The organism is Prosthecobacter sp. (genome assembly GCF_044232965.1).
In the GTDB taxonomy this organism is placed as follows: domain Bacteria; phylum Verrucomicrobiota; class Verrucomicrobiia; order Verrucomicrobiales; family Verrucomicrobiaceae; genus Prosthecobacter.
The window spans coordinates 1-56300 of record NZ_JBIIKX010000002.1 but is presented as its reverse complement, the minus strand read 5'-3'; the positions used below and the strand labels follow the sequence as shown (position 1 = coordinate 56300).

53 protein-coding genes and 1 tRNA gene (1 of these 54 running past the window's edge) are annotated in these 56300 nt (G+C 60.5%); 21 read left to right on the top strand and 33 right to left on the bottom strand.

The annotated features are described in order from the left end of the window. On the top strand, positions 1-380 hold the 3' end of the coding sequence (locus tag ACILSI_RS01170; RefSeq protein WP_395719999.1) for an arylsulfatase. 1024 nt of this gene lie to the left of the window's left edge; 380 of the gene's 1404 nt are visible here — the last part of the coding sequence; the start codon falls outside the window, past its left edge; the stop codon is at positions 378-380. Positions 381-563: 183 nt separating this feature from the next. Here the strand turns inward: ACILSI_RS01170 and rnc are convergent, their stop codons facing one another. After that, positions 564-1301: a ribonuclease III gene (gene rnc / locus ACILSI_RS01165; RefSeq protein ID WP_395719998.1), complete on the bottom strand. Its 738-nt coding sequence runs from the start codon at positions 1299-1301 to the stop codon at positions 564-566. 47 nt (positions 1302-1348) lie between these two features. After that, positions 1349-1423, bottom strand: a tRNA-His gene (locus tag ACILSI_RS01160). 172 nt (positions 1424-1595) lie between these two features. On the opposite strand from ACILSI_RS01160, the gene ACILSI_RS01155 reads away from it, so the two are divergent. Both ACILSI_RS01155 and ACILSI_RS01150 read left to right on the top strand, forming a co-directional pair. Beyond that, positions 1596-1790, top strand: a complete 195-nt coding sequence (locus ACILSI_RS01155) for a hypothetical protein (RefSeq protein ID WP_395719997.1) — start codon at positions 1596-1598, stop codon at positions 1788-1790. Between the two features lies 1 nt (position 1791). After that, a complete protein-coding gene (locus tag ACILSI_RS01150) occupies positions 1792-2049 on the top strand; it encodes a type II toxin-antitoxin system RelE/ParE family toxin (RefSeq protein ID WP_395719996.1) in 258 nt (85 codons plus the stop codon). Positions 2050-2064: 15 nt separating this feature from the next. Here the strand turns inward: ACILSI_RS01150 and ACILSI_RS01145 are convergent, their stop codons facing one another. The 5 genes from ACILSI_RS01145 to ACILSI_RS01125 form a co-directional block, all read right to left on the bottom strand. Next, on the bottom strand, positions 2065-2277 hold the full coding sequence (locus ACILSI_RS01145) for a hypothetical protein (protein ID WP_395719995.1): 213 nt from the start codon (positions 2275-2277) through the stop codon (positions 2065-2067). A 15-nt stretch (positions 2278-2292) separates the two neighbouring features. Next, on the bottom strand, positions 2293-2748 hold the full coding sequence (locus ACILSI_RS01140) for a hypothetical protein (protein WP_395719994.1): 456 nt from the start codon (positions 2746-2748) through the stop codon (positions 2293-2295). 76 nt (positions 2749-2824) lie between these two features. Next, complete coding sequence (locus tag ACILSI_RS01135; protein WP_395719993.1) at positions 2825-5218, bottom strand: MMPL family transporter; 2394 nt, start codon at positions 5216-5218, stop codon at positions 2825-2827. Then, positions 5215-5619, bottom strand: a complete 405-nt coding sequence (locus ACILSI_RS01130) for a type II toxin-antitoxin system VapC family toxin (protein WP_395719992.1) — start codon at positions 5617-5619, stop codon at positions 5215-5217. Before ACILSI_RS01130 ends, ACILSI_RS01135 begins: the two co-directional genes overlap by 4 nt. 9 nt (positions 5620-5628) lie before the next feature. Further along, the gene (locus tag ACILSI_RS01125) at positions 5629-5880 is read right to left on the bottom strand and encodes a hypothetical protein (RefSeq protein WP_395719991.1); all 252 of its coding nucleotides are present in this window, start codon (positions 5878-5880) and stop codon (positions 5629-5631) included. 65 nt (positions 5881-5945) lie between these two features. Here ACILSI_RS01125 and ACILSI_RS01120 point away from each other — a divergent pair, with 65 nt between their 5' ends. The 3 genes from ACILSI_RS01120 to ACILSI_RS01110 are packed head-to-tail and all read left to right on the top strand — an operon-like array spanning position 5946 to position 8656. Next, positions 5946-7499, top strand: coding sequence for a GntP family permease (locus ACILSI_RS01120; protein ID WP_395719990.1), 1554 nt, complete (start codon positions 5946-5948; stop codon positions 7497-7499). A 13-nt stretch (positions 7500-7512) separates the two neighbouring features. Further along, positions 7513-8115, top strand: coding sequence for a nitroreductase (locus ACILSI_RS01115; RefSeq protein WP_395719989.1), 603 nt, complete (start codon positions 7513-7515; stop codon positions 8113-8115). Next, positions 8108-8656, top strand: coding sequence for a DUF456 domain-containing protein (locus ACILSI_RS01110; protein ID WP_395719988.1), 549 nt, complete (start codon positions 8108-8110; stop codon positions 8654-8656). The genes ACILSI_RS01115 and ACILSI_RS01110 overlap by 8 nt, the downstream gene beginning before the upstream one ends. Positions 8657-8710: 54 nt before the next feature. Here the strand turns inward: ACILSI_RS01110 and ACILSI_RS01105 are convergent, their stop codons facing one another. Together ACILSI_RS01105 and holA are read right to left on the bottom strand one after the other, a co-directional pair. Beyond that, the gene (locus tag ACILSI_RS01105) at positions 8711-9082 is read right to left on the bottom strand and encodes a sulfite exporter TauE/SafE family protein (protein ID WP_395719987.1); all 372 of its coding nucleotides are present in this window, start codon (positions 9080-9082) and stop codon (positions 8711-8713) included. 11 nt (positions 9083-9093) lie between these two features. Next, positions 9094-10218, bottom strand: a complete 1125-nt coding sequence (gene holA, locus ACILSI_RS01100; RefSeq protein ID WP_395719986.1) for a DNA polymerase III subunit delta — start codon at positions 10216-10218, stop codon at positions 9094-9096. A gap of 166 nt (positions 10219-10384) precedes the next feature. Here holA and ACILSI_RS01095 point away from each other — a divergent pair, with 166 nt between their 5' ends. Then, positions 10385-10900 carry a tetratricopeptide repeat protein gene (locus ACILSI_RS01095; protein WP_395719985.1) on the top strand — a complete coding sequence of 172 codons (516 nt, stop codon included), beginning with the start codon at positions 10385-10387 and terminating at the stop codon, positions 10898-10900. Between the two features lie 26 nt (positions 10901-10926). Here the strand turns inward: ACILSI_RS01095 and pdhA are convergent, their stop codons facing one another. Continuing rightward, positions 10927-12003, bottom strand: a complete 1077-nt coding sequence (pdhA, locus tag ACILSI_RS01090) for a pyruvate dehydrogenase (acetyl-transferring) E1 component subunit alpha (protein WP_395719984.1) — start codon at positions 12001-12003, stop codon at positions 10927-10929. 162 nt (positions 12004-12165) lie between these two features. Between pdhA and ACILSI_RS01085 the strand changes: the two genes are divergently transcribed. Then, positions 12166-14139, top strand: a complete 1974-nt coding sequence (locus tag ACILSI_RS01085) for a tRNA uridine-5-carboxymethylaminomethyl modification enzyme MnmG/GidA (protein ID WP_395719983.1) — start codon at positions 12166-12168, stop codon at positions 14137-14139. 6 nt (positions 14140-14145) lie between these two features. On the opposite strand, the gene ACILSI_RS01080 is transcribed toward ACILSI_RS01085, so the two are convergent. Further along, the gene (locus tag ACILSI_RS01080) at positions 14146-15189 is read right to left on the bottom strand and encodes a tetratricopeptide repeat protein (protein ID WP_395719982.1); all 1044 of its coding nucleotides are present in this window, start codon (positions 15187-15189) and stop codon (positions 14146-14148) included. Continuing rightward, entirely contained in the window at positions 15186-15692 is a 507-nt protein-coding gene (locus ACILSI_RS01075; RefSeq protein WP_395719981.1) for a hypothetical protein, read from the bottom strand. The genes ACILSI_RS01080 and ACILSI_RS01075 overlap by 4 nt, the downstream gene beginning before the upstream one ends. Before the next feature lie 76 nt (positions 15693-15768). Here ACILSI_RS01075 and ACILSI_RS01070 point away from each other — a divergent pair, with 76 nt between their 5' ends. Further along, a complete protein-coding gene (locus ACILSI_RS01070) occupies positions 15769-16554 on the top strand; it encodes a hypothetical protein (protein WP_395719980.1) in 786 nt (261 codons plus the stop codon). 117 nt (positions 16555-16671) lie between these two features. Here ACILSI_RS01070 and ACILSI_RS01065 read toward each other — a convergent pair whose 3' ends face one another. The 3 genes from ACILSI_RS01065 to ACILSI_RS01055 all read right to left on the bottom strand — a co-directional run bounded on the left by ACILSI_RS01065 (position 16672) and on the right by ACILSI_RS01055 (position 19363). Beyond that, entirely contained in the window at positions 16672-17190 is a 519-nt protein-coding gene (locus tag ACILSI_RS01065; protein WP_395719979.1) for an RloB domain-containing protein, read from the bottom strand. Positions 17191-17196: 6 nt separating this feature from the next. After that, entirely contained in the window at positions 17197-18393 is a 1197-nt protein-coding gene (locus tag ACILSI_RS01060; RefSeq protein ID WP_395719978.1) for an ATP/GTP-binding protein, read from the bottom strand. A 148-nt stretch (positions 18394-18541) separates the two neighbouring features. Continuing rightward, on the bottom strand, positions 18542-19363 hold the full coding sequence (locus ACILSI_RS01055) for an SseB family protein (protein ID WP_395719977.1): 822 nt from the start codon (positions 19361-19363) through the stop codon (positions 18542-18544). On the opposite strand from ACILSI_RS01055, the gene ACILSI_RS01050 reads away from it, so the two are divergent. Together ACILSI_RS01050 and ACILSI_RS01045 are read left to right on the top strand one after the other, a co-directional pair. After that, a complete protein-coding gene (locus tag ACILSI_RS01050) occupies positions 19362-19640 on the top strand; it encodes a hypothetical protein (protein WP_395719976.1) in 279 nt (92 codons plus the stop codon). The genes ACILSI_RS01055 and ACILSI_RS01050 overlap by 2 nt on opposite strands. 69 nt (positions 19641-19709) lie before the next feature. Continuing rightward, a complete protein-coding gene (locus tag ACILSI_RS01045; protein WP_395719975.1) occupies positions 19710-19895 on the top strand; it encodes a hypothetical protein in 186 nt (61 codons plus the stop codon). On the opposite strand, the gene ACILSI_RS01040 is transcribed toward ACILSI_RS01045, so the two are convergent. After that, positions 19882-20688: a hypothetical protein gene (locus tag ACILSI_RS01040; RefSeq protein WP_395719974.1), complete on the bottom strand. Its 807-nt coding sequence runs from the start codon at positions 20686-20688 to the stop codon at positions 19882-19884. The two genes, ACILSI_RS01045 and ACILSI_RS01040, sit on opposite strands and share 14 nt — an antisense overlap. A 228-nt stretch (positions 20689-20916) precedes the next feature. Here ACILSI_RS01040 and ACILSI_RS01035 point away from each other — a divergent pair, with 228 nt between their 5' ends. From ACILSI_RS01035 to ACILSI_RS01025, 3 genes are read left to right on the top strand one after another with little or no spacing between them, the layout of a single operon-like run. Further along, complete coding sequence (locus tag ACILSI_RS01035) at positions 20917-21414, top strand: hypothetical protein (RefSeq protein ID WP_395719973.1); 498 nt, start codon at positions 20917-20919, stop codon at positions 21412-21414. Positions 21415-21444: 30 nt separating this feature from the next. Further along, positions 21445-24378, top strand: coding sequence for a PSD1 and planctomycete cytochrome C domain-containing protein (locus tag ACILSI_RS01030; protein WP_395719972.1), 2934 nt, complete (start codon positions 21445-21447; stop codon positions 24376-24378). Positions 24379-24383: 5 nt separating this feature from the next. Then, positions 24384-25808: a DUF1501 domain-containing protein gene (locus ACILSI_RS01025; RefSeq protein WP_395719971.1), complete on the top strand. Its 1425-nt coding sequence runs from the start codon at positions 24384-24386 to the stop codon at positions 25806-25808. A gap of 3 nt (positions 25809-25811) precedes the next feature. On the opposite strand, the gene ACILSI_RS01020 is transcribed toward ACILSI_RS01025, so the two are convergent. Continuing rightward, positions 25812-26186 carry an MGMT family protein gene (locus ACILSI_RS01020; RefSeq protein ID WP_395719970.1) on the bottom strand — a complete coding sequence of 125 codons (375 nt, stop codon included), beginning with the start codon at positions 26184-26186 and terminating at the stop codon, positions 25812-25814. A gap of 185 nt (positions 26187-26371) precedes the next feature. Here ACILSI_RS01020 and ACILSI_RS01015 point away from each other — a divergent pair, with 185 nt between their 5' ends. Further along, complete coding sequence (locus ACILSI_RS01015; RefSeq protein ID WP_395719969.1) at positions 26372-26671, top strand: hypothetical protein; 300 nt, start codon at positions 26372-26374, stop codon at positions 26669-26671. A gap of 27 nt (positions 26672-26698) precedes the next feature. On the opposite strand, the gene ACILSI_RS01010 is transcribed toward ACILSI_RS01015, so the two are convergent. Beyond that, complete coding sequence (locus ACILSI_RS01010; RefSeq protein WP_395719968.1) at positions 26699-27019, bottom strand: hypothetical protein; 321 nt, start codon at positions 27017-27019, stop codon at positions 26699-26701. Between the two features lie 207 nt (positions 27020-27226). Further along, a complete protein-coding gene (rpsA, locus tag ACILSI_RS01005; protein ID WP_395719967.1) occupies positions 27227-28906 on the bottom strand; it encodes a 30S ribosomal protein S1 in 1680 nt (559 codons plus the stop codon). A 222-nt stretch (positions 28907-29128) separates the two neighbouring features. Between rpsA and ACILSI_RS01000 the strand changes: the two genes are divergently transcribed. Continuing rightward, positions 29129-30229, top strand: coding sequence for an esterase (locus ACILSI_RS01000; RefSeq protein ID WP_395719966.1), 1101 nt, complete (start codon positions 29129-29131; stop codon positions 30227-30229). 10 nt (positions 30230-30239) lie between these two features. On the opposite strand, the gene ACILSI_RS00995 is transcribed toward ACILSI_RS01000, so the two are convergent. Together ACILSI_RS00995 and ACILSI_RS00990 are read right to left on the bottom strand one after the other, a co-directional pair. After that, complete coding sequence (locus ACILSI_RS00995) at positions 30240-31772, bottom strand: sulfatase (RefSeq protein ID WP_395719965.1); 1533 nt, start codon at positions 31770-31772, stop codon at positions 30240-30242. 69 nt (positions 31773-31841) lie between these two features. After that, the gene (locus ACILSI_RS00990) at positions 31842-32567 is read right to left on the bottom strand and encodes a DUF1080 domain-containing protein (protein ID WP_395719964.1); all 726 of its coding nucleotides are present in this window, start codon (positions 32565-32567) and stop codon (positions 31842-31844) included. Between the two features lie 69 nt (positions 32568-32636). Here ACILSI_RS00990 and ACILSI_RS00985 point away from each other — a divergent pair, with 69 nt between their 5' ends. The 3 genes from ACILSI_RS00985 to ACILSI_RS00975 all read left to right on the top strand — a co-directional run bounded on the left by ACILSI_RS00985 (position 32637) and on the right by ACILSI_RS00975 (position 36721). Further along, positions 32637-34583, top strand: a complete 1947-nt coding sequence (locus ACILSI_RS00985; protein ID WP_395719963.1) for an ATP-dependent DNA helicase RecQ — start codon at positions 32637-32639, stop codon at positions 34581-34583. Positions 34584-34717: 134 nt separating this feature from the next. Beyond that, positions 34718-35026, top strand: a complete 309-nt coding sequence (locus tag ACILSI_RS00980) for a hypothetical protein (protein WP_395719962.1) — start codon at positions 34718-34720, stop codon at positions 35024-35026. 99 nt (positions 35027-35125) lie between these two features. Then, on the top strand, positions 35126-36721 hold the full coding sequence (locus ACILSI_RS00975; protein WP_395719961.1) for a sodium:solute symporter: 1596 nt from the start codon (positions 35126-35128) through the stop codon (positions 36719-36721). 87 nt (positions 36722-36808) lie between these two features. Here the strand turns inward: ACILSI_RS00975 and ilvC are convergent, their stop codons facing one another. Further along, positions 36809-37837, bottom strand: a complete 1029-nt coding sequence (ilvC, locus tag ACILSI_RS00970; protein ID WP_395719960.1) for a ketol-acid reductoisomerase — start codon at positions 37835-37837, stop codon at positions 36809-36811. Positions 37838-37962: 125 nt separating this feature from the next. Here ilvC and ACILSI_RS00965 point away from each other — a divergent pair, with 125 nt between their 5' ends. Then, a complete protein-coding gene (locus ACILSI_RS00965; RefSeq protein ID WP_395719959.1) occupies positions 37963-38673 on the top strand; it encodes an FKBP-type peptidyl-prolyl cis-trans isomerase in 711 nt (236 codons plus the stop codon). 58 nt (positions 38674-38731) lie between these two features. Here the strand turns inward: ACILSI_RS00965 and ACILSI_RS00960 are convergent, their stop codons facing one another. From ACILSI_RS00960 to ACILSI_RS00925, 8 genes are all read right to left on the bottom strand, one after another. Next, positions 38732-39346 (bottom strand): GNAT family N-acetyltransferase, encoded by a 615-nt coding sequence (locus ACILSI_RS00960; protein WP_395719958.1) that lies wholly within the window; start codon positions 39344-39346, stop codon positions 38732-38734. Positions 39347-39541: 195 nt separating this feature from the next. Then, positions 39542-44377, bottom strand: coding sequence for a PVC-type heme-binding CxxCH protein (locus tag ACILSI_RS00955; protein WP_395719957.1), 4836 nt, complete (start codon positions 44375-44377; stop codon positions 39542-39544). 117 nt (positions 44378-44494) lie between these two features. Then, positions 44495-46402 carry a sulfatase-like hydrolase/transferase gene (locus ACILSI_RS00950; protein WP_395719956.1) on the bottom strand — a complete coding sequence of 636 codons (1908 nt, stop codon included), beginning with the start codon at positions 46400-46402 and terminating at the stop codon, positions 44495-44497. Positions 46403-46454: 52 nt separating this feature from the next. Then, positions 46455-49034: a hypothetical protein gene (locus ACILSI_RS00945; RefSeq protein WP_395719955.1), complete on the bottom strand. Its 2580-nt coding sequence runs from the start codon at positions 49032-49034 to the stop codon at positions 46455-46457. A gap of 61 nt (positions 49035-49095) precedes the next feature. After that, the gene (locus tag ACILSI_RS00940; protein WP_395719954.1) at positions 49096-51450 is read right to left on the bottom strand and encodes an alkaline phosphatase D family protein; all 2355 of its coding nucleotides are present in this window, start codon (positions 51448-51450) and stop codon (positions 49096-49098) included. Between the two features lie 105 nt (positions 51451-51555). After that, on the bottom strand, positions 51556-52062 hold the full coding sequence (locus ACILSI_RS00935) for an HPP family protein (RefSeq protein ID WP_395719953.1): 507 nt from the start codon (positions 52060-52062) through the stop codon (positions 51556-51558). Continuing rightward, positions 52059-52658, bottom strand: a complete 600-nt coding sequence (locus ACILSI_RS00930) for a pyridoxamine 5'-phosphate oxidase family protein (protein ID WP_395719952.1) — start codon at positions 52656-52658, stop codon at positions 52059-52061. Before ACILSI_RS00930 ends, ACILSI_RS00935 begins: the two co-directional genes overlap by 4 nt. A gap of 59 nt (positions 52659-52717) precedes the next feature. After that, positions 52718-53089 carry a hypothetical protein gene (locus tag ACILSI_RS00925; RefSeq protein WP_395719951.1) on the bottom strand — a complete coding sequence of 124 codons (372 nt, stop codon included), beginning with the start codon at positions 53087-53089 and terminating at the stop codon, positions 52718-52720. 100 nt (positions 53090-53189) lie between these two features. Here ACILSI_RS00925 and ACILSI_RS00920 point away from each other — a divergent pair, with 100 nt between their 5' ends. After that, positions 53190-54101, top strand: a complete 912-nt coding sequence (locus tag ACILSI_RS00920; RefSeq protein WP_395719950.1) for a LysR family transcriptional regulator — start codon at positions 53190-53192, stop codon at positions 54099-54101. On the opposite strand, the gene ACILSI_RS00915 is transcribed toward ACILSI_RS00920, so the two are convergent. The 3 genes from ACILSI_RS00915 to ACILSI_RS00905 all read right to left on the bottom strand — a co-directional run bounded on the left by ACILSI_RS00915 (position 54093) and on the right by ACILSI_RS00905 (position 56153). Next, complete coding sequence (locus tag ACILSI_RS00915; protein WP_395719949.1) at positions 54093-54968, bottom strand: GH25 family lysozyme; 876 nt, start codon at positions 54966-54968, stop codon at positions 54093-54095. The genes ACILSI_RS00920 and ACILSI_RS00915 overlap by 9 nt on opposite strands. 85 nt (positions 54969-55053) lie before the next feature. Beyond that, entirely contained in the window at positions 55054-55818 is a 765-nt protein-coding gene (locus ACILSI_RS00910; protein WP_395719948.1) for a phytanoyl-CoA dioxygenase family protein, read from the bottom strand. After that, positions 55815-56153 (bottom strand): hypothetical protein, encoded by a 339-nt coding sequence (locus ACILSI_RS00905; RefSeq protein WP_395719947.1) that lies wholly within the window; start codon positions 56151-56153, stop codon positions 55815-55817. The genes ACILSI_RS00910 and ACILSI_RS00905 overlap by 4 nt, the downstream gene beginning before the upstream one ends. Between the last annotated feature and the right edge of the window lie 147 nt (positions 56154-56300).

Sequence of the window (56300 nt, the reverse complement as noted above, 5' to 3'; positions counted from 1 at the left end):
ACGCCTGGCCTGCAATCACACAGAACGCCGCAAGCCCGCACGATTTCATCCTGCTAAACACCACACCCAGCAATGGCGCGATCCGGATGGGCGACTGGAAGCTCGTGCTGGGCGGCAACATCGCCGACAACGAGGATGGCGGCGGTGAGGCCAAGAAAAAGGGCAAAAAGAAGAACGCTGCGACCAAGGGCGAGAACGTGGAGCTGTTCAATCTGGCAAGTGATCCCAACGAGAAGACGAACCTCGCCGCATCACAGCCCGAGAAGGTGGCCGAGCTGCGTGCGAAGCTGGCTGAACTGGCTGCACAGGCTGTTCCTCCGAAGAGCATCCCGATGGAAAAGGGATTCAAGACTCCTCGTGTCTGGGGTCAGGTGGATTGAAGTTGTTCGCAGCTCTTATGATTGAGATTAATCAATTCGCCAAATCCTCATATCAGTAAGGACTGCGAAGAAGTGCAACAACCGCGTTCCGCCCTGCTACCATAAGGGTTCCACAGCCTTCGCCGCTGTGAATGGATTTGATGAAGACTGTGAGCGGAGCGGAACAACCCAGAGTTGTCGGCATCAGGCTGGGGTTTTGACGGTTTGTTGGTTCTGCTGTTCACAGGCTGTTCGCAGCCGTTTTTTCAGCTCGGGATTGTCCAGTGCGGCTTGGGCAGCCTGGGTTTCGGCGTCTTTTTTGCTACGACCGCTGCCACGACCGAGTTCGGCCTCCCGCCAGGAGACGGCGGCGATGAATTGTTTGGCGTGATCCGGCCCTTCTTCGTCCACGATGGTGTAAACGAGGCATTCGGTGCTGACCGCTTGGATCTGCTCCTGAAGCAAACCCTTGGGATTGGCTTCCAGGTCGCCCTTGCCGATAGAGCGCAGGTCTTCAGCAAAGATGTGCTCGGCGAATTGCTGTGCGGCCAAGTTTCCGGCGTCGAGATGGATCGCACCCGCGATGGCTTCCAGCGCGTCGGCGAGCGAGGAATCGCGGTCGCGGCCGCCATTGGCCTCCTCGCCACGTCCCATGATGAGATGCGGGCCGAGATTCAGGCGGCGGGCCACACGGGCGAGCGCCTTGGTGGAGACGAGCTGGGCGCGGGCCTTGGTCAGCACGCCTTCATCTGCCTGCGGAAGTTGGTGGAAGAGCAGGTGCGAGAGCGTGAGCTGCAGCACCGCGTCGCCGAGGAATTCGAGGCGCTGATTGTCCGCCTGCGGGCGCTGGTGCTCGTAGCCGACGCTACCGTGCGTGAGCGCGAGCTGGAGCAGCGCGGGACTGCGAAAGGTGTGCCCGAGAATGGTTTCCAGCTTGTCCATGTGTGGCGCGACTCAAGCCGCTGGAACACTGGCGCTCCAGTGAAAAGTGGGGTGACCGACGGGATTCGAACCCGCAACAACCAGAATCACAATCTGGGGCTCTACCGTTGAACTACGGCCACCATCTCAATCGAGAGTGCGCGGATAGTAGCCGGTCGGGAAGGTTGCGCCAGCGAAAATTCAGGGGGTGGTTGTCCACAATGCCATACCGGGTTCAGCCTTTTCGACGCAACCAGAGCTTTGTTTGGTGAAGTGAGAGGTTGAATCAAAGGTAACTTGGCTCAAATTTCCAGCATGAGCGCTACCGCGATGCTTCAACTCAAGCAGCAGCTTTCCAAGATGTCTGAAAAGCAGAGGCAGGAAGTCGCGGCGTTTTTACATCGGTTGAAACAAGACTCGCCTGCTTGGCAAAAAGAGATGAGCCGACGCATGACCGAGATGGACGCTGGAAAGAAATTCAAGCTGCCGAAAACTCTCGCCCGTGCCTGAAATGGCCTCGTATGCCTACGAGCCTGTGTTGTCTGCCAAGGCGTGGGAGTTCTTGTGCTCTCTCTCCCGCAAACGGCAGCAGCGGGTCATCAAATGGATCAATCTGCTCGCCCAGCAACCCTGGCGACTCGGTGACTACCGAACCACGGACAGCGCTGGACGATTTCTCGAGAATATCCGGCTCAACGGCTTCTTGATCACCTACTGGGCCGATGGCCCGGTGGAAGAGCTTCGCATTTTGGACATCGTTGAACTGTGATCTAACGGTCGAGGATCAGTCGTCCTTCGGTTTTCCAATCGCGGCCTTGAGGAGGTAGGTGGAGCCGCCAGCGAGCATGATGAAAAAGACAGGAATGAGCAGCTCAAAGATCTTCGGTGGATTCCCAGACCCCGTCGGGAGCATCCGGATCAGGGGATGCAAAAGCATGGCGACGAACCAAAACGCGAGGTTCAGGAGGATGATCTTCTTGGCTTGGGCTTTGTTCATGGTTCACTCCTTGTATCACTGGGGGGTGTCGCGACTGACTAATTCTGCTTCTTGGCCGAACCGACCCAAGCTCAGCGACCCGGACTGCGGGAGGCGTGGATTGCAATCAGAGCGCGATGGCCGGGTTTGCTGCAGCGCATGGTAGGCGTTCGTGGGTTCATTGGAGTAGGGCTCAAACTGTCCGTAAAGCGGCTTCCCAGCAGAGTCTCGCCTGACGCGCGTAGGTTGAATCCAGTCGTGCTGACAACCGGGAAGCGGGTCTGGAATCGTCTGCCAGTCTAATGGTGTGATGCCGTAGTCCTCCGTGCATGACTCCTCCGCCTGCTCAACGGTCTCGAACCAGTAATCGCCCGTGGATGCCCCGTCCTGCTCGCTGTTGTAGAGAAAGAGATAAACACCCTCGCCGCTGTCGAAGAGCATGACACGCTTCGCTTCGTCTTTGGGTTGCTTGATGGATGCTATCTTGCGCATGACGCTTAACATGGAAGATCATTCACAGATCGTGAGGTTTGTCAGCAGCTTTATCGCCAACGGATTGGAGGGAATATCACGCGGTTGCGCGTTCTTGCCTGCGGAACCACAGCCAGGGCAAGGCGAAGGCGGCGGTGATGAGAACGGTGAGCACGCCGATCATCGCGGTCATGCCGAGGGTGATGAGGCCGCGATTGCTGCCGGTGGCGAGAGCGCCGAAGGCCAGGCCGGTGCTGAGGCCGCAATAAGCGAGCGAACGGCCCAGCGCGGCCACGCGTTCCCGCGTCATGCCCGGCTCCCGCAGCGCGTGCATCACATGAATGGTGAAATCGAGGCCTAGGCCGAGGCAAAGCGGCACCGCGCCCACGCTCATGAGGTTCCAGGTGAGGCCGAACGCGCTCATGCCGCCGAGCAAAATCCAACCGCTGGCGGCGAGCACGAGGAAGGCAAACCCACGCTCCCGCCAGCCGTGAAACACGAGGAAAAACAGAAGGATGGCGATGGCGGCCGTCGGAACGCACACGCGCAGGATCTCGCGCTTCAACAGCGGCTCCAACGAGGTGCGCAGAAAGGCCCAGCCTGCGGGATGGGCACCGGGGATTTTCTCCAGCGCATGCAGCACGGCGGCTTTTTCCACATCGCGGCCTGCGGCGAGTCGGAGAGACCCCAGCGCCATCCAGCCGTGTTCCTCGTGCTCGGAGACAATGCCGCCGAGGTTTTCCAGCACGACGGGCTTCGGCCACAGCGGCAGCGTTGGTTTTGTGGTGGTCCATTCGCGCCATTGTTTGAAGACGTTCTGCGTGAGCGCGAAGGCCACCTCGGTGAATCCGGCGGCATCCACGGCTTGGCGGAGCGTGTCCTCACGTTGGGCGAGAGATTGCAGCACGGTGAGATTGGCTTTCTGCGCCTCGGCATCAGGCACGAGTGCCAGCGGCAGCATGTGGCTTTCGACCTCGTCGGTTTTCAGCACGCCTTGCGCGGTGATGATGCTCTGGCGCAGCGCGGTGGCATCGTTCGCGGCGAAGATGAGCGGGATGTTGCGCCCTGGCTCGGAGTTTGTGTCCATCATGCGTTTTTCGATGTCCTCAAACACATCGAAGGCCTCGCTCTTGTCTGGCCGCAGCACGGCGGAGCCGAAGTCCATCTTCGGCAGGCCTTGGGCGATCAAGACGACCGTCGCGGCGATCAAACCGATGCCGACGAGCCAGCCCATGACGCTCTGCATTTTCAGGGCGATGTTGGTGGAGCCTTGATGCTCCTTAATCTTGCCTGCTTTCATGCCGAGCGGCAAAAAGCCAAACAGCATGACCGCCGCGCCGATCAACACGCCGAGCGCAGACAACACTCCAAGCTGTGCGACTCCCGGAAGCTGGCTGAGGCCCAGCATGGCGAAGATGCCCGCGATGCTGACCGCCGACCACGCCACGCCCGGCTGCACGCGACGGCGGATGCTCGCAAAACTCTCGCCAGGATGCTCCCGCGCCACATGCAGGCCCACGACGCCGAAGTCCTCAATCAAACCGGTCAGGATGGCCGCGAATCCCATCGACATCACATTGAGCGCGCCATAGATCACACCAGCGGTGCCGAGCGTGATTAAGTTCGCGCACAGGATCGCCAGCAGCAGCCAGAACAAGGGCTTCACACTGCGATGCAGCAGCCAGAACAGGAAGCCGACGATGAACGTGACCGCGCCAATCGACTGCCGCATGTCTCCTTCCATGCCGGTGGCGATCTCGGCCTGAAACGCGGGATCGCCGGTAAAGCCGATCTTCACGCCAGTGAGTTCGCCCTGCTGTGGCAGCCAGTGCTCACGCACCTCGCTCTTGATCTGCGTGAGCCAGGCGTTTGCGGCACGGTAATCGGCCAGCGCTTTGCCGGGCGGCGTGACAAACAGCAGGCGCAGTGTGCCGTCCGCGCTGCTGAACTCATCGCTCATCATGCTGCTCATGTCCGCGCCGCCGCTGAGGAGCTGCATGGCTCCGCGTGCGAGTCCCAGCGGATCGTAACCGCTCATGGTGGCGTTTTGGAGATCGAGCGAGGTGCCGGCGGTTTCCTTCGCTTGCGTCAGCAGGGCCGAGAGTGACGCCGCATCGAGTGAGGAGGTCAGTTTCGCGACTTCTTTAGGCGGTGCGTTGAGCCAGAGATAAGCGACGACTTCCGCGATGATCGCGGGATCGGATTGCAGCAGCGATTTGCTGCGCACACTGGCGCAGAGTTCCGGCTTGGAAGCAAGATGTTCGGCCAATGCTTCTGCCGTGACCTCGACAAGTGCGGGATCATCGGCTTGAACGGCGATGAGCAGGAGATCGCGCTTCTGCTCGCGCAACAAACGTGTGCCTTGCAGTCCCGGCAGTTCCTGCGGCAGCAGGCTGAGCGGATCGACATCGAAATCCAGCCGCGACACACCAAACCAGCCCGCCACGATGACGAGCAGCACAAACAGCAAACGAAGCGGGGCGGGTTTCACAGTTTGGACCAGTCTTCCACCGGCAGTCCGCTGACCCGCTGGAACTCGGATGTGTTGTTCGTCACCAGAATGCCATTTTGTGAACGAGTGGCGGCGGCGATCCACAAATCCGCCTCGCTGATGACTTGCCCCCTGGCTTCGAGATCCACCCGAATGGAGACATAGTGATCGGCCGTCTGCTCATCCGGCCACACTACCGTGAAGGGCGCGATGAATGATAGAACGGCCGACTTGTTTTGCGCTGCTCTGGCACTTTTGGCCGCGCCGACAAGCAACTCGGCCCGCACTTGAGCAGGAATAAAAACTTCGCTGGCAGGCGTCGCATTGAGCTGCCGCATGACCTCCGCGGATTTTCCACGCAGGCAGAACACCACCATGTTTGTGTCGAGAAACCAGGCCATGCGCGTGAGTTATTCCAGGCTCAGGGCTGTCACGGGCCGTGACTTGCCTCTTGTTGGTGCTTCAAAGGTCAGATCATCGGACAGGGAGCCGAACAACTTCAACCAGCCGTCAGGATAGCCGTTTTGTTCGGAAGTTTCCTCGAGCGCCGCTCTGGCAAGCCGTTCCCTTGCCCAGATGCTCACCGGCTTCTTTTCTCGACGCGCCACATCCTCAAGGCAATGCGCGAGGCCGGGATCGAGCTCAATGGTTAACGTGGACATGCTGGCAATATGGCCGCCATGGGGTGAATTGCCAAGCGCTGAGAATCCAAGCCCTGGCCAGATTGATGCCGGGCCGCCTCATTTTCGGCTGGATCATCTTGCGAAGACCCGCCAGCATCGCGGCCATGTTTTTCCTTGCCGCCACCTCGGCCAGCTATTGGCCTTTCGTCGTTCTCGCTGTCAGCGTCGCCTTCATCATCATCGCGATCAGCAAGCTGCGCATGCATCCCTTTCTGGCGCTCATCCTGGCGGCGTTGCTGGCCTGCCTGCTGGCGGGAAATGCTTCGTGGGACGTGGTGCAGAAGGATGGCAAGGTGAAGACGATGCCCGCCCTGGTGGGCGCGGTGGAGATGGTGTCCAAGGGACTCGGTGACTCGGCGCGTGACATCGCGATCTCCATCGCCCTCGCGGCGATCATTGGCATGTGCCTGATGGAAAGCGGTGGCGCGGACAAGGTGGTGCGGCGCTTCCTCGCGTTCTTTGGCGAGAAACGCGCTGGCTGGGCGCTGCTGTGGAGCACCTTCATTCTGAGCGCGCCGATTTTCTTCGACACGATGTTCATGCTCATGGTGCCGCTGGCGATGGCGCTGCGCATGCGGACGGGGAAGGATTATACACTCTACCTGATGGCTATCTGCTGCGGCGGCACGGTGACGCATTCCATGACGGTGCCGCATCCGGGACCGGTGGCAGTGGTGGAGAGCCTGAAGCTGAATGTGGGCGAGTCGTTGGTGGGCGGACTGGTGATCGGCGCGATCACCTGCTTCTTCGGCTTCCTGTTCAGCAAGTGGCTCAATGCGCGCACCGATGTGCCGCTGCGTGAGTCGGGTGGTGTTTCGTTGCAGGATCTGCAAGGCGTCAGCGCCAAGCCGGAAAACGAGCTGCCGTCGTTCTTCTGGAGCATCACGCCGGTGATCCTCCCCATCTTGCTCATCAGCCTGACGACGGTGTTTGAACTGGCGCATGCCGGAGCGGCCAAAGGCGCAGGCTGGGGCCTGACGATGGTGAATGCGCTCGGTGGGGAGCTTGGTTTCAACGGCATCCGCGCCTGGGTGGACTTCATTGGCCACAAGAACATCGCTCTGCTCATCGGCGCGGCGATCTCGGTGGGCGTGCTGGCGAAGCAGCGTCGCTTTGGCCTGAAAAAGATCGAGGATCTGATGGGACCGCCGCTGGAGACGGCCTGCATGATCATTCTCATCACCAGCGCCGGTGGTGCGTTTGGTTATGCGCTGCGGGTTGCAGGCGTGGGCGGTGCGGTGGCAGAGCTGGCGAAGAACTACAGCCTCAACCTCATCCTGCTCGGCTGGGTCGTGGCAGCGGTCGTGCGTGTGGCCCAGGGCTCTGCCACGGTGGCGATGCTCACCGCCGCCTCCATCATGGCGCCCATGGTGGTGGGAGCCGATCTCGGCTGCCATCCGCTCTACCTCTTCACCTCCATCGGCTTCGGCGCGATGTTCTGCTCCTGGATGAACGACAGCGGCTTCTGGGTCGTCTCCCGCCTCAGCGGCATGACGGAGAAGGAAACGCTGCGCACCTGGTCGCTCCAGCTCACGGCGGATTCGATCATTGGTTTGCTGGTGACACTGATCTTGAGCAAATTGTTGCCGATGGTGTAAGGGTCGTGCGTTCATGACTGACATCGCCACGCATTCCCAACTCAGCGCGCTTATCCGCCATCGTCGGTCGATCAAGCCGGTGGACATGGATGTGACGCGTGATGTGGAGCGTGGGTTGCTCACGCAGGTGCTCGAAGACGCGACGTGGGCACCGACGCATGGATTGACCGAGCCGTGGAAATTTGTGGTGCATCAAGGCGCGGCGAGACAGCGGCTCGCGGAGACGATGCAGCGGATTTATCGCGAGACGACGCCCGCGAATGAGTTCCGCGAGGACAAGATGAAGAAGATGGGTGAGAACCCGCTGCTCGCGCCGGTGGTGATCGCTTGTGTGATGGAGCGACGCGGTGGAATGAAGATCCCCGAGATTGAGGAGATCGAAGCGGTGGCTTGTGCGTTGCAAAACTTGATGCTCTCCGCCACTGCGGCTGGTTTGGGCTGTTACTGGTCATCACCGCCGTTGCTGGGAACGCGAGAGTTTGCGGAGTGGCTGCAAATCGGTGCGGAAGATCGCTGTGTGGGGCTGATTTACCTCGGCTGGCCGCGTGAAGGACTGAACTGGCCGCGAAGCGTGCGGCAGCCGGTCGAAACGAAAACGAGGTGGTGCGATGAGTGAGTGGTTCACCAGCGCATGGAATGCGACGGCGCATTTCTTTACTTCCATGCCATGGGAGATGTTGAGCGTGTGGTCGCTGACGATTTGTCTTTTGCTCGTCGGCATCATCGGCTCGGTGGTACCATTTCTGCCGGGGCCGCTGCTGATCTTTGGCGCGGGCATCATCCACACACTGCTGCTGCCGGAAGCCGGCATGAGCGCCTGGGGCTTTGTGATTTTATCGCTGGGACTCGTGCTGTCTTATGTCGTCGATTTCGTGAGCGGAGCGATGGGCGCACGCTGGTTCGGCGCGAGTCGCTGGGGCATCGCGGGCGTGTTCATCGGCGGCATCGTGGGCATGTTCTTCGTGCCAGTGGGATTGATCCTTGGCCCGTTGCTCGGCGGTGTGTCGTTTGAGCTGATCTTTGCAAAGAAGCGGCTGCAACCGGCGGCCAAATCGGCCTGGGGTTCGCTGCTGGGAACAGGCGTGGGCTTGGTGCTGCGTCTGCTGCTCGCGCTGGGAATGGTGGCGACGTTTTTCCTTGATGTGCTGGTGTGGTGAAAACCAGAACCGGCTGCTGCGAATCCGCGAAGCGAACCCGCGACTACAATACGATCACGCCTTCCCCGCCAGCAGCATGCGCAGGCCGAAGACAACGAGCACGGTGCCGAAGATGCGCGTGAGAGTTTCATTGCTCATCGTTTTGAGCCAGCCAGCGCCGAAGTAGGCGAAGATGGAGGCCGAAATCGCGGTCACGAGGGCGACTTTCCAATCGACGAAGCCGGAGCGGGCGTTTTGCGTTGTCGCCATCAACGCGGTCGGAATGATGATCGCCAGCGAAGTCGCGACGGCGGTCTTCTGCGGCAGTTTGAGAAAGAAGACGAACGCAGGCACCATCACGACACCGCCGCCGACGCCGCACAGTGCGGCGATGACACCGCTGACGATGCCGATGGCAAGACAGGTGAGGATGGTGGAGGTCGTCATGGACTGGGGGATCAGCGGGATTGTCTGGCGAGGAGACCGACGAGCAAGCGTTCGAGCACGAGCTTGGGATCGAGCGAAGAGGTGACGAGTTTGGAGTTCGCGGCGAGGCAGGCTTTGAAGCCCGCGTGCAGTTCTTCGAGTGTGTAGTTCCCGGTCTCGGGAATGGCGAGAAACATCGGGTAAGCGTTGAAGCCGGTGCCGTCTTTCTTTCGTGGGAGATGCGAGGTGGCGGAGGAAGGCAGGCCTTCGAGCGAGGTGCAGAAGCCGGCGTAGTTGAACTTGTTGAGCTTGTAGCGCGAACCGAGGTCTTTGATGAGCAGCAGGCTGCGCACGCGCGGCACGATGGCGGCGAGCAGCAGGCCGATGGCGTTCTGACCCTGATACATGAGCGTACCGAGCAGTTCGAGCGCACGCGGAAGATCGCGTTTGCCAATGGCGTTGCCCAGATCCCACAGCACACCGGCGCGGCTCATGGACACGAGACCCTGCACGGTTTTGAGTCCGGCGCGGCGGCGTTCGCCGAGGTAGAGGTCGATCTTTTCGAGTTCGTTTTCCAACTGCCGTGTGTCATCGCCTGCCATCTGCACGAGCAACTCCAACGCGCCGCTTTCAAAGGTGATGCCGAGTTCCTTCGCCTTGCGTGAGGCCATGGCGAGCACGGGGCCTTCCCAGCCCGCCCTCGAAGTGTCCGGTTTGTCGAAGACCTCGATGTTGGCGATCTTGGAGATGCGCTTGTAAGCGCTACGGCGTTTGTCGATCGTCGTGGCGCTGATGACAAAGCGCACGTCGCTGCCGAGGCCGCCTTCGACGATGTCGAGGATGCGCTCGAAGCCGTTCACCGCGTCCTGTCCACGACCCGGGCCGGAGTCGCCAAGGAAGTTGGCGTTCTTGAGCCATACGACTTTGGTGCCGCCAAAGAAGGGCAGCGTTTGCAAGGCCATGCAGATGTTCGAGCAAATCGTGCCGGCGTGATCGGCGTTGTCGGCCGTGCCGTCGATGATGTCGTTGCTGAAGTCCCCGGCCTCGGGCGGTGTGAGGCTGCGCACGAGCAAAAGTGCGGCCTCCTTCACACGCGCCTCGTCACTGCCCATGAGGACATTGACCTGGCTGGCGGCGGTTTTCTTCGGCGGCGGCATGCTTCACCGATGGAGCAGGATGTGCGTGGCATCAAGCCTCGCGGCGTGCGCGATCTTGACATGCGTCCTGCGATTTGATGAAATCATCGCAAATCCAAACCAACCTATGAAAACACACTCGATTAGGGCAAAGGTTTCTGCGGCCGCATTCACTGCGGCCTTTTTTATGATCACGGCTTCCGTTCAGGCGGAAGATCTGAACGCGGTGTATCAGCAAGGACGCGCCGCGTTTTATCAAGGTGACTTCACCACGGCGCAGCAGCTTCTTTCGCGAGTGGCGGCGGCGAATCCCAAGCATCCCGACACCGTGCGCATGCTGGCCTACATCCGCGCGAATCATCGGGCACCGGACAACACGCTCAAGGCTCAGTATGCCACGGTGATCCTGCCGAAGGTCGAGATGAGCGATGTGACGCTTACCGAAGCCATCGACGGACTGCGGGCGCTCTCAAAGAATGCCAGCGGCGGCAAGGTGATGCCGAATGTGATCGTGAAGGGTGAGGAGCTGGCCCAGCGCAAGCTCAGTCTCTCGCTCTCCAACATCCCGCTGACGGAGGCGTTGAATTATGTGACGCAACTGGCCGGAGCCAAGGCCAGCTACGACAAACATGCCGTCATTCTGTCCAGCATGGCAGACACGGCGACTTCGACCGCTGAAACAGCGCCAAAGTCTTCAAAATGAACTGATTAGGCGGCTTTCCGCCCCATTTAGTCGTTGAAGAAATGCCGTCCGGTCTGCCCGGCTTCGGTTTTGTTGTCCACTTCCCAGTACACGTCCTCGAAGATGGTCTCCGGCTCGGGATAGGGGCTGGACTTGGCGAACTCGGCCGAGTCCTCGGCTTCCTTTTGCGCTTCCTTGTCGATCTTCTTCAGGTCTTCCTCCGTGGCGACGCCTTCGTTGAGAAGATTGCGCTTCCACACCTGGATCGGGTCATGCTCGCTCTGAAACTTCTCGACCTCTTCCTTGGTGCGGTACTTGAACTTGTTCGCGTCGGCCACGGAATGGCCTTCCCAGCGGTAAGTGGCGATTTCGAGGATGCTGGGCTTGGACTCGTTGTGCGCCCGTTCGATGGCCTTGCCGACTCCGGCACGGACGGCGTAAACGTCCTCGCCATTGAACTGCTCCCAGGCCATGCCGTAACCCTCGGCACGCTTGGCGAGGAAATCCTGGTAGGCGGAGGAACGCTGCTGGCTGGTACCCATCGAGTAGCCGTTGTTCTCGATCACATAGATCACCGGCAGATCCCACAGTTCGGCCAAGTTCAGCGACTCATGGAAGGCACCCTGGTTCACCGCACCATCGCCAAGGAAGCACAGCGCGGCACCTTTGATGCCGCGATACTTCAAACCATACGCGAGGCCGAGGCCCAGCGGCGTCTGGCCGGCCACGATGCCGTGACCACCCCAGTAATTCTTGTCCGGCGCGAAGTAGTGCATCGAGCCGCCCTTGCCACGGGAGCAGCCAGTCGCCTTGCCAAAGAGTTCCGCCATGCACTCGTTCATGCCCATGCCGACCGCCAGAGCGTGGCCGTGATCGCGGTAGGCGGTGATGACGTGATCGTTCGGACCCATGACCGAAACGGTGCCCACGGCCACCGATTCCTGGCCGATATAGAGGTGGAGGAACCCGCCCATCCGACCTGCCTGGTAGTGCTGGAGCGACACCTGCTCAAACTTCCGGATGCGCACCATCTGGCGGTAGAGACCCAATTTGTCGGCTGCGGTGAGCTTCTGATTGATGGGGTCGTTTGCGTGCGCGGCGAGAGTGGTTTTGGCTTTGGACATAGGCTGCGAAAGGGAAATCATACTAGCCAACGAGGCCGGAGACGCAAAGGATTGTTCGGCTTCTGGATCCACCCTTTGTTCCACATGGAACAATTCGTCAGCCGTGTTATCCTCCACGCCCGCCCCCTGCCCTGTCTGGCTGCCTTCATCCTTCCTCATTCCATGTCCGCCTCTCTCTACACTTACCCGAAGCACTACGACGTCATCGTCTGCGGAGCTGGTCACGCTGGAGTGGAAGCGGCAATGGCCGCCGCACGGCTTGGCTGTCAGACGGCCATCCTCACCCAGAACCTGGACACCATCTCGCAGATGTCCTGCAATCCGGCCATCGGGGGTCTGGCCAAAGGACATGTGGTGCGCGAGATCGACGCCCTCGGCGGGGTCATGGGCCGGAACACCGACGCCACCGGCATCCAGTTCCGCATGCTGAACGCCCGCAAGGGCCCCAGTGTCCAGGCCCCCCGCGCCCAGTGCGACAAGAAGGCCTACCAGTTCCGCATGAAGTGGCTGATCGAGAACCAGCCCAATCTCGACCTGCACCAAGGCAACGCCGCTGAACTGCTCGTCGAAAACGACGCCATCACCGGCATCCGCACCAGCCTTGGGATGATCTATCGGGCCAAAGCGGTCGTTATTTCCTCCGGTACTTTCATGCGCGGCCTGCTCCATGTCGGCCAGCAGAACCAGGCCGGCGGGCGCATGGGCGACAGCATTTCCACCCTGTCCGACAGCCTGCGCGCCCTCGGCTTCGATGTCCAGCGCTTCAAAACCGGCACCCCCTGCCGCCTCAACAGCCGAAGCATCGACTTCTCCAAGTGCGACCTCCAGCCCGGCGATGAGCCCGCCCCGCGCTTCAGCTACCTGTCGGGAGTCCTGGGGGAAGACGAAGATGAAAGTGCGGAAGGTGGAATGCGGAATGCGGAATCCCAAAACGGCTCCGTCCATTCCGAATTCCGAATTCCGAACTCCGCCTTCCACCGCTTCACCCTCAACCGATGGCAGCCGGGCATGTTCCACGTGGAACAAATTCCCTGCTGGATCACCTACACGACGCCCCAGACCCACGACATCATCCGGGCCAATATCCACAAATCGGCCATGTATTCGGGCAAGATCGAGGGTGTCGGACCCCGCTACTGCCCCTCGGTGGAGGACAAGGTGGTGCGCTTTGCGGAGAAGGATCGCCACCAGATCTTCCTCGAACCCGAGGGCCGTCACACCCGCGAATTCTACGTCAACGGCGTCTCTACTTCCCTGCCCTTCGAGGTCCAGTATGACTTCATCCGGTCCATCCCCGGCCTCGAAAACGCCGAGATCATCCGCCCCGGTTACGCGGTGGAGTACGACTACTGCCCCCCTACCCAGCTCCACCCCACCCTGGAGACGAAGCGCGTTTCCGGCCTCTACTTCGCCGGGCAGATCAACGGCACCTCCGGCTATGAAGAAGCCGCCGGCCAGGGCCTCATCGCCGGGGCCAATGCCGCCCTCAAGGCCCAGGGCCGCCCCCCGTTCCTGCTCCAGCGCAGCCAGGCCTACCTCGCCGTCATGATCGACGACCTCGTCACGAAAGGCACCACCGAGCCCTACCGCCTCTTCACCTCCCGCGCCGAATACCGCCTCCTCCTCCGCCAGGACAACTGCGACCTCCGCCTCACCCCCCTCGCCGCCGCCATCGGCCTCGCCTCGCCCTTCCGCGTCCGGCACACCGAGGAAAAAATCGCCCAGCTCGCCGCCGCCCGCGTCCTCCTTCAGGAAGCCCGGCTCGACGGCATCACCCTCGAAAAATGGCTGCGTCGGCCCGAAAACACCCCTGCTGCCCTGCCCGCTGAGATCCACGCCCAGTTCACCCCAGAGGTCTGGTCCTTGGTCGAAAACGACGTCAAATACGCCGGCTACATCACCCGCCAGGAAGACATGGTCGCCAAGACCTCCCGCATGGAGGAAAAAACGATCCCCGCCGACTTCGATTACCACGCCATCCCCGGTCTCAAAACCGAAGCCAAACACCGCCTCACCGCCCTCCGCCCCGCCACCCTCGGCCAGGCCGCTCGCGCCCAGGGCGTCAATCCGGCGGACATTGCGCTGCTCGCGGTGATGCTGAAACGAGGAGGCGATAAAACAGAGGTCGATGCTTGAACCGATTCACCTCACTTTATCGAGTGCGGACTGATACATCTGAGTTTGCGAATCCGCAGGACCCAATGCCTTCAGGGCCTGCCGATGAGTTTCCTCTAGAACCCGAATGGCTTCATCGCGATACCCTGCATTGAGTTCTGCGACCGCTAGATTAAATCCGGCAACGAGGGAATCGCGGTGTGCATCGCCCAGAACTCTTCGTTTGGCGTTCCAAACCTCCCGTATCATCGGGATTGCTTCTTCCAGCCGACCTTGGTCAGCAAGACAATTTCCAAGCCAGTCTTTGGCACGGATTGTCAGAGGGTGCTCTTCGCCCAATCGCTTCTTTCGAATATCATAGACGACCTGACATTCCTTCTGGGCGGGTTCAAACAGCTTCTCAGCCATCAACGCCGCAGCCAAATTGAGCCGGGTTGCCAAAACTTCATCGGCCTCGTTGCCGAGACTCAGTCGCTGGGCCTCCAAAACGACCGTGATTTGCTTCACCGCTTCTCCATGCTTACCCATTCGTCCGTATAAGACTCCAAGGCCATTTCTTGCCCGCAATACGATCTCTGAGGTCCCAGCAAGTCGAATCACCGCTTGATAAAGCGCCTCGGCTTCTCCAGCGCACTTTGTATCGATGTTCCCCTCCACATCATTGACATCGCGCAAAGCAGAAGCCAGTTGGAGTCGTGCGTAGAGACTCTCTTCGTCGTCGTCTCCAAGCGCTCGAATCGATGATGCCAGCAACTTGCGTCCCTCGGCAATGGCTTCATCGCGCTTGCCCGCTCCTTGAAGAAACCCGCTGAGATTGTACCTGCAATGAATGGTCTTGGGATGATCTGATCCCAGCAGTTTGGTGAGCTCCGTTAGCGCTTCTCTACCGAGGTTTACCGCCTGCACATATTCACCCTTATCATCCAGCAACTCTGCCGCGCGCTCCTTGGCTTCAGCAGCATTGATCCGATCTTCGCGGCTATCGCAACCAGCAATCAGAAGGACAATGTTCGTGAGGCAAAGCCATTTTTTGAAACCTGTGGGCATGGTTTGGAAAGCAAGCAGAGTCATGCGAAGGCGGCAACACAATATGCTCTCCTCCAGTTCCGCTCCTGATCGCCGCAGTTGGAAAGAGATCGAAAACCCTTCCGAAAATGCCAGAAGTGCCCGCAGCAATCATCGTAAATTTTTCTCAAACGTTTTCCCCAGCCCTTCGGCTTTTCAGAGGCGCCGCCGAAATTATTTTTCGCCACCTCTGATTTCCAGACCCGTCGCCGAACCATTTCCCCGCCGCTGCGGATTTTCAGAGGCCACGCCAAAGCGTTTTCCCGGTCGTTCGGATTTCCAGAGTCGCTGCCGAAAGGCTTTTCCGGCCCCTCGGATTTCCAGAGTGACCATCGGAGCGCTTTTTCGTGACCTCGGATTCCCAGAAGAGGCTTCGGAATGATGTCCCGGTCGTTCTGAATTTCCGAGGGGGTGGCGGCGGTGTTTTCCGTGCCACACGGGTTATCAGAAGGCGTGACGAGCAAGTTTCTTATGCCTCTTCTCATTTGATCCTGAATGACATAGGTCATGTGCTGGAAAATAGAATTGACGCTTGCGCTGCTTTTTCATTAAATCCCGCAATTCTCCAACCCGCATTCGTGAATCATGGCTCGCTACGGCTACGCGTTTTTCGACAGTGGTGTGCGCTTTGATTCACCGGATGCCCAACCCAGCAGCACCATGAGAAACCTGTCACGCTTCCTCGACAATCCTTTCGACGACAAGGACATCAGCGTCTTCGAACTCGTCGCCTTCACCACGGATCATCTGGAACGGATGACCGCCAACAACAGCGGTGGCGAACTCTCCGCCCGCATCACCGCCACCAGCCAGGCACTGACGCAGGTGGAGGACTGCGTGACCGATGACCAGGGCAAACTCGGCATCCGCATGGCGCGCAAGCAGGCCAAGGACAACTTCCGCAAGACCCTGCCTGCCGCCGTGACGAAAATCGTCGCCGCCGTCATCGCCCACTATGGCGATGGTTCCCCTGAGGTGACCGAATGCGTGCCGAGCGGTCGCAGTATCTTCAGCTCCTGCCGCGATGATCAGGTGGAAGTGCATCTGCAAACCCTCGTCACCGCCATCACCGCGCATCAGGCCGATCTCGGTGCCCCGCTCGTCACCGCCGCCACGAACCTGAAAAACGCCTGGGTCACGATCTACACCGCCAGCGAGTCCTCCACCGGCGGCAAGACCACCACGCAGGACGGCAAGAAACTGGCCCGCGAGAACCTACAGCTCATGCTCTACCTCAACCTCGTGAAGCTCATGGAAATGTTCCCCCGCCAGCCCGAGAAGCTGCCGCTCTACATGATGCAGCACCTGCTGGAGAATCCGTCGTCCGGAGAAGAGCCGGAGCCCCCTGCCCCGCCGCCGCCCGGCCCGTGAGCCTGTGGATTTGCACGCACCGGTGAGTGATCTTCGACAGATCTGTTGCTCTTCGGCTTCGACAGGATTGTATACAGCTTCGCTCTTGCCCAATTTAGGATGCGGCTTTGGCTCTGTTTATGGTGCGTCGTTCGTGAACAGTTTCCACAACGCAGAGAACTGGGGGTTCGTCATGAGCTGATTGAATTGGGCCATTGGAAAAAGCTTGGCATAGGCATCGTGATCCACCTTCTGTTTTTCATCCAATCCCTGTTGATGGAAGGCGCGTTTGCAAGTGGCTGAATCCCCCGGCAAAGGACAGCCCATGAGCTGAAAAAAGAAACCCTCAATGCAGGGCTGGAAGCGGAAGACTTGGGATTTCAGAGCTTTAGCCATCTTTTCGCCAGCAGTGGTGAGCGGCTTGTCATCATCGAAAACGATGACAACCTGCTCAAATGCGGACTGGCGGGCCTGACGGCGGGCAAATTCGACGATTTTGTCTGGCGAACCGCCATGCGCGTTCTTGATGGTGATCTGGATGTTTCTGCCGTGTGAGCCGACGGCCTTCAAATACCGACAGAACGCAAACTCGGTATCTCCTTCCACGACGACGAGGACAGTGCGGCGGACTTGAAGTTGACGGCGTGGCGATGGCATGGAGGCTCAAAACTCAGGAACACCGCCGTAGGCTCCGGCATGATATTTGGCGTAATGGTTGTCCACGTTGCGGACGCCCTTGACCTCGTTGAGCCGGTAGGTGTGGCTGGAGCCCTCGTCATCCTTGTCCACGAGCTGGATCTGATACTTCTCAAGCTGGCTGATGATGTAGTCCGAGTGGCATGAGAAGACGAGCTGAGCGCCTTTGGGGTTGTGCTTGGTGGTGTAGAACAGGTCCACGAGACAGGGTATCATGTGGGAATGTAGCCCCTGCTCGAACTCGTCAATGAAGGCGATGCCGCCAGACTTCAGCACTGGAAGAACATAGCGCAGCAGTACAAACAGAGCCTGCGTGCCGCGGGATTCCTCGAAAATCGAGAGCGCATAGTCATGGTTACCGTAGCGGTGAATCCCAAAAGGCAGAACCTTATCCTCCATTTTCCCATCCATCGCTGGAACTGGAACCTTGCGGATCGCAATCTCATGAAGCCCGAGGTCAAAATTGGCGAGACGGTGGTTCACCCACTCAAGATGGTCGCGATGTTCGTCAAAAAATTTGGCTGTCGCAATCAGGTTCTCGGTGAGCGGGTCATGTCGGTCACTTCGTCCCAGCGCCCAAAGATTGCCGTAGCAGGATGTGAAAAAGGTATCGAGCTGTCTTGCGAATGTGTTTTCCAGGAGAAGTGAGGTGGAAATGAACGAGGCGTTGGATCGCTGGGGCACTTGAATGGCGTTTTGACCAAAATCCTGACTTTTGAAGTTATAGGAACTGCCATTCCACTCTCGCTCAAACACCATGGCAAAACGGACCCTCTTCACTTGGAGCGATTCGCTTAGCACCCGCCTGTCATCCAGGCAGAGATCATAGCGGTAGTGCTGTCCGCCCATTTCGAATTCAAGGAACAGCTCCGTCTGTGGCTCGGGTGTCTCCGAGAACAGGAATGCCATGCTTTCCCAAGTTTTCTCATCTGGCTTTTCTTGAGCGGAATGTAGGATGAACCATTGTAGAAACCCGAGCGCCTGAAGCAGGTGCGTCTTGCCGGAGGCATTGGCCCCGAAGATGCCCATCACGGTATTGCATTTCTGGCCACGGGTGTCTGTCTGGAAGATATCCCGCTCAGAAGCCTGCGGCTTCAAGCGGAAGTCCACCTCAAAGGAATCCCGGAACGAGTAAAAATTGCGGCCACCAAAGGAGTAAATCATGAGAACGGAGGCGAGGTTAAATCAGCAAATAAACAATATTTTGTCATTTATTACATTTCAATACGCATTTCGACAGATTGTGGGACAAAATGCGTCAAAAATCTTGCCTGAAAATAGTTGCCGGGGTGCAACGGTCTGAAAAACGGCATTATCCCACCTCGGCCATCACCGGCCAGAGCGGGGTGTTCTTGCTGAGGAAGGCGAGGGCATGCTCGTCGTCGGTGACGACACCACAGGCGAGTTCGATGCCGGGCGGGGTGAGCTTGCCGGCAAGGAGGCTGAGGTCGTTGTAGAAGTCGTTGTCCTCGCTGCGCAGCCGCAGGATGAGCCGCCACCGCCGCAGGTCGGGCTGGCCGGTGGCGGGATCGACGAGGACGAAGAGATAAACGGCGATGGGAACGGGCGTGCGGTCGCAGAAGCGGCGGATGCCGTCTCGGAAGTCGGGCGGGAGGCTGCCTGCCTCAACGCCATGCAGGGTGGTGGCCTCCTCTTTGCCATGAGACGGGCGGGAGTGGCGCATCGCGCCGGAGACGAGATCGGCGATGGCCTCGGGCTTGAGAAGGAGGCGGTGTGTCATGCCGGCATTCAAGATCACATCGTGCTTCAACTGGGCCATCATGAGGAAGAAGGCCTCTCCAGGCATGGAGGCGACGGCCTGCGGGCCTTTGCCCTTCGCGTTCTTGGTGATGCAGTACTCGGCCACGGCCTCGCTGCTGAAGACCGGGATGAAAATGCCGGTATCGTCCTGCACGAGAACAAAACGCGGCATGGGGGAGCCGTTGCTCAGCTCCATGGTGGCACCCGCCAGTTCTGGATGGTATTCGATGAGCGTGTGCAGCTCCGCATCCCACAGCGCCCGCATCATGCGTCCGTGCATGGCCGGATCGGTGGCCGCCTTTTGCAGCAAGCGTTCAAGCGCGTTGCCCGGCTCCGGTTCGGGCCGCCATTGAGGGCTGAATTCTCCGTCCATGCCTGGAATTGTTTCAAAAACGGCGCAGAAGGAAAGCACAAATATCGCCGTCAGCCGCGCCGCGCTTCAAACACTCGCAGTACCAAGGCAGGAAATCGCACGAGGTGGACGCGAGCACGATGCGATGTTTCACCTCGTCTTCAGCTCAAACACCGCCAACCCGAGCGGGGACAGCTTGATTTCCGCATTGCCGCTGCGGATGCTCAGCGTCGCGCTACCTGCGCTGAGAGGCTGCGTGTCGTTATCGGGAAAATGGTATCAGGGTGCAACGGTCTGACAAACGGCTTCATCCCACCTCGGCCATCACTGGCCAAAGGGGCTTGTTTTTGCTGAGGAAAGGGTGGGCATGCTCGTCAGTGATGACGCCGCAGACGAGGTCAATGCCGGGCGGGAGAAGCTTGCTGGCGAGGAGGCTGAAGTCGTTGTAGAAGTCGTTGTCCTCGCTGCGCAGGCGGAGGATAAGCAGCCGCTCTTTGGGATCAGGCTGGCCGGTGGTACCGGCGGCCCTGAAGAGATCATCACTTCACATTGACGTTCACACCGATGAGCTTCCAGGCCTTGTTCTCGGAGACATACTTCAGGGTGAAATAGACTTTGCTGGGCTCCGTCGGGTAGTCACCTTCGAGGATGAGGACGCCGTCTTCGTTGATGGCGGGCGGGGATTTGAACACCGGGGTGAGGGGCTTGATGGGGGCGAGATTGATCTCGGCATCGATGAAGGGCTTGAACACCTCCAGCAGCTTGGCGGGGGTGATCTGCTGCTGCCAGAGATTGGAAATGCCCGCGTGGAAGGTCTCGAAGGACTTGGCCTGAAGCGCCTCATTGAAGGCGAGGAGCGAGGCGAGGACCATCCGACTGGCCTCTTCCGAGGATGGCACGGCCAGCGGAGCGTCTTCCTTGGCAATGATCGGCCCGCTGCTGGCCCCAGGCTGCGGTCCCTTGATGGAGAGCACCTTCCAGGTCTCGCCTTCTTTGATCAGTTCCAGGGTGAGTGGCACGGAGCCGCCAGACTGGGTGTGGGCGGTGCCTTCGAGCACTCCGCGGTCGTTGCTGATATTGCGGTTGGACCACGAGGCGGATTCATAGCCTTTGAGGCCGAACTTTTGGATGGCGCGGGTGAAGTCCTCCTGGGTCTGGCCGTTGCGTAAGGTGGCTGATGCCATCGCATACGCGGCCTCAGGAGAACCGTTCCCGGCGGTGTTGAGGAATTTTTCCCCTTCCGTGACCAGCGGTGCGGTGAGGCGGAACACAAAGAAAACCACGGCAGCCCCGATCAGGGATAAGACGACTCCGACAGCCAGCACGATCAAGCATCCCTTTTTCATAATGGATAGGGTGTCGTGGCTCACGATGACAAGCAAGGAGGGAATCCCCCGAGCGCAGGATCGGCGCAAGGATGCGCAGGTAAAGCCGCCCTCTTCACCCGAGAATCAGGCCGCAGGCGAACGAAGGGGTCATGAATTTTTTTGCCGGATGGAGCGTAGATGATTTTACCTGCCAATATATAAGCATTGACGCAATGCATTATGGAAATTATATTTCCACCTAGTTGCATGACGCAGGAACCGCTCATTCCCTATAAAATCGAAGACACTGCCGAAGCGCAGTGTGTCCAGGATCTTGGGCGTCGTCGCTGGCTAAAGCTCGGCCTGTGGGGCGCTTTGGGTGGGATGGGGGCGGCGGCATGGTATGGCATGGCTCCCCCGGTGGTGCCGCTGTATTTCAACGGACGGCATGCCTACGCCCACTACACCCATCCTGCCGAGATTCATCGACTGGTGCTGGCCGCGAATCAGCTCGTGGACAAGCCCTACAAGTGGGGCGGCGGGCATCAGGTGCTGTTCGACAACGGCTTTGACTGCTCCGGATCGATCTCGCATGTGCTGTATCGTGCCGGGCTGCTGAAGCAGGCCTCCAACTCCAAAGAGTTTGCCCGTTACGGAGTGGCAGGTCCCGGCCGTTTCGTCACGGTTTATGCGAAGCCGGGCCACCATGTGTTCATGGAGGTCTGCGGCCTGCGCTGTCTGAATCCTCCATGCCGTGGGACATGAGATTTCATGAGAGCACACGTATTCGTCTGCATGCTGAAACCTTTGGTGCTCTCCCTGGCCGCCGTACTGCCCGCCGTGGCGGCGGTTGATTTCGTCCATGACGTGCAGCCGATCCTGAAGGAGCGCTGTCATTCCTGCCATGGCCCGAACAAGCAGGAAGCCGCGCTAAGGCTGGATCACAAACCCAGCGCGTTGAAAGGCGGGGACTTCGGCCTTGCCATCAAGCCCGGTCACAGCGCCGACTCCGTGATGGTGCATGCCATTGAGGGCCGGAACCCGAAAATGCGGATGCCCCGCAAAGGAGATCCGCTCAGTGCCTCCGAGATCGCCACGATCAAAGCGTGGATCGACGCGGGCGCCGAATGGCCGGACAGTGCGAGTGTGAGGCTGGAGACCAAGACGGACCACTGGGCCTTCAAGCCGCCGGTAAAGCCGAAGGTGCCCGGTGCCAAGGGGGCGCATCCGATTGATGCGTTCGTTCAAGAACGGCTCGCGAAGGAAGGTCTCAAGCCTGCGCCGAAAGCCGCGCCGGAAAAACTGGTGCGGCGGCTGTATCTCGATCTCATCGGTCTGCCGCCTTCGCCGACAGAAAAAGGGTCCGTTGATGCTCTGATCGACCAACTCCTTGCTTCCGAGCATCATGGCGAGCGCTGGGCGCGCCACTGGCTCGATGCCGCGCATTACGCGGACTCGAACGGCTATGAAAAGGACCCGATGCGCTTCATCTGGTTTTACCGCGACTGGGTGATCAATGCCTTCAATCGCGACCTGCCTTACGATCAGTTCATCATCCAGCAGATCGCCGGGGATCAACTGCCAAAGGCCACGCAGGATCAAATCGTGGCCACCGGCTTCCTGCGGAACTCGATGATCAACGAGGAAGGCGGCGTCGATCCTGAGCAGTTTCGCATGGAGGCCATGTTTGACCACATGGACACCATCGGGAAAAGCGTGCTCGGTCTCACCATCGGCTGCACGCAGTGCCACAACCACAAGTACGATCCGATCACGCAGGAGGAGTACTACCGGATGTTCGCCTTCCTGAACAACGACAACGAGCCCTGGCGCGTGGTCTATACTTCCAGCGAGCAGATGCAGCGCGCGGAGCTCATGCAGCGCATCCGCGAACTCGAAGACAAACTCCGTCATGATCATGCCGACTGGCAGCAGCATTTGGCCTCATGGAAGAAATCGCTCAAACCTCAACCTGCATGGACCACGCTGCAGTTTGAAGACGATCCCAGCGGTGGCGAAAAAGCCTTGCGCCAACCTGATGGCAGCATTCTTGCCCAAGGTTACGCGCCGACGAAGAGCGAGGTGAAGTTTGTGGTGAAGCAAGGCGCACCGCTCAAGATCGCCGCGTTTCGCCTGGAGCTCATGAATGATCCGAACTTGCCGGCTTACGGTCCCGGACGCTCGCAGAAAGGCACCGCCGCACTCACCGAGTTCAACGCTACGATCAAGATCAATGGCAAGGATACCGCGTTGAAGTTCAGCAAGGCCACCGCTGACTTTGGTGAGCCGGAGAACACGCCGATCCCCGGTTTTGCCAAAGATCAGGACACAGCAAAGGACAAGCGCGTCACGGGGCCCATCGCTTATGCGATTGATGGCAAGGCTGACACGGCCTGGGGCATTGATGCCGGTCCGGGCCGTCGCAATGTGCCGCGCAACGCGGTGTTTGTGCTGGAGAAACCGATCGAGGTCAATGACGGCTCTGAGCTGACGATCGGCCTCAGCATGAAGCATGGCGGCTGGAACAGCGACGATCTGCAAACGATGAACCTCGGTCGCTATCGCATCAGCGCCACGGAGGCAGCGGATGCTGAGGCAGACCCGCTTTATGGCAAAAAAACTGAGTTCGGCGTTTTTCGTGGCAGCATTGCCGAGTGGAAGCCGATCAATGATGAGATCGAAGCGCTGTGGAAGCAGCATCCCGAAGGCACCACCACACTTGTTCTGGATGCCCGTGAGCAACCGCGCATGACCAGCGTCCTGAAGCGTGGCGATTTCCTCAAGCCTGGCGACCGCGTCACCACTGGCGTGCCTGCGGCACTCAATCCGCTGCCCAAGAACGCCGACAGCTCGCGCCTCACGTTCGCGAAGTGGCTCGTCTCACGTGACTCGCCCACCACGGCGCGTGCGATCGTGAACCGCGTGTGGCAGGCCTACTTCGGCATCGGTTTGGTGGAGACAGCGGAGGACTTCGGCACTCAGGGTGCGAAGCCGAGCCATCCAGAGCTGCTCGACTGGCTGGCCTGCGAGTTCATGGATCACGGCTGGAGCCTCAAGCATTTGCACAAGCTCATCGTCACCAGCCACACCTATCAGCAGGACAGCCGCGTCACGCCGGAGCTGCTGGAACGCGATCCCTACAACCGCCTGCTCGCCCGTGGCCCGCGCTTCCGCGTCGAGGGCGAGATCGTGCGCGACATCCAGCTCGCCGTCAGCGGCTTGCTCAATCCCGAAGTCGGCGGGCGTGGCGTCATGCCGCCCGCGCCGGAATATCTATTCCAGAAGCCCGTCAGTTACGCGCCCTTCCCGTGGAAGGTGGAGGACTCCAATCAGAAGTACCGCCGCAGCGTTTATGTCTTCCGCCGTCGCAGCACACCGTATCCTTTCCTCAGCACGTTTGACGTGCCGAATGGCGAGGCGAGCTGCATCAAACGCGCCCGCAGCAACACGCCGCTGCAGGCCTTGATGACGCTGAATGAAACGCTGAGCCTCGAGGCGGCCGAGCATCTCGCCAAACGCATGACAGACGCCGCGAAGGGCGATGACAAGGCCGCTATCGCGTATGGCTTCCACCTTTGCACCTCACGACAGCCGACGGATAAAGAAACCCGCGTGCTTCTGGGCCTGCTGAATCAGCAACGCACCCACACCGCGCCTGCAACGCTCGCGCCGATGACCACGGTGGCGCGCGCGCTGCTGAACCTGGACGAAACCATCACCAAGGAATGACCGCCATGAATCTCATGACTGATTTGCAACGGGAACACGCCCGCTATCTGACCCGCCGCTGGTTTTTCCAGGAATGCGGCGTCGGCATGGCCTCGCTGGCGGCACTGGATCTCATGCGTGCCAACGCCGCGCCCGCGCCGACGAGTCCGCTGGCCCTGAAGAAGCCGCATTACGGCGCGAAGGCCAAACGCGTGATCTATTTGTTCATGGGCGGTGCTCCGAGCCATCTGGAGCTGTTCGACAATAAGCCCGAGCTTGCCAAGTGGGACGGCAAGCTGCCGCCGGCGGACCTGCTCAAAGGCTACCGTGCCGCGTTCATCAATCCGAACAGCAAGCTGCTCGGCCCGAAGTTCAAGTTTGCCAAACACGGTCAAAGCGGCGCGGAGATCAGCGAGCTGCTGCCGCACACGGCCAAGATCGCGGATGATCTCACGATCGTGCGCTCAATGAAGACCGATGCCTTCAATCACGCACCCGGGCAGATTTTGATGAGCACGGGTTCGCAGATCTTTGGACGGCCAAGCTTTGGCGCATGGACGCTTTACGGCCTCGGCACCGAGAACCAGGACCTGCCCGGCTATGTCGTCATGCAAAGCGGCCAGAAAGGCCCCAGCGGTGGCTTGTCGAACTTCGGCTGCGGTTTTCTGCCCACGGTTTATCAGGGCGTGCCCTTCCGCAGCAGTGGAGAGCCTGTGTTATTCCTGAACAACCCGCAGGGCGTCACGGACAAGACACAGCGTCAGACTTTGGACGCGCTGAAGCAACTCAACGAGGAGCGGCTCAATGTCGTGGGCGATCCCGAGATCGCCGCGCGCATCAATAGCTTCGAGCTGGCCTACCGCATGCAGCAGACCGCGCCCGAGGTCATGGACATCTCGAAGGAGCCGAAGCACATCCTCGACATGTATGGCGCGAAGCCCGGCGAGGCCTCGTTCGCCAACAACTGCCTGCTCGCCCGCCGTCTCATCGAAAGCGGTGTGCGCTTTGTGCAGCTCTTCCACGAGGCCTGGGACCACCACGGCGGTCTCACCAAAGGATTGAAGGATCAATGTGCCCTCACTGACCAGCCCTGCGCGGCGCTGGTGCGTGATTTGCAACAGCGCGGCTTGCTGGAGGACACGCTGGTGATCTGGGGCGGCGAATTCGGTCGCACGCCGATGGTGCAAGGCGGCAGTGACGGGCGCGATCATCATCCGAACGCCTTCACCATGTGGTTTGCCGGCGGTGGCATGAAGCCCGGCCTCACGCTCGGCGAGAGCGACGAGTTTGGCTTCAACGTCACGCAAGATCCGGTGCATGTGCACGACCTGCATGCGACGCTGCTGCACCTGCTCGGCTTCGATCACACCAAGCTGGCCGTGCGCTTCCAGGGGCTCGACATGCGCCTGACCAACGTGCATGGCGAGCTGGTGACGAAGCTGCTGGCGTGAGGGTTACTCTCCCGCCTCACTCCACCGGATGTTCCGCCGCACGCCGACGACATGGAAATGCGTCTCCGCATCCTGGATGTAGCCGTCTTTGTCGATGCGCAGATCCTCCGCCTTGAGAAGGCGACGCTGCTTGCGCGAAAGAGTCGCGTCCATGTTCGGGCTGAGACGCGCATCGGCGGAGACAACTCGATGCCAGGGCAGCGAGGCGGATTCTTCCTCTGTGAGCCGACTCAGCACGGTGGCCACATGACGGGCGATGACGTTCATGTGGATGGCGATGCTGCCGTAGGTGGTGAACTTCCCCGGCGGGATCAACGCCACCAAGCGGATGACCTCCGCGCGGATGCGGGCAAAGGCGATGGATTTTCCACGAGGCATGGCGCAGACCCATGCCTGCCGTGCTTTTCACTGCGACACAACCCACAAAAGCTGACTTTGCTGGAGCGGCTGCTAGCACTGCGCAAGGAGCTGGCCGCGCCGGCGTTTCTGCCTGGAGGCTGAAACCAGGCCATGACTGGGCAGATGCATATTGTGATCGTGGGCAAAATAGGCATGTTGATGGCATGAAACCCAGGACGTTTGCCTTCCATCTGCCGCCCCTGCGGGGTCTTCCGGGCGTGCTGGTGCTTGGACTGGGCGTGATCGTGGTGCTGGGCATCATAGTGCTCATGCTGGTGGTCGGTGCGGCCGTGGTGGTGACGGGACTGGCGGTTTCAGCCTGCGTCGCGCTTTATTTCACCCTGCGCCAGAAGCTGACGGGCACGTTTGCGAAGGATCGACGGTTTGAGAAGACGGCTGCTTCCACATCCATGATCGAAGTCCGCGAGATCGAGGTGGAAGTGCTGCCGACACCCAAAAGGTAAGAGCTAATGCCGCATGCAATCGTGCACTCACGGCAGGATGGACCGGCGCACCAGCACAATCGTGCCAAACAGCAGCAGCAATGGCAGCAGAACATATGAGGCATATTCATCCATGCGCTGCTCGTCGCTGTCGGCAATGCGGGCCAGCTCCTTCAACTGGTCTTTCCGCACCAGTTCATGAGTGGAGGGGGCCCCAGAGGCGGACGCATGTGCCGACAGACTCATGAAAACCACCAGCTTTCCGTGCAAACTGCGGCTGCTTTCCAAAGGTTCTGCTGAAGGACACATGTCAAAGACTGGGAGTAAGCTTAGGAGGCGGGCATTTGTGCCGAATTGAAAGATCAGCATAAATCTTGGGTCACATCAAGAAGAAAACGTATTTAGAATTAGGTATATTACATGAATTTGGTGAGGCAACCGGTTTTTGAATGGCGCACTTCACCTAGAGCGGAAGTTGGGCCACTCCTGCTTCTTTTCACGTGGCACCGGGACAAAAAAGGGGACGCCTTGCGGCGTCCCCTCGTGGTGATCGTATGTTGAATCGTGGATCGCGGATTACTGACCGCCCGGACGCCACTCTTCGGTGGCGAACTTGAAGGCCTGCTCCAGGCCGACGAGGTCGGTGCTGGGGCGGAGGGCTTCGAAGGCCTGGCTTTCTTTCTGGATCTCGGCTTCGCTGTAGTTCATGGCCTTGATGGAAAGGCCGATGCGGCGCTCCACCTTGTCCACTTTGATGACGCGTGCTTCCACTTCGTCGCCCACGTTGAGCTTGTCCTTGACCTTCTCGATGCGGTCCTCGCTGATCTGCGAGATGTGCACGAGGCCGTCGATGTCGTCTTCGAGTTCGACGAAGGCACCGAAGCTGGCGATCTTCGCCACGCGGCCCTTCACGACGTCGCCCACCTTGAAGCGGGTGTCGATGATGGACCATGGGTCGGTGTCGAGCTGCTTCATGCCGAGGCTGATGCGCTGGTTGGCCTTGTCGATGCCGAGCACGACGGCGTCCACTTCCTGGCCCTTTTTGAGCAGTTCGGAAGGGTGGTTGATCTTGCGGGTCCAACTGAGGTCGGAGACGTGGATCATGCCGTCGATGCCTTCTTCCAGCTCCACAAACGCGCCGTAGGCGGTGAGGTTGCGGACGGCGCGCTTCATCTGCGTGCCGATCGGGTAACGAGCGTCGATATCGTCCCAAGGATTGGTGTCGAGCTGACGGACGCCAAGGCTGATCTTGCGTTCTTCCTTGTTGATGCCAAGCACCACAGCGTTGACTTCCTGACCCACGGTGAGGACATCGGAAGGACGGGCGATGCGCTTCGTCCAGGAGAGTTCGGAGACGTGGATGAGGCCTTCGACGCCTTCTTCCACTTCCACAAACGCGCCGTAGGCGACGAGCTTCGTGACCTTGCCGTGGACCTGATGGCCGACGGGGTAACGGGCTTCGATGTTTTCCCACGGGTTGTTCTGAAGCTGCTTGAGGCCGAGGGAGACGCGTTCTTTCTCGCGATTGACCTCAAGGATCTGCACTTCGATTTTCTGCCCGATGCCGAGGAGTTCGGAAGGATGGTTGAGGCGGCCCCAGGACATGTCGGTGATGTGGAGGAGACCGTCCATGCCGTTGAGATCGACGAACGCACCGAAGTCGGTGATGTTCTTGACGATGCCGATGACCTTGTCGCCAGGGGTGACGCCGTCGAGGAACTTCTGGCGCTGCTCGGCGCGCTCGGCCTCGATGACTTCGCGGCGGGAGAGGACGATGTTTTTGCGCTCGTCGTTGATCTTGACGATCTTGAACTCGAACACCTTGCCGACGTACTCGTTGAGATCCTTCGGCGGAATGATGTCGATCTGGCTGCCGGGCAGGAAAGCTTCGACGCCGACGTTGACCATGAGGCCGCCTTTGACGACGCTCTTGATCTTGCCTTTGACGAGACCGCCGTCCTTGAACACGGCGTAAATTTTCTCCCAGTTCTGACGGTGGGCGGCCTTCTCCTTGGAGAGCACGACCATGCCTTCGTCGTTTTCGAGGCGTTCGAGGAGGACTTCCACCTCATCGCCGACCTGGATGTCTTCATCTTCAAACTCGTTGGAGGGGATGGCCCCTTCGGACTTGTAGCCGATGTCCACGAGGATGACCTGCGGTTTGATTTCGAGGATCTTGCCTTTGACGATGGATCCTTCGGAGAGCTCGCGGAAAGAACCTGCGATCAGGTCTGCGAGAGTAGCTGTTGCGCTCATTATGCTGTTACGGGTTGCGAGTGTTTGGAGGGAAACCGCACGCGAACCTCCACTCCTGAGGCGCGCTGCGGGCTTTCGTCCCGCAGAACCAACAGGCTCCCGGACAAGAGGGCCGAGATAGTCGGGGAGGAACTTCGTTTGGCAAGAGGGAAAATAAGCCCGCTCCAACCCGCTGAAAACAGGCTTCCCATCCACCGGGGCGCATGCCAGCATCCGGCCACCATGAAGCATTTTCCCACCCTGGCCTTGGTTTGGGCCTTGAGCACGCTCCCAGCAGCAGCCCAGCCTGCCCCATCGTTGATTTCGCCAGAGATCCGGGAGGATCACAGCGTCACCTTTCGTCTGCGCGCACCCAAGTCCCAAAGTGTGGCGTTGCGCGGCCAGTGGGACAAACAGCAGGCCACCATGACCCAGGATGCGGACAAAGTCTGGACCCTCACCGTGCCGAAGGTCGCTCCTGGCGTGTGGGAGTACAGCTTCATCGTGGACGGTTTGATGATGATCGATCCGCTGAATCCGGCGCAAAAGCCGCAGCGCAAGCCCACCGCGAGCATCCTGCACATTCCGGGCACGCCGCCAAACGTGTGGGACTTCCAGAACGTGCCACACGGCACCGTGCATCAGCACGACTACCTCTCAAAAGCCCTCGGCGGGCAGCGCAGCGCCTGGGTTTACACCCCGCCGGGCTATGAGGCCGATTCGAGCACGAAATACCCACTGCTGGTCCTCCAACACGGCTCCGGCGACCGTCACGAGGCCTGGGTGGTGCATGGCAAGGCGCACTGGATTCTCGACAACCTCATCGCCGCCGGCAAAGCGAAGCCGATGATCGTTTTGATGCTCGACGGCCATCCGCTGGGCCAAATCCCGCGCGAAATGGCCGACAAACGCGCCGAATCTCTCCAGGCCTTCAAAAACGAGCTGCTGCAAGACGGACTGCCCCTCGTCGAAAGCCTCTATCGCGTCTCACCTGAGCGCGAACAACGCGCCATCGCCGGCCTGAGCATGGGCGGCTGGCAGTCGCTGAGCATTGGCCTGACGAACACCGACCGTTTTGCCTGGATCGGCTGTTTCAGCGGTGCAGCGGATGAGAACGAGATCAAACCAGCGCTCGACGATGCCGCAGGCACCAATGCGAAGGTGAAACTGCTGTGGATCGCCTGCGGCGAAAAGGACAACGGCGCGCTCGGACGCAACGAACAGCTCATCGCCCTGCTCAAGGCACGCGGCGTGAACCATGAATGGCGGCTCACGCCGGGAGATCACTCCTGGCCGGTGTGGCGGGATTATCTGGCTGAGTTCGCGCCGAAGCTGTTCCGCTGAGAACGCAGACTCACTGCGGGATCGGATCGCCTCGCTTCACGGTCTTGCCTTCCCACACGGCCTCGTCGGTGGCCTTGTCGTAAGTGAGGACGCGGCTGGCGCTGTTCGGTGCGGGGGGCACGTCGATCTTTGGCAGCCATTTTTTGTGTTCGGCGATGATGGCGGCATTCTCGGGCTTGGCAGCCACGTTGTGCCATTCGTTTGGGTCGTTGACCATGTCGTAGAGCTCCTCCGAGCCGTCGGCGTAGTGAATGTAGCGCCATTTTTCACTGCGGATGCCGTGGTTGCCCTGATTGTGGCTGGTGATGGCCGGGCGCTCGCGTTTCGTGGCGGCGTCTTTGAGTTGCGCCAAAAGGCTGAGGCCCTCCAGGTCGCTGCGGGCAGGCACGCCGGCGAGTTCAATGAGCGTGGGGTAGATGTCGAGCAGCTCAGCGGGCTGCATGCAGCGCTGGCCGCCTTTTACACCGGGGCCGGCAAAGATGAGCGGAACCTTCGTGCCGCGATCCCACAGCGTGTTTTTGCCGGTGATCTCCTTTTCACCGAGATGCCAGCCGTGGTCACCCCAAAGCACGACGATGGTGTTGTCAGCGACTCCCGCCTCATCCAGCGCGGTCAAGAGGCGGCCGATCTGCGCATCGACGAAGCTGGTGCAGGCAAGGTAGCTGCGGACGAGGTTACGCCATTGGTTGTTCTCCTTGATCCACTTCAGGCGCGGCTCCGGCAGGCTCCAGTGCAGATACCAGGAGAAGCGCGGCGTGTCCTCGCGGTCGTTCTCGATGATCTTCGGCAGCACACTGTCGTCATCGGGATACAGGTCAAACCACTTCTGCGTCGCGTAGCACGGCACATGCGGCAGGAAGAAACCGGCGGCAATGAAGAAGGGTTGGTCTTTGGGTGCGGACTTGATCTGCTCGACGGTCCATGAAGCGACTTGGTAATCGCCCTTGCCTGTGTCGTCATTGTCTTTGGGCCACACGCCCCAGTCCATCGCGGGGTGGTCGCCCATCGGGGCCGGTGGGATGAGCTTCTGCGGTGGTTTCGTGCCGACGCCGCCCAACGGAGCGGTGATCTGAAACTCAGGCTCGGACTTCGGTGCGTTCGCGGCGGCTTTGTTCTTCCCCTTGCCTTTGCCTGCGCCTCCTCCTCCACCAGTACCACCATGGTAGATTTTGCCGGTCGCTGCCGTGCGGTAGCCGTTGTTCTCAAAATGCTTCGGCAGTGTCACACGGTCCTTCCATTCTGGCAGCGTGCGGAACCATGGTGAGAGGCCGTAAATGCCTGTCGTGGTGGGCCGCAGGCCCAGCAGCAGGCTCGTGCGTGAAGGATTGCACAGCGGCATGTTGCAGTGCGCGTTGAGAAACGTCGTGCCGCGTGCCGCCAGCCTGTCGATGTTCGGTGTCTTCGCCATCGGATGCCCGCCGAGGTGGCCGATCCAGTCGTTTTGATCGTCGATGGCGATGAACAGGATGTTCGGCTTGTCCGCGGCGCTGAGCGCAGGGCAAAGGACAGAGAAAATCAGGGCGAGGCAGGCAAGAGACTTCATGGCGTGAAAAACGGTGCGTGGGAACGGGCGCACGGACCCATTCATTCGTCTTTTCCTGTTCTTTGCCGGCTACAGCTCCTTGATCGAGATGTTGCGGAACTGAATCAGGCTGGAGGCCGCTGAAAGCTCGCCGGTCTTCGCGTTCTTGCCGCCGTGATGCTGGAGGCCGAGCTTGCCTTTTTCAGGAACGCCGGGGAGTTGCGCGTTTGCGATCACCGTCTGGCCGTTGAGCACGACCGTGAGACGGTCGCACTTCATCGTGATCTCGAAGGTGTTCCACTCGCCCACGGGCTTGTCGGCCTTCACTTTCGGTGTCACACCGGCACGCACTTCGGGCGGCATCGTTTTGTCCATGCGGTAGCCATAGACTTCGCCGGAACCGATCGGCCAGCACCAGATGTTGATCTGTGATTTGCCCACGCCGCGCAGGTAGATGCCGGAGTCGGCGTTCGGCGTGGGGATTTTGATCTCCTTACCGTTTTCATCGAGCTTGTGCGTGCCGTCGGGTAACACGACCGGCATGTCGTAGAGACCGGTGGTCTGTTTGAGCCGCCAGTCGATCTTGAGTGTGAAATCGCCGTATTCCTTCGCGGTCCACAGATTCTTGTCCTTCCCGGGAGCCTCGCTGCACGCGTCGTAATCAATGACTCCGTCGATCACCTTCCAGTGGCCGTTGTCGCCCTCGGGCACGACCCAGTTCGCGAAGTCTTGGCCATTGAACAACGGCGTGAAGCCATCATCAGCGGCGAAAGCGGCGGCAGACAGGGCAAGGAGGGAGAGCAAGGTTGTCTTCATGGTCACAAGAGAACGAACCCGGTGAGGTTTGCATTGCAGGCAGAAGCCTGAATGTGCCATGAGTGCCGCATGCCTCATGATCTCCACGCCGCACTCAAACAGTACTTCGGCCACAAGGCTTTTCGTGCCGGGCAGGAGCAGGTGATGGAGGCGCTGTTGGCCGGGCGCAGTGCGCTGGCGCTCTTCCCGACGAGTGCGGGCAAATCGCTCTGCTATCAACTGCCTGCGCTGCTCATGGACGGCGTTACGCTCGTGATCTCGCCGTTGATCGCATTGATGAAGGACCAGGTGCAGGCGCTGCGGGCACGCGGCATTGCCGCAGCGCGACTGGATTCATCGCTATCGGCGGATGAAGCAGCGCAGGTCTTTGAGGACATGCGCAACGGCACGCTGAAGCTGCTCTACATCGCCCCGGAGCGGCTCATGAATGAAAACTTCGTCGATCGGCTCAAGCGTCTGCGCATTTCGATGATGGCGGTCGATGAAGCGCACTGCATCTCCGAGTGGGGTCACAACTTCCGCCCGGAATACCTGCGCCTCGCGCTGGTGGCAAAGGAACTCGGCATTAAGCCCGTGCTCGCGCTCACGGCCACCGCCACGCCATCGGTCGCAGCGGATATTCGACGCGCATTCAACATCGAGCAGGCAGATCATGTGCAGACCTCGTTCTTGCGGCCGAATCTGCATTTTCGCATCACGCCCTGCACCGCGCAGCAGCGCCTGCCGGTGCTGACGAAGCTGCTGCTCAAGCGCAAGGTGCCCTCTATCGTCTATGTGACGCTGCAAAACACGGCGGAGCACGTCGCCACGCATTTGCAGAAGAGTGGCGTGAACGCTCTGGCCTACCACGCCGGTTTGCCTGATGAACATCGTTATGCCGCGCAAGATGCGTTCATGAACGGGCAGACGGATGTCATCGTCGCTACCATCGCCTTCGGCATGGGCATCGACAAGGCAGACATCCGCGCTGTGTATCACTACAACCTGCCGAAGACGCTCGAAAACTACTCGCAGGAAACCGGCCGTGCCGGTCGCGATGGCAAAACATCGGTCTGCGAGATGCTCGCCTGCGCCGACGACTGCATCGTGCTCGAAAATTTCACCTTTGGCGACACACCGACACCACAGGCCATTCGCCAGCTTCTCGATCATCTCCTGCTGCAAGGCGGCGAGTTCGACATCTCGATGTACGATCTTTCTCATGCCACGGACATTCGTCCGCTCGTCATCGAAACGGTCATCACGAACCTCGAACTCGATGGCATCTTGCGTCCGCTCGGTTCGTTTTACGCCAGCTATCAATTCCGCTTCATCCAGCCCGAACAGCGCATCCTTTCGGGCCACAAACCCGAGCGGCAGGCCTTTTTGCGCAGTCTGTTCCAATGCGGCAAGCGTGGCACTAAGTGGATCACATTGAATCCCGACGAAGCCGCCACCGAACTCAACGAACCACGCGACCGTGTGCTCAAAGCGCTCACCTGGCTTCAGGAAAGCGGCGACATCGAGCTCAAGCCCAGCGGCAGTCGGCAGAAGTATCGCCTCGCCGAAGACGCGCACCGTCGCGATCCGAAGGAAATCACGAAAAAGATGCAAATGCTCTTCGCCGAGCGTGAACAACGTGATGTCTCGCGTTTGCGAGAAGTCCTGAGCTTCGCCCAGCATCGCGGCTGCCTCACGCGCTGGCTCTTGAATTACTTCGGAGAGACAATGGAAACCAACTGCGGCACCTGCACGAGCTGCAAAGAGCGCGAAAAGGGCAGCACCGATGACACCCCGCGCGAAATCCCGCAATCCCCTGCCCCGCCCATCACCGTCGAGCACGTCGCCGCGATTCGCGATGTCATCGCGGAACGCAAGGCCGCGCTCAGGTCGTCACGCCAGCTCGCGCGTTTCCTCTGCGGCCTCACCAGCCCGGCCGCCAGCCGCGAACGCCTCGGCAGGCATCCCAGCTTTGGTTTGCTGGATCGCATTCCCTTTGGCGATGTGCTGGCGCAGACGGAGTCCATGCTCGCCTGAAGCCTATGTTTTGGCACCATGATGGCGCTGCGAAAATTCCTCGGTGAGTCGGGTGAAGTCTTTGAGAATGAATGTTTTGAACGTCTTGGGCGCTCAGTCATCCAACCTCATGTCTGTATGACGCATTCCAACCCATGAAAAAGACCCCCGCACTTCTCATCTGTTTCTCGGCCTTGCTTTTGACCCAGTGCTCTGCGCCGCAGACCCCGTCGTCCGTGGTGACTTTGGCGTCACCCACTCCCCAAGGCACGGTCACCACCCAGACGTTGGGAAACTCCACCGTGATGACCCGGAGGCTGATCAACCGTCCGCTCACGAACAAGGATGTCGGCAGAGTGCTGGAGGAAGTCACCGTGGTATCTCCCAGTGGCACCTCGGTGCAGGAGCGTGTGATTGTGCGCGCGCTTCCGAGGCTGGAGACGAAAAATCTGACCAAGTCGTGATCTTGAGGCCGGATCGTGGCCCAGGCGGAGAGCGCCATCGCTAGCCTGGGTGCTTGACGGGCATGGTGCTTTGCGGCGAGACTTCGTGCCACAAACGCCATGCCCTACCTCCTCGACGCGCTCGTCATCCTCGGTTACTTCGCCCTGATCATCGGCATTGGTCTGTCGCAGCGCAGCAAGAGCGGCAGTGTGGAGGGTTTCACGCTCGGAGACCGCCAAATCGCCTGGTGGGCGGTGCTGGCGTCCATTCTGGCGGCGGAAATCAGCGCAGCGACGTTTCTCGGCGCGCCGGAGTCCGGCTACAGCCGGCAAAACTGGAGCTATGCGCAATTCGCCATCGGCACGGTGCTGGCACGCATCATCGTGAGCTTTTTGTTCATCCCGATCTTTTACCGGCACGGCGTCATCTCGCTTTATGAGTTCCTGGAGACACGGTTCGGGCCGGTGACGCGGAAGTTTGCATCCATCACCTTCATGTTCACCCGTGTGCTGGCGATGGGCACACGGCTCTATGTCTCCGCCATCATCCTCGTGCTGGCCGTGGCGATGTGGCAGGGCGGCGCGGTGGATGCGAACACGAAATTTTGGCTGTATGCTGGAGCGGTGGTGGTCGTCACGCTGCTGACGGCGCTCTACACCTCGGTGGGCGGCATCCGGGCAGTGATCTGGACGGATTTCATCCAAGTGGGCGTGCTGGTGGCCTCGCTCGGCTTCACGATTCCCTACCTCCTGATGAAGATCCCCGGCGGCTGGGGCGCGGTGGCCGATGTGATCAAGGAACCCGTGTTCTTCGATTTTGCGAAGCCTGCTGAAACAGGCGCATGGGCCTGGGTCAAGAATGTCTTCACCAGCGAGTACACGATCTGGGCCGCGATCATCGGCAGCACCTTTGTGACCATGAGCACGCACGGCATCGACCAGGACACCGTGCAGCGCATGCTCACGGCGAAAAACCGCCGCCAGAGCGCCTTTGCGACGATTCTCTCCGGCATCGTCGATCTGCCGATCGTTTCGGCCTTCATCCTCATCGGCGTGCTGCTGAAGGCCTACTACCTGGCGCATCCGAACGCGGCGCTGCCGGTGGAAAGCCGCGAGGTCTTTCCCTTCTTCATCATGAATGAGATGCCCGCAGGCATGCGCGGCCTCGTCACAGCCGGCATCCTCGCCACGGCGATGGGATCGCTCAGCACCGCGCTCAATGCGCTCGCCACCAGCCTGTCGCGCGATTTCATCCTGCCAAGACTGCCTGCGGACGCGCCAGATTCGAAGCGCATCGCCGTTCTGCGCTGGAGCACGGTATTTTTCGCCTTCCTCATCATCGTGGTCGGCATCTGGACGGCCTGGTTCATGGCGCACAATCCGAAAGTCGAAATCCTGCCGCTCGTGCTGGGCATTCTCGGCTTCACGTTCGGGTCACTGCTCGGTGTGTTCCTGCTCGCGGTGCTCACCAAGACACGCGGCTGCGACACAGGCAACATCATCGCCATGGTCTGCGGCATCGTGGCCGTACTGTTCCTCAGCAACGTGCTCGGCATCCAGAACGCAGTGGGCATCAAGGAGCCTTTCGTGTTGTCCTTCCCCTGGCGCATCACGCTCGGCACCTTCGTCACCATCGGCGTCGCGATCTTGTTCAAGACACCCGACTCACGCCAGGCCTCGGCACGCGCCATCGACGAGACGCACGCCAAGGCGTGAGGGCACAAAAAAGCGCGGATCGTCACCGATCCGCGCTCTGCTTTGACTTTCTTGGCTCTTTGACCACGCCTTAACAGCGTCAGCCCATTAAGAGTAGCTGGCCTGCTGGCCCTTGATGTCGCGCTTCTTGATCCACGGCATCAGGCTGCGGAGGCGGGCACCGGTCTTCTCGATCGGGTGCTTCTCACCTGCCTTGAGCAGCTTGTTGAAGTTCTTGTAGCCGGTTTCGGTCTCCTTGATCCATTCCTTGGCGAATTTGCCGGTCTGGATGTCTTTGAGCGCGGCTTTCATGCGCTTCTTGACGCTGGCGTCGATGATCTTCGGTCCGACTTTGACGTCGCCCCACTTGGCGGTTTCGGAGATGGAGAAACGCATGCCGGCGATGCCAGACTCGTTCATCAGATCGACGATGAGCTTCAATTCGTGCAAGCACTCGAAGTAAGCCATCTCAGGGCTGTAACCAGCCTCGGTGAGAACTTCAAAGCCGGCCTGGACGAGGGCGCTGGCGCCGCCGCAAAGCACGGTCTGCTCGCCGAAGAGATCGGTTTCAGTTTCTTCCTTGAAGGTGGTCTCGATGACACCACCGCGGGTGCCGCCGATGCCGTGCGCCCAGGCAAGAGCGATCTTCTTGGCCTGCTTGTCAGCGTTCTGATGGATGGCGATGAGGGCGGGCACGCCCTTGCCTTCGGTGTACTGACGGCGGACGATGTGGCCCGGGCCTTTCGGGGCCACCATGATCACGTTCACATCCTTTGGCGGGACGACGGTCTTGTAGAGAATGGCGAAGCCGTGGGAGAAGAGGAGCGTTTTGCCCTTGGTGAGGTTGGGGGCGATGTCCTTCTTGTACACGCCACCAATCTTCGTGTCCGGCACGGCGACGAAGATGACGTCGGCCGCCTTGACCGCATCGGCGGTGTCCATGACCTTGAGGCCCTTCTCTTCAGCCACGGCGCGGCTCTTGGAGCCAGCGTAGAGGCCGATGATGACTTTGACGCCGCTCTCCTTGAGGTTCAGGGCGTGGGCGTGGCCTTGGGAGCCGAAGCCGATCACAGCGCAGGTCTTGCCTTTGAGCGGTGCAAGGCTGGCGTCTTTTTCAGTGTAGATTTTCGCGGGCATATAAGTTCTGGTTTAGAAGGGCGGCGATAGTGGTTCAAGCGGGGGACGGGGTCAAACGGCTTTTTCCCGCCCGAAGCACGCTTTGTTTGACCGGATCAAGCCCGGCGCTTAGGCTTCGCGCTCTTATGAAACCCACCATTGCTCTGCTCTGCGCCGCGCTTGCGGCTGTCACCGCCACCCAAGCCCAGGAAACCAAACCCGCACAGCCGGCCGCAGCTTCTGCCGCCCCCACCACCGTACCCATGGACAAAGTCAGCTACTTCATCGGCCGTAATTTCGGCGAGCAATTCAAAGGCCAGGGCATCGCCATCGACGTCACCGCCTTGGTTGAGGGCATCAAGTCCGGCCTCGGCGGCGAGAAGCCCAAATTCACCCAGGAGGAGCTCATGGCCGCCATGCAGGCTTTTGAAAACAGCATGCGCGAAAAAGAAGCCATGCGTGGCCAGGCCTCCAAGGCCGTGGGAGACAAATTCCTGGCCGAGAACGGCGCGAAGAAAGGCATCACCACCACCGCCAGCGGTCTTCAGTACGAAGTCCTCAAGGCCGGTGACGGACCCAAGCCCGTCGCCACCGACAAAGTGAACGTTCACTACCACGGCACGCTCATCAGCGGCAAGGTTTTCGACAGCTCCGTCGAGCGCGGCCAGCCCATCACCTTCGGCGTGCAGGAAGTCATCAAAGGCTGGACCGAGGCGCTGCAGCTCATGCCCGTCGGCTCGAAGTGGCGTATCTACATTCCTTCCCAGCTTGCCTACGGCGAGCAGGGCGCCGGTGGCGACATCGGCCCGAACGAGGCGCTGATCTTCGACGTCGAGTTGATTGGCATCGTGAAGTAATCGGTCACGAACCTCTTGAATGCCGAAGGGCGGGAGTCATCTCCCGCCCTTTTTATTTTTACAGCGCTGTGGCGCTTCCGCTCATCCACGCCCGCACCTGCGCCAGTCGTGCGCGCAGGCAGTTGCCGGTGTGATTGTCCTGCAAAAGCGACTCGTCCAAAATCAGCGTGCTCAGCCAGTGGCGCGGCGCCTCCTGCTCGGTTGCGCCCAGCGCGTCCCACCAGGCGCGCATGGCGATGTTCTCATGCAGCACATGCCCGACGAAACGCCTGATGCCCAGGCTCAGCGCGTGCTCCCAGATCATCGCCAGCAGCAGCGTGGCGACACCGCGTCCTTGAAACTCGTCCGCAACGCTGAAGGAAACTTCCGCCGCTTCCGGCTCCTCCTTCAAACGCCAGAACGACGCCCCGCCCACACCGGGGATGTCGTCGCGCGTCTGATGCATCGCCATCCAGGCCACATGATCTTTTTGATCCGGCGTGCATAGGCTTTCGATCAAACGTGGGTTCAGCTCCCTCACCCGCATCCAAAAGCGAAAGTAGCTCGCCTCCGGCGACAGCCGACGAAACGCCTCAGCGATCAGGTTCCGGTCCTCCGGTCGGATGCTGCGAACCACCAAGGGAGTGCCGTCTTCCAGGCTCATCTGCCACTTGCGGGTCGAATCAAACGTCATGCCCCACCGCTGTCTGCGATCCCGCCCTGCGGCAAGCCTTGAATTGGGAAGAAAATATGGAGCGCGAGTGTGTCGCAGACCACTCGCCTGAATTTCCTGCGGGGTGGAGTGGCGGTAAGGCGGCTTTATGGACTTCGCCGCGTTGGGAAAGCATGGCGAGTAGGCTGCGCCATACTCGCGCTCCGATCTTCGACATCACTTTCCGCTCGACCACTTCGCCGCGTTAATGATGAGCTTTTTGTAAGGCTCCAGGTCATGCACGCGGGCATCGTGGCCGAGGGCGATGCCGACGATTTTGGCTTTCGGGTGTTTCGTGATCCAGACGCTCGGGTGCGGCTTTTGGTATTTGTCGCTGTTGCTGGTCTCGGCGAGGACTTCGATGGGGGCGGTGCCTTCGGGGATTTTGTCGGGCTCGGCGTTCACGTAGTAGAGCTCGTCTTCGACGGTGAAGCTGGCGGGGACGTCTTTCATGACGGGATGGTCGGCTTTGAGGGCTTTCACATCGAAGGGATGGATCTTGTCGTGGCCGCGGGCGCCGCCGCCGACGATTTGGGCGTTGAGCTCGGGCCAGCCGCCGAAGCCATACCAAGTGCCGGGATGCAGCATGACGATGCCTTTGCCTGCGGCGGCGAATTCGAAGAGCGCTTTGCGATAGGCGGCGGTGTCGAAGAATTTGCGGTTCACGCTGATGATGGCGGCGTCGGCGTTTGCAAGCTCGGCAGCGGCTTGGTCGCGGTCTTCGGTGTAGTGGACGGTGAAGCCGGCGGCTTTGAGCGTGGCGACATCGGTTTTGCCGAAGAAGTCTTTGAAGTTGTGCGAGGAACCGCCGCCGATGACAAGGATGCGCGTTTTACCGGCTTCCCATTGCACGGGCGCGGCAGGAACGAGCGGGCCATCGCCCTTGCCGCCTTCTTTGGGGCCGGTTTCGGGAGTGGTGCGGGCACTCTTGCCCGCATTGGGAGCCCTGCCTTTGCGGGCAGGAGTGCCCGCATCACTCTTAACCGCGGCTTTTTCCGTGCTGGCGGTGATGGCGACGGTGCAGGGCGCGATGATGCTGCCGCTGGTTTCGAGCGTGAGCTTTTTGAGCTGCGCTTTCTTCTTCAAATTGAAGGCGAGATAGCGCAACTGGCCGCGGCGCGTGAAATCGCCCGCGTCATCACTCAGCGGCACTTCGGCGCGTCCGATGTAGTCGGCGAAATGCTCGCCGTTCTTCAGCACGATGGCTTCTTTGTCGCCGTCGGCGTATTCGACGTGCACGGTCATCGCCGGGTTGCCGATCACGCCTTCACCGCCGTAGGGCCAGGCCCAGCCGGCGACGCCGCCGAGCATGTGGAGGCTGGCCGCGGTGGCATTGGTGGCGATTTCGACCCGCGCGGGGAAATTGTCGGCCACGGTGCCTTTGCCGCCGCCTTTGAGCGCGATGATGCTGGCGCCAGTCTGCGATTTTTCAGGGTCCATGATGAAGAAGGGCACGCCATGCACGGTGACGTTGCCAAACTTGTGCAACGTGACGGTTTCGTCCTTGAACTCCTCGCCGCGGAAGATGCCGACGCGGCTGTCGGCGTTGTAGGCGGCGCGCAGGTCGATCACGCGATACTTCTGGTCGCCGCTGCCGCAGATGAAGGCGAGGATGTCGCGCAGCACCTCGGGGCCGAGCGCGTCGAGACCTTCCGGCATGAGGCTGCGGCGGGTGTTTTCACGCGTGGCGATGTCGCTCTTCTTGATCTCCACGTCGCCGCCCTGATTGCGCAGGTTGATGCTGGCGGCGTTTTCGCTGGTGATGACGCCGACATGCACGTCGCCGTTCTTTTTGGTGACGTTCCAGGCCCAGAAGCTCGGATCGACCTCGCGGTTCGGGTCCACGATGTGCACGAGCAGCTCTGCCGGTCCGTGTGCGCCCATGCCGACGAGCGGCGGGGCCACGTCCTTGCCGATGTCGCCCAACTTATGGCACACAGCGCAGGCGGCTGTGAACATGGCCTTGCCGTTGGCCAGATTGCCGGGCTTTTCGACCTCGGGCGTGAGTTTGGCGATGATTTCGTTCTTCGCCTTCGTGCCGGGATTGAGCTTGTCCATCATCGCATTGGCCTGTTTGGCGACGTTCTTGTTCGGATGCGTGCGCAGACGCGCGATGTTGCCTGGGCCGAGGATTTTGGGCTCAATCTTGCCGTCCGCGATGCTGGCGAGCAGCGCGAGTGTGGCCTCAGGACGCTTCAAAACGGCATCAAAGGCCAGTCCGAGCGCCTTGGGCTGCAGTTTGCCCATCGAAGCGACGAGTTCGGTCACGCTGCCGCTGTCGCCGAGCGCGTTGATGATTTCGGATTGCAGAGCCTCGGGCGAATTTGCCTCGACCAGGGTCGCCACGACCGTCGCACGCGCGTCCGCGCTGCCGACGCCGATGAGCGCACGTGCGGCGCTGATGCGTTCACCCACGGCGGTGGCGTTGTTGGTGAGTTTGGCGCTGAGATTGGCGATTTGCGCCTTCACCTCATCCGCCAGTGCGCCGGCTTTGTCCCACTTCGCCACGAGCGGCAGCGCCGCGCCGGCGGTGCTGGCATTCGCGAGCAGTTTCTTCAGCGAATCGGTGAGCGCGGGCGTGAGAGATGGCGACTCGCCGCCTTGCTGCGCGATGCCTTTGAGAATCGCGATTTTCAGAGCGTCAGCGTTGGTTCCAGCTTCGGCGGCGGCGGTGATGAGTTTGTCGGCGGACTTCGCGGAGGGCAGCAGGGCCGCGACGAGCCCTTCCACGCCTTCCGGTGCTTTGAGGGCCTTAGCGATCGTGTCGTCAGCGTGATCAACTGCGGCTGCGATCACCGCCGAGCGCGTCCAGTCATCCTGCGCGGATTTGAACGTGGCGAGCGCGTCGGCCTTTGATTCAAAGGTGCGCAATGCGGAGCTACCCATCGTACCCTTCGAGTCGGCACTGTGGTGATAAAAACTGCCTGCGACGGGCTTCGCCTGCTTGTGCTGCACTTTCCATACGCGGCCAAAGTAGTGGTCGCGGTCAGGACGCACGGCGGCATTGGCCGGGCCGTGGATCGGGCCACGCGTGTCGTTGTGAATGACTGCCTGATTGTAGAAATCGACGACATACAGCGCGCCATCGGGGCCGACGCGGTTTTCGATCGGGCGGAACCACAGGTCCTTGCTGCGCATGAACTCGGTTTCCTCGCGGCCGTGCTCTTTGTTTGTTTTGTAACTGACGCCGTCTTTCTCGACGAACTGATGATGCACGATGTTGAGCGTCGGTTCGGTAGTGAAGTAGCTGTAGTTCCACTTCGCGGGCCACGCGCCGCCTTCATAGATGGCGCAACCGGCGGCGGCGGTGAAATTGCCGACCTGGTCGATCTGCACATAGGCCTGCTCCGGCCACGACATGGCCGGGAAGGTCTTCTGGCCGCTGATCATGCCTTTCCAGCTCGTGGTGCCGGGGATTTTGCCTTTGGCCAGCACATACTCCGGCAGCACGACGTGGAAGAACACGGTGCCGCTGGTGGGCTGCGTGAAGAACACCTGGCCGTCGGAGGTGACGTCGAGGCCCCAGGTGTTGCCGCCGCGTGAGGCATACTGCTCGATCTCGGTGCCGTCGGGTTTGAAACGAATGACTCCGCTGCCGATACCGACCGCCGGTTTGTTCGGCGCGTTCACCGCGGTGACATTGCCGCCGCTGTAGCCGTGCGTGGAGTAAATCCAGCCATCGAGACCCCAGCGCATGTTATTGATCACCGCATGCGTGTCACCGGTGCCGAGATTCGTGTAGAGCTTCTCGCGCTTGTCCGCGACGCCGTCACCGTCGGTGTCCTGGAGATTCCAGATGTCAGGAGCTGCGCAGGCGATGACGCCGTTTTTGTAAAACACGAAGCTGGTGACGAGTTCGAGCTTGTCGGCAAAGACGTGCTTCTTGTCCATCACGCCGTCGCCATTCGTATCCTCGAGCCAGGAAATGCGGTCGGTGGGATCGCGGTCGTATTTTTTTGTCCAGGAGCCACTGTCCTTCCACTTCTCCACGTTCAGCTCGCGGCGGCCGTTCGGATACTCGGGCGTCTCGCAGACCCAGAGGCGGCCTTTTTCATCCCAGTCGATGTTCATGACCTTGTTGATGAGCGGCTCGGCGGCGACGAGCGAGAGATCGAAGTCGGGATGCACCTCGATTTTCTCCGCGGACTTGCTGGGATGCGTGGGGCCGCCTTCGACGTAGCGGAGGTTGTCACCGAGTTCCTCCGGCTTGCAGAGTTCGTCCGCGTTTTCACGCTTGCCGGCCCAGGCAATGCCGCGCAGGAGCAGCGCGCGCAGCGTGGGATGGCTGAAATTCTTGTGATAGTGGCCGGGAATGCAGACAAAGGAGCGGTAGGCGTCCTTTTCATAGGTCCACACCTGCGGCTGGATGTCGTAGATGCTGACGACCTTGCCACCCTTGGTGATCTCCTCGGCGCGTTTGTTCGCCTTTTCGTTGCGCGTGCCCTGCGGTTTCGGCGTGTAGGCTCCGGCGAGGATGCGGCACTCCGGCAGGAGGTCCATGTCGTAGTAGATCTCGTCGTCCATGGCGAAGTTCGACATGTCCTTGGTGATCGGGTTCTCCTTATCGGTGAAGTAGAGATGCATCGGGCCTTCGAGCCACTTTGTGGGCCGCTCATGATTCCACGAACCGCCGACGACCGACTTGAACCACGCCGGATCGCGCGAGACCGCACCCGCGTGAATCGTCACGATGCCGCCGCCGCGGGCGATGAACTCGAGCAAATTCTTCCGCTCCTCGCCGATCTTGATGTTTCCGGCCTCCTGCGCGTGCAGGATGAGCACGTCCGTCTTGTCGAGCTGCTCCTTCGTCGGAAACTCGAGCGAGCCATCGGCCTTCGCGCCGCGTTCATTGAGCAGCGGCACCCATTCCTTCAAAAACTGCGGGAAATCATGCGCGCCGGGGCCGTGAGATTTTTTGCCAGCGCGGATGAAGACGCGCAGCGGCTCCGCCGCGAATGACGAATGAGGAATGGCGAATGACGAAGCCAGCAGGCAGAGGAGGAGGCGTTTCATGGTCGGAAAGCGAGGATGCTACGCGAAAGGAACGCCTGATGGGAGGGGCGTTTTTGCACGCAGCACTATCGGGAATGCACATCCCGCGGCAAAACCCGTCTCCGCCTCGTCAGGCGCTCACTTTTTCTTCCCTTTGCCCTTTTTCTTGGGCTGCGGCTCGCTGGCGTCTTCAAAGGCGGGCTTGCTGCCGGTCAGATCGGCGAGAAGACGCGCGGTGTAGCCGGCGAAGCGGCCGTCGGGCGATTCGCCTTTGGCGGGGAGCTTCTTGAGCTCTTCGGCGATGGCTTTCGCCTTGTCGCCGAGGTCGCCGATGGCGTTGAGGGCGCTCATCGTGGTGAACACATCGTGTTGGCTCCAGTTCGCGAGATTCACGAGCTTCGGTAAAGCGGCGGCGCGGTCGGCATCGCTGCCGTAATTGGCGAGCGACCAGTTGGCGACGACTTGGACGTAGGTCGAGCTGTCGGAGGCGGCTTTCAGCATCTCGTCGTGCGCGGCGGCGAGCCCGTCCTTGCCGCGCATGAGCACGCCGATCGTGCTCCAGTAACGAATTGCGTTGTCGGAGTCGCCAAATCCTGCCTTGAGGTCGCCCATGGCATCCATCTTCAGCGACGAGGCGGTTCCGGCGGCCTTCAGGAGGCGCGCGACTGGATAGAGCTTGTCATCGTGGCCCATGTCGTAGGGCGTGGTGCCTTCGGAGCGCTGATGCATCTCGCCTTCGGGCAGCAGACCGACATCGCGGATGGTCAGTGCGAGGTTTTCCTGCGCCGCACGCATCTTGGCGAGCGTTTCGGCGTGCTCGGGCGAATTGGCGAGGTTGTGGACCTCGTCGCGGTCGCTTTGCAGGTCGTAGAGCTCCTCGGGAGCCTTCGGTTCCTTCCAGAAGATCGACTGCTCCGGCGTGGTCTTACCTTCATCGAAGGCCTTGCGCCAGACGCGGGTGGTGGGCGTCTCAAACTGGTAGGCCACATGCTGCGCCTGCGAGAGATGCGGCATGTAATTGCGCACATAGACGAAGCGGCCGTCGGTGACGCTGCGCACGCAGTCGTAGCGCTCGTCCATGCGGCCGCGGAAGCCGAAGATGAACGGCTGCGGCTCAGTTTGGAACTTCCCTGCGAAGGCGTGGCCCTGCATCCACTCCGGCGGCTGCACGCCGATGATGCTGAGCAGCGTGGGCGCGAGATCGACGAAGCTCACGAGGCGGTCGGACTTCACGCCAGCGCCGTATTCCTTTGGCGCGAGGTGTTTCCAGTTTGGCGGGAAATACACGACCATCGGCACCTGGAGGCCGGAGTTGCAGGGCCAGCGCTTGTTGCGTGGCATGCCGCTGCCGTGGTCGGCGTAGTAGAAGATGATGGTGTCGGCGGCGAGACCGGCCTCTTCGAGTTCCTTGAGACGTTTGCCAGCAGAGGCATCGGCCAGCGTGACTTGATCATAATACTGTGCCCAATCTTGGCGGACTTCTGGCGTGTCGGGATGATACGCAGGCACGCGAACCTTGGCGGGATCATGAATCGCCACATGTGGGCGTTTGCGAAGCTGGCTTTCGTGGCTGCAGGTCTCGTTGAAGATGGCGAAGAAGGGCTGGCCGTCCTTGCGGGCCTTCCAATGCGCCTTGCCGTTCGATTCGTCCCACACGCCTTCGGGCTTGGCGAGGTTGTAGTCTTCCTTGCTGTTGTTCGTGCAGTAGTAACCGGCCTCGCGCAGGAACTGCGGATACATCTTCGTGCCCTTCGGCATCTGCGTCATGCTGCGCATGTGCTCGCCACCGGTCGAAGGCGGGTACATCCCGGCGATGATCGTCGTGCGTGCAGCGGCGCACACCGGGCCGTTTGACCACGCGTGCTTGAACAGCATCCCCTTCGCCGCCAGCGCATCAACGTTCGGTGTGGTGGCATACATGTCGCCGTAGCAGCCCATGTGCGGTCCATGATCCTCGCTGGTGAGCCAGAGGATGTTCGGCTTCTCAGCTGAAAATGACGAATGCAGAATGCAGAGTGACGAAAGGACGATGCTCAGGAGCTTCATGGGGCGTCTGGAACGAGGGCGGACGCGCCAATCCTTCAATCAAGAACGCTCGCTACTTCACCGTGATCCAAAGCGGCGAAGACCAGGCCATGTTGCCGTCGGTCTGCTCAATGCGGAGATAGTAGCGGTTTTCGCCCTTCAGCGGTGCGCTGTCGGTCCAGGTTTGGCTCACGGACTTCGCATTCGGCTCGATGACGTGATGATCCTGCTCGTTTCGCACGAGGGTGAGGCGTTTCACCGGCGCGGTGCCTTCGATCTTGAAAGAGAGCGCGGGTTTGTCGCTCGTTTCAATGACCTCGCCCATCAAATGATCGCCGCTGCTGAGCTCGACGAAGATCTTGTCCGTGGCGGCGCAGGTGCGGCGGGCTTTGAAGCCGGCGATGATGCCCTCGCGAGTGAAGTCTTCGACATACACGCCGCCAAACGAGGTGTGAGTGGCGATGTGGTCGCTCGAGGCGAAGACGCTGAGCTTGTGGCCGGTTTCGAGCGCCTTTTGATACACGCCGTTGTTGTAGCCGGGCTGTTTCGGGAATCCGGCGTCAAAGTCAGTGATGACACCGGGCGGCTTGGGATGCTCGTCACCGGCGAGTTTGTGCGGCGTGTAGTTTTCTGTTTTCCGCAGGCCGACGCTGGGCTGCGGCGCACCGAGGCCTTCGTAGCTCACACGCGCGCCCTGGAAGATCTCGACGGTGTTTTCATAGGTGTTGTCGATGCCTTGCGCATACTTCGTCCAGTCCGTGCCCATGCCCGTGGCGCCGGTGTGGCTGATGAGGGCGACGGACTGGTTGTAGCGCTTCAAAACATCCCACAGCTCGGTCGGTAGAATCTCTCCAATACCGGGCGCGATCGGCAATGACTCCTGCCACTGCGACTGGCGGTAATTTTGCCGCTGGATGTACACAATCGGCCCTCCGCGCTTGGCGAAGACGATGTTCCGGTGTCCCCAGGGGAAAGTCTGCTCGCGCTCATACGCGTAGAGCGAGGCGAAACTGCCGGGCGCGTGAAACGCGTCCACCTGCCGCTGTGTGTGCCACCATTCGTAAGGCGAGTAAATCTTGCCGATGTCCGTGTGGTCGGAAGTGCCGAGGAAATCGAGACCGGCGAGGTCGTAGGCGTAGCGGTAATGCTCCACGATGCAGCCGTCGAAGCCGGTGCGGCAGTTCGAGATGTCGGTGTGACGATGCAGATCTCCCCACACGAGGCGATACGTCTTTCCGCCGATCTTCCAGGTGTGATGCTCCGTGAGCGGGCGCGGCGGCGTGGGTTCGTTGAAATACGGCTCCGGTTCCGCCGCGCGTGCGATGGCGGCCTCCGGCTCCTCGGGCATGAGCGGCCATGCGGCGTCGTGTTGGATCAAGGCCGAGTGAATCTCCGCGATGCCACTGGCCTTGGTGGTGCGTTTGTCGGTGGCCCAGGTGATCCAGACGCCGCCTTTCGGCCCGACATGCAGTTCTTGATGCCGATCCTGCCCCATCGTGCTGTCTGGCAGCGCCGCAGGCTCGGCCCAGCGCTTCGTTTTCGGATCGTAACGCGTGACAGCGGCACGCCAGAAGGCATTCGCGAAATAGCGGTAACTCAGCCACACCTGACCATCCTCACGCAAGGCCACGGAGGGCACGTTCACGGCAAAACCGGGGCTGGGATCAGGCGCAGGCGTGGGGCGTCCGTTGTGTGGCACGGGCACCTCGGTGAACTGACCGCTGGCGATGTCGTAGCGGCCGAGCAGCAGACGTTTTTGTGCGTTGAGTCCGATGTCATTTTCATGTCCACGTGAATCCAGCCCCCACTGCTGCCTTCCGCGCTCGGCGGCGATCCACAGACCGCCATTACCATCCGCCGCGATGCTGGCACGTGCTTCGTAATCGGGGGTTTGCACCAGCACCTTGTCCTCCACACGGCCGTCGAGCATCACACGCGCGAGGCGCAGGTTGAACTCACTCCCAGCGGACGAGTCATAGACGATCCACGCGCCTTCGGTGTCGCTGAAGGCGAGACGCGGCTCCCAGTTGCCACCTTCTTGGTTCGTGGAGACACGAATGGCCTCTGACCACATCTTTTTCTCCGCGCTCCAGTGCCGCGCCCAGATTTGCGAGGCTCCAGGCCGCACCTCCTGCCACGTCACCCACACACGACCAGATGCGTCGCTGCTCGCATCCACAAACGTGCTGCCCGCGCCGGCTGCGGAAGCGAGTTCGATCTCATCCTCCCCTTTGCCATCCGCAAAGCGTCGCGCCCGCAACGTCATGACATCTTTCTCATTCACCTGCCCCCAAAAACACCAAACACCCGCGCCATCGGCCACGATGGCCGGTTGATGAATCACGCCGGGCTTCGACAGCGCCGCCACGGGTTTCCAAGCACCTGCCTCGCGTGTGGCGAGATGCAGCGTGTCCGCCTTGCCATCGTGCTCGATGTAAGTCGCCCACAGGCTCAGATTCTTCGCGATGACGAAATCCGGGAAGTCACGATGCAGCGCGGCATCTCTGGAGATCAGATGCTGGGAGAGCGGCACCTGAAACTGCGGCTGACGCGCAGCAGCAGCCTTGGCTTTGCCTTTGCCCTTCTTTGGCGTCTCTTGAGCGCTGAGAAAAGCACAGGAAAAAAGCAGAAGCGTGGTGATGACGAGGCGCATGGTTGGAAAGGTAGATTCGATTGGAGAAGTTCGGCTTCGGTTGCCAACCGAAGCTACAAAATCAGCCGAGCACGTTCTCGCCTCGGTTCTCTGCCTGCTGGATCGTCACCGGCCAGCCGGGGAATTGGTTCGAGGCTTTGCCATCCGTGGCGTCGATGAGGAAGCGGAAGGACTCGATGAAGTAGGTCTTCTTCTCCGTGTCGAAGGTGATGAAGCCAAAGCCGCTGCCTTTCTCGTGCGCCTTCTCATAGCGGTTCGGTGCTTGACCGACCACGGGATTGCCGACGGCATAGACGTAAGCCTTGTTGCCAAGACCTTCGATGAACTCGCCCGTGTCCGGCAGCCCATGCTTCGGGCGGTTCGTGTGCGGCATTTTGAGCTCATCTGGCCGCCACCAGCGCGGATAACCGGCGGAGATCGCCGGTGTGCAGAAGGACCAGTTCGCGTCGCGCTGCTTCTCCACGCCGTATTGCACCAGCGTGGTGAGATGCTGGTCGCCATTGATGTGCAGGGCCATGGCGGGGCGCATCAGCTCGATGGCGCGATTTCGTGGCGTCTGAGGCCAGCCACCGGAGTCGAGATCGGCTTTGAGATAACCATCGGGACCACCGTGATGTGTGGCCACGTTGGCAAAGACGGTCTGGCTGAGCACGGCCTTGAGCTTGTGCCCGCGCCAGTCTTGCGCCCATTGCTTCAAAAAAGCCTCCTGACGCTCGCCGAGCAGGATGAGGCCGGGTTTGTCGAGTGTGGCGGTGTCGAAGTTCGCGTCTGGCACATGATCGGCACGACCACCGCCGCCGGTATCGACACGCTCGGGGCCGCTTTTCCACTGACGGTCGGCGAGGATGGCAAAGCTGACGCCGCCATAGACCATGTCGCCATAATACACGCTGATGTCCTGGAGCACCGGCTTGGGATCAAACGCATCGGGATGATGCGCGACGTTGGTTTTGTGGACCACGTTCACCATGCGCGCCGGCTCGATGTAACCGCCCTTCGAGGAGGCACCGGTGTCTCCCACGTCCATCTTCTTGCCGCCCTCGCCCCAGATGTTGCCCTGGAAGACGTCATGGTCGTCAGGCAGGCAAAGTGTGGGCGCGTTGCGCATGACTTCGCGGAAAGCCCAGCCGTGCTGGTAAAATTTGCGCAGGTAATTCAGGATCGCAGGCTGTGCCGGTTCACGAATGATGCCGAAGCCGCCGTGGTTTTCGTAAATCTGGTCGCCGGAGAAAAAGACGAGGTCGGGGTCGAGCTTGCGCACGTTTTCGGCCACCGGCGCGTAGGGGAAGCCATAATCATTCTGGCAGGTCAGTGCGGCCATGCGCAGCGGACGGCCTTCGGGATTGGCCTTGATGGTGCCGCTCCATTCGTTGGACGTCTCGCTGCCGTCCTTGTGCTTCTCGCGATACACGAGCTTGTAGGGCGCGGCCTTCTTCTCATCCCAGTTAGGAACACGAAACGTCGCCACCCACGCGTCGGGATCGAGCTTCGCCGTGCCGAGAGATTTCCACGCGCCGTCTTTTTCGATATGCAGCTCAACCTCGTGATTATCCTGCGCACCGAGCGGCCCAGTCAGGGCACTGATCTTCATCACAAAGCCGTCTTTCGTGCGTGAATCGCTCAGCGAGTACATGGACCAAAGAATTGGGCCAAACTTCTGCTGCGGTGAGATGGTGAAAGCCACGCCTTCCAGTGTCCAGTTTTGAAACCGATACCGTCCACCGCCTGTCGCCACTCCTTTGCCCTTGCCCTTCTTCGCGGCACCGACTGCTCCGGCAGCGAAGTTGTTCGCGAGCGAGACATTGCCGAGAATTTGATCCGCCGCTACCTCATGTGCCAGCGTTGCGAGTTCCGCACCCGATTCCGCATCCGCCGCCGTGAGTGTCAAAACGCACTTCTCGCCTTGTGGCAATCCTTTGAGCGTGAGGCGGACTTGTTTTAATGCCGCGCCATCTTTGAGCGCGACCGTCTTCGGCCCGAGCACGAGCTGATCACCCAGCCAGCCAGCATTGAGGCCGCGCTGTATGAAGCAGTTGCTGCGGTGCTCGTTGATCTCGCTGCGCACACCGATGCGGAAACCCGCGCCGCCGTCGTTTTTGAGCACTTCGAGCCGCGTCGGCGTCACGGACATCGTGAATGCTCCGTTTTGCGTGATCTGATGCGTCAGCGAATGCACGCTGCGACCGGGGCCGACGTTCAGGCACTCCGCGCCGCCCTCGCTCACACGCCAGTCCTCCATCGGATTCGCCCAAAACTCACCACCGAGCCACACGCGATCATGCGTCCGCGCCCAGGCATCCGAAACAGGCTTCGAGACGGGCGTTTGCGCTCCGGCATGCTCGCTACCCGCGATGCCTGCAAATGTTCCGGCGGTGATGAGCTTGAGACTGTGGCGACGGGTGAATTGGTTGGTCATGCGCCATGGGAACGCCGGACAAGCGGATGGTTTTCAGCCGATGTGGACTCGATTGGCAATCGAAGCTACGGAGAAAGCCCTGGCGTTCCATGCTCGCCAGTGTGATCACCAATACTTCGGCCAGCGGGCCTCACGCGTGAGGTTGTGGAAGAGCAACGCCACGAGGACGAGGATCACCGCACCGGTAAGTGTGGGGAACAGGGCGAAGCTCCACCCCGGCAGCATGAGAAACACGATCACCGGATTCGAGCCGGCTGGCGGATGCACGGTGCGGGTCAGCATCATCACCGCGATGGCACTGCCGACCGCCAGCGCCACGCTCCACCAATGCGGACCGCACAGATGCACAAACGTGAGACCGATGAGGGTACTGAACAAATGCCCGAGCACGACATTCCTCGGCTGGCTGAAGGGCACATCAGGATAGCCAAAGACGAGCACGCAGCTCGCACCGAACGATCCCAGTACGAGTGCGACGTGCAAACTCTGCGCCAGCAACGCGATGACCGCGATGGCGAGATAGCCGCCGGCAAAGGCAAGCACGACGGCTTTGCCCGGAGCACGCGGAGGAAGGGCGGCGGAGTCGCCGCGAAGTTTGGTGAGGAAGTTCATGGTGTTTGCAGTGTGAGCTGGGATTCGAGCTCAGCAATGCGGGCCTTCAGCGGCGCAACAGCATCGTTCACCTCGGCGGCGGTGAAGCGTGGGGTGATGTATTTGGGACAGTTCCAGTCAAAGGCGACGATGCGAATGCGAAAAAGGCGTTCCGTGATTTTAGCCAGGTCCGGTGTGGTGACTTGCTGAACAAGATCGGGATGATCACGAGCATCCAGCACTTCGACATGACCGAGGAGCTTGAGACGCTGACGGCGTGGATAGTCCATCATGAAAAGACAGACACGATCATTGCCGACGACGTTGCCCGTGGTGAGCATCTGGCGGTTGCCTTTGTAGTCGGCGAAGACCAGTTCGCCGGGGGAGATGACTTTCACAAAGCCCGCCGGGCCTCCTCGATGCTGGACATACGGCCAGCCTGTCTCACTGACGCTGCTGAGATAAAAGCTGTCACGAGACTCGATGAAAGCCGTCTCGTCCGGCCCGAGTGGGTCATCACCAGGAGCGGGTGGCAGCACCTGTGACCGTCCAAAGTAGTGCTGCTGGGCAGCAAGCACCTGAGGCGTGAATGCAAGGTCGAGAAACTGGTGAGCCATGGTGTTGAGTGGAATGGGCCCCCGGCAGCGCCGTGCTGCCAGGAGCGGGTTGGATGGGCTCAGAAGATCAGGATTTGCCAGCCTTCCGTCTGGTAACGACGCAGGCTCAGCAGACCTAGCGTGCCGGTGAGAAAGTTTTCTTTCTTCTCTTCGATGCCGCAGGCTTTCAAGCCTTCGCTGGCACCAAAGACGGCGGCGCAGGCGCAGGAAGCGCCGACGACGAGATCGCGCACAGCGTTGTAGAGTCCGTTGACAGGACTCGTGACCTTCGACAGCTCCGCCGGCCAGCGTGTGCCGGTGCCGATGAAGCTGACTTCGACTTCGTCGCCAGCCTGTTTGCCTTCGGCGGCCACGGCGAGTCCGTTGAAAACGCGTGCGAGGGATTCTTCGCCTGCTTTGGGATCACTGATGATGAGGATGGCGGTTTTCATTTTGGATGGTGTGTGTGTTGTTCGTGCCGACGTGATTGCCGACGCGCCCATCCTGAGCCGCGCACTCATGGCCGGGTAATGCCGCTTCGTCGTTGCGGATATGCCGGATGTGCATAGCCTCGTCGGCATGATCGAACGCATCCGGGCTCTGCTCACCGTGATCGAGGAAGGCAGCGTCAACCGCGCCGCCCTGAGGCTGCGCATCACCCAGCCTGCTCTCAGCCGCCAGATGCAGGCTTTGGAAAACGAGATCGGTGGCAGGCTGCTGGAGCGTGAGACGAGCGGCGTGAAGGCCACGGGCCTCGGTCATGCTCTGGTGCAGACGATGAGTCCGCTGCTCACCCGCTACGACGTTGCCCTCGCGGATCTGCGTCGTCAGGCTCGTGGTGAGCGGTCCGAACTGCGCGTGGGCTATCTCGCCTCGGCCGCGCCATCCGTGCTCACGCCAGCTCTGACGCGACTCCGCAAAGCGCAGCCCGATTTGAGGCTCAAGCTGCATGACATGTCACCACGCGAGCAGATCGACGGTCTGCGCGGCGGAGAACTCGATGTCGCGCTCATCGGCCAGGAAGGCGTGGTGGCCGCGAAGGAGTTTCACAGCCTCAAACTGCTCTCGCTGGGTGTGTGCGCCGCTGTTTCCAGCAATGATGTCATTGCCTCTAAAAAGAGCATCACGCTGAAGCAGCTCAAAGGTCGTGACTTCATTGGCGTGGACGAGGATCAGATGCCGGGCCGCAATCGTTGGATGACGGCGCTCTGCAAAACCGCCGGCTTCAAGCCACGCATGGCTGTCACTGTCGATGGCATCACAAACGTCCTCTCCCAGGTAGTCTCCGAGTCGGCGGTGACCTTGTTGCCTGACTACTTTCTCAAGTCATCCCATCCTGGCGTCACTTTTGTGCGCGTGAGCGATGCCGAGGCGCGGTGGGACTTCATCGTGCTCTGGCAAAAAGGCCGCGCCTCGATCTCGACACGCGCTTTGGTGGATGCGCTGAAAGTTGTCTCAGCGTAGCCGCAGCCCGTGATGCTGCCAAAACGCTGACAGCGCCGCGTGCGAGCCATGGAAGACATTCCGCTCGGTAGGGCGGTCGAGATTGCCGAAGTAGGGCGAGAAGCGATAGCGGCCGTGGTTGTAAACCTTCGGTCGTGAGCGGCCATGCTCCCAATCCACGCCGCCGTATTGCCACATCGTCCAGTTTGACCACACGCGATATTGATCTACGAGACCGTTCGGATTGCCCGGCGCGGGATAAACAGGGCCTGCGCCGCTGTCGTGCGCATACAAAGCGAGCCAGTAGGGCATGCGGCGCAGTTTTTCCTTCGTGGCGGCATCCGCGCCGCTGAGCGTCTGCTTGAGCTGCGTGCTGTTTTCCAGATACGCTAGCGGAACGACGCCTGTGCGGCTCTCCACGCGTTCCATGAAGCGCAGAATGGCCGAGAGCGGCAGATCACCATCGAAATCCCCGCACAGCAGCAGCGACGGCGCGTTCCACGAGCGGCCACGGGCTAGCGAAAGCGCACGGTTCACCATCTGATCCGCCTGCGTCACAGCATCGACATGCCGCTGCACGCGGTAGTAGACACCGGGCAGCATCCCCGCGCGATCTGCGGAGGCGAGAAAGCTCGCGCACTTCTCGTCCAGATTCCCGCCCTTGCCCGCACGGGCGATCAAGCCACTCGCTCCGTTCGCCCGCAATGCCGAGACATCATGCTCCGAGAAGCCCACGCCATTCCGCTGCCGCTCCTTTGGATCATAGGCCGACACATTGATGATCTGCGGCATGCCTCCCGAAGTCGGCGGCAAACTCCCCGGAGTGCTTCCAGGCGGTGTGGAGCAACTGGCTAGGGCGAGGAGGAGCGGAAGGAAATTTTTTTTCATCACGCCGAGACTAGCCGACACCCGCACGAGCGTAAAGTGGTCCGCACAGTCCTCTGTGCGGCGCGTGTAAGGCGTGTGGTTGTCTTTACGCCTTTGGCTCCGCAGGCAAAAAAGCATTCTGGCATGATGTCACGCTTGCTGATAACGGAGAGCCGCACAGAGGACTGTGCGGACCACTATGGGCCGGGTTTTCGTGCCATTCGAGCGGCGCGGGCAGATCAAAGCCTGCGAATTCGATGTGCAGCACACGGCGGCGGCGTTTGCTGGTGGAACGTGATGATGCATGCAGCAAGAGCGGGCGCATGAGCAGCGCATCACCGGCTTTGGCCTCGCAGCAGACCTCCTCGCGGGTTTCGCGGCAGCTTTGAATCGCCTGGGCATTCAATCGGCCCAGTCGATGGCTGCCGGGTAGGATGCGCAACGCTCCGTTGGTCGAATCCGCGTCATCCAGGTGAAGACGAACGCTGAGCATCTGCGCCAGCAGCCCAACTGGCGGCTGCACATGCGGCACACCTTCTTTCACGCTCCATGGGCCGAACCCGGGCACCTCGACACGTTCTTTGAGCGCGAGCGTGAGATCCTGATGCCAGGCGACAAGCCAGTTCGTTTCCGGGCGCTTGTCGAAAAAGATGCCACGCACAGGAATGGGTTTTGCGGGGAGATGCGGGCGCACCAGATCGGCCAGCAGCGATTCAGCGAGCTGCACGACCTCCGGCATCCGCAACATGCCGCGTGTGCCAGCGCCCTCCGCATCGCCCAAAAGGTCGCGCAAGGCCCCGCAGGCTGCTTGATCAAGCACCTTTGGCACGATGGCAAAGCCAAGGGCGTCGAAATCTGATTGGCGACTCATTCAGCACCCTTTTTGCCCTTTTTCTTCTTTTTGTCCGTCTTCCGCTCTGGATCACCATTCCAGCGTTGATCCTCCCAACGCGGGGGCTGCATGCTGGCGTTCCACTTGTCAAAGAGGGCGACGAGATCGGCTTTCTTCGCCGGATTCTCTGTACTAAGGTCGTGTTGCTCGCCGGGATCGGTGGAGAGGTTCACAAGCATCGGCTCCATGTCCTTGGAAGCCTTCACGAGTTTCCAATCGCCCTGCCGCACGGCGTGCTGCACGCCAAAGCGAAAGTAAAGCTCACGCGGCGCGAGCTTGTCGGTCTCGCCTTTGAGCAGCGGGAGCAGATTCACGCCATCGAGCACTGTAGTCCCGGCTTTAGCAGCCTGTTGAAAAAGAGGGGTTAAAAAGGCCAAAACTTGGGGGCCAGTCTTCTTCGCGGCCTGGGTGCTGTTGGTGGCCGATTCGCATGATGGAACCTTGTGGCGCTCTCAAGCGTG

Coding starts and splice junctions, on each gene's coding strand:
- rnc (WP_395719998.1), bottom strand. CDS start 1,301: ATGGACAAGCTGGAAACCATTCTCGGGCACACCTTTCGCAGTCCCGCG.
- ACILSI_RS01155 (WP_395719997.1), top strand. CDS start 1,596: ATGAGCGCTACCGCGATGCTTCAACTCAAGCAGCAGCTTTCCAAGATG.
- ACILSI_RS01150 (WP_395719996.1), top strand. CDS start 1,792: ATGGCCTCGTATGCCTACGAGCCTGTGTTGTCTGCCAAGGCGTGGGAG.
- ACILSI_RS01145 (WP_395719995.1), bottom strand. CDS start 2,277: ATGAACAAAGCCCAAGCCAAGAAGATCATCCTCCTGAACCTCGCGTTT.
- ACILSI_RS01140 (WP_395719994.1), bottom strand. CDS start 2,748: ATGCGCAAGATAGCATCCATCAAGCAACCCAAAGACGAAGCGAAGCGT.
- ACILSI_RS01130 (WP_395719992.1), bottom strand. CDS start 5,619: ATGGCCTGGTTTCTCGACACAAACATGGTGGTGTTCTGCCTGCGTGGA.
- ACILSI_RS01125 (WP_395719991.1), bottom strand. CDS start 5,880: ATGTCCACGTTAACCATTGAGCTCGATCCCGGCCTCGCGCATTGCCTT.
- ACILSI_RS01120 (WP_395719990.1), top strand. CDS start 5,946: ATGCCGGGCCGCCTCATTTTCGGCTGGATCATCTTGCGAAGACCCGCC.
- ACILSI_RS01115 (WP_395719989.1), top strand. CDS start 7,513: ATGACTGACATCGCCACGCATTCCCAACTCAGCGCGCTTATCCGCCAT.
- ACILSI_RS01110 (WP_395719988.1), top strand. CDS start 8,108: ATGAGTGAGTGGTTCACCAGCGCATGGAATGCGACGGCGCATTTCTTT.
- ACILSI_RS01105 (WP_395719987.1), bottom strand. CDS start 9,082: ATGACGACCTCCACCATCCTCACCTGTCTTGCCATCGGCATCGTCAGC.
- holA (WP_395719986.1), bottom strand. CDS start 10,218: ATGCCGCCGCCGAAGAAAACCGCCGCCAGCCAGGTCAATGTCCTCATG.
- ACILSI_RS01095 (WP_395719985.1), top strand. CDS start 10,385: ATGATCACGGCTTCCGTTCAGGCGGAAGATCTGAACGCGGTGTATCAG.
- pdhA (WP_395719984.1), bottom strand. CDS start 12,003: ATGTCCAAAGCCAAAACCACTCTCGCCGCGCACGCAAACGACCCCATC.
- ACILSI_RS01085 (WP_395719983.1), top strand. CDS start 12,166: ATGTCCGCCTCTCTCTACACTTACCCGAAGCACTACGACGTCATCGTC.
- ACILSI_RS01080 (WP_395719982.1), bottom strand. CDS start 15,189: ATGACTCTGCTTGCTTTCCAAACCATGCCCACAGGTTTCAAAAAATGG.
- ACILSI_RS01075 (WP_395719981.1), bottom strand. CDS start 15,692: ATGACCTATGTCATTCAGGATCAAATGAGAAGAGGCATAAGAAACTTG.
- ACILSI_RS01070 (WP_395719980.1), top strand. CDS start 15,769: ATGGCTCGCTACGGCTACGCGTTTTTCGACAGTGGTGTGCGCTTTGAT.
- ACILSI_RS01065 (WP_395719979.1), bottom strand. CDS start 17,190: ATGCCATCGCCACGCCGTCAACTTCAAGTCCGCCGCACTGTCCTCGTC.
- ACILSI_RS01060 (WP_395719978.1), bottom strand. CDS start 18,393: ATGATTTACTCCTTTGGTGGCCGCAATTTTTACTCGTTCCGGGATTCC.
- ACILSI_RS01050 (WP_395719976.1), top strand. CDS start 19,362: ATGCCTGGAATTGTTTCAAAAACGGCGCAGAAGGAAAGCACAAATATC.
- ACILSI_RS01055 (WP_395719977.1), bottom strand. CDS start 19,363: ATGGACGGAGAATTCAGCCCTCAATGGCGGCCCGAACCGGAGCCGGGC.
- ACILSI_RS01045 (WP_395719975.1), top strand. CDS start 19,710: ATGCTCGTCAGTGATGACGCCGCAGACGAGGTCAATGCCGGGCGGGAG.
- ACILSI_RS01040 (WP_395719974.1), bottom strand. CDS start 20,688: ATGAAAAAGGGATGCTTGATCGTGCTGGCTGTCGGAGTCGTCTTATCC.
- ACILSI_RS01035 (WP_395719973.1), top strand. CDS start 20,917: ATGACGCAGGAACCGCTCATTCCCTATAAAATCGAAGACACTGCCGAA.
- ACILSI_RS01030 (WP_395719972.1), top strand. CDS start 21,445: ATGCTGAAACCTTTGGTGCTCTCCCTGGCCGCCGTACTGCCCGCCGTG.
- ACILSI_RS01025 (WP_395719971.1), top strand. CDS start 24,384: ATGAATCTCATGACTGATTTGCAACGGGAACACGCCCGCTATCTGACC.
- ACILSI_RS01020 (WP_395719970.1), bottom strand. CDS start 26,186: ATGCCTCGTGGAAAATCCATCGCCTTTGCCCGCATCCGCGCGGAGGTC.
- ACILSI_RS01015 (WP_395719969.1), top strand. CDS start 26,372: ATGAAACCCAGGACGTTTGCCTTCCATCTGCCGCCCCTGCGGGGTCTT.
- ACILSI_RS01010 (WP_395719968.1), bottom strand. CDS start 27,019: ATGCTGATCTTTCAATTCGGCACAAATGCCCGCCTCCTAAGCTTACTC.
- rpsA (WP_395719967.1), bottom strand. CDS start 28,906: ATGAGCGCAACAGCTACTCTCGCAGACCTGATCGCAGGTTCTTTCCGC.
- ACILSI_RS01000 (WP_395719966.1), top strand. CDS start 29,129: ATGAAGCATTTTCCCACCCTGGCCTTGGTTTGGGCCTTGAGCACGCTC.
- ACILSI_RS00995 (WP_395719965.1), bottom strand. CDS start 31,772: ATGAAGTCTCTTGCCTGCCTCGCCCTGATTTTCTCTGTCCTTTGCCCT.
- ACILSI_RS00990 (WP_395719964.1), bottom strand. CDS start 32,567: ATGAAGACAACCTTGCTCTCCCTCCTTGCCCTGTCTGCCGCCGCTTTC.
- ACILSI_RS00985 (WP_395719963.1), top strand. CDS start 32,637: ATGCCTCATGATCTCCACGCCGCACTCAAACAGTACTTCGGCCACAAG.
- ACILSI_RS00980 (WP_395719962.1), top strand. CDS start 34,718: ATGAAAAAGACCCCCGCACTTCTCATCTGTTTCTCGGCCTTGCTTTTG.
- ACILSI_RS00975 (WP_395719961.1), top strand. CDS start 35,126: ATGCCCTACCTCCTCGACGCGCTCGTCATCCTCGGTTACTTCGCCCTG.
- ilvC (WP_395719960.1), bottom strand. CDS start 37,837: ATGCCCGCGAAAATCTACACTGAAAAAGACGCCAGCCTTGCACCGCTC.
- ACILSI_RS00965 (WP_395719959.1), top strand. CDS start 37,963: ATGAAACCCACCATTGCTCTGCTCTGCGCCGCGCTTGCGGCTGTCACC.
- ACILSI_RS00960 (WP_395719958.1), bottom strand. CDS start 39,346: ATGACGTTTGATTCGACCCGCAAGTGGCAGATGAGCCTGGAAGACGGC.
- ACILSI_RS00955 (WP_395719957.1), bottom strand. CDS start 44,377: ATGAAACGCCTCCTCCTCTGCCTGCTGGCTTCGTCATTCGCCATTCCT.
- ACILSI_RS00950 (WP_395719956.1), bottom strand. CDS start 46,402: ATGAAGCTCCTGAGCATCGTCCTTTCGTCACTCTGCATTCTGCATTCG.
- ACILSI_RS00945 (WP_395719955.1), bottom strand. CDS start 49,034: ATGCGCCTCGTCATCACCACGCTTCTGCTTTTTTCCTGTGCTTTTCTC.
- ACILSI_RS00940 (WP_395719954.1), bottom strand. CDS start 51,450: ATGACCAACCAATTCACCCGTCGCCACAGTCTCAAGCTCATCACCGCC.
- ACILSI_RS00935 (WP_395719953.1), bottom strand. CDS start 52,062: ATGAACTTCCTCACCAAACTTCGCGGCGACTCCGCCGCCCTTCCTCCG.
- ACILSI_RS00930 (WP_395719952.1), bottom strand. CDS start 52,658: ATGGCTCACCAGTTTCTCGACCTTGCATTCACGCCTCAGGTGCTTGCT.
- ACILSI_RS00925 (WP_395719951.1), bottom strand. CDS start 53,089: ATGAAAACCGCCATCCTCATCATCAGTGATCCCAAAGCAGGCGAAGAA.
- ACILSI_RS00920 (WP_395719950.1), top strand. CDS start 53,190: ATGCCGGATGTGCATAGCCTCGTCGGCATGATCGAACGCATCCGGGCT.
- ACILSI_RS00915 (WP_395719949.1), bottom strand. CDS start 54,968: ATGAAAAAAAATTTCCTTCCGCTCCTCCTCGCCCTAGCCAGTTGCTCC.
- ACILSI_RS00910 (WP_395719948.1), bottom strand. CDS start 55,818: ATGAGTCGCCAATCAGATTTCGACGCCCTTGGCTTTGCCATCGTGCCA.